Here is a 57671-nt window from a genome sequence, read left to right on the forward strand (position 1 = left end):
AGGGGCCGGATGTGGGAGCAGGGGGTTTTTGCCTACTTTTTGACCCGGCAAAAAGTAGGACGCCGTAAGGGCGGAAAAGTGAGTGTGCGCCACTATCGTAAATGCATGCGCATGCGGCGTTAAAGCCACCACTCGAATCTCCTAACTTAAACTTAAACTTAAACTTAAACTTAAACTTCGGTTGAAACTTGGGTAGGGTGATTAGCGGCAGTGGCTGTTTTGGAGGTTTTATGCGCATTCAATAGTGGCGGCGACGCATAATCACCCTTTCGCCTTTACGGCGAGTCACTTTTTGTCAGACGCGACAAAAAGTAACCAAAAAACGCTGCGCTCCTACATACGGCCCCTGCGCTGCGCTCCGGGGTCCCCTCGCTTCGGCGTCTTGCGGGCCCTGCGCGGCCACAACTTGCTACGCAAGTCGTACAGCTCGCGTCCTCCGGCTACGCCGTCGGGGGTGCTGCGCACCCTGGGCCCTCCAGACACCTACGCTCGGCCTCCTGAAGTCGCAACTTGTGTTGCCTGGACTATTGCGCGCTTAGAAGCCAAAGCAACAGCAACAGCAACAGCAACAGCAATGGCAAAGATAGGGCTTATGAAGATTTATCCCTGTCTATTGGAAGCCAACCACTTCTCGCCGAACTTGCTTCAATGTCTCGGCAATCAAAAACGCCAACTCAAGCGATTGATCGGCGTTCATCCGCGGATCGCAGTGAGTATGGTACCGGTCCGACAACCCATCTTCAGTAATCGGCCGCGCCCCGCCAATACATTCCGTCACATTCTGCCCGGTCATCTCGATATGAATCCCCCCCGCATGGCTGCCCTCAGCCTGATGCACTTGGAAGAACTGCTTCACCTCATCGAGAATCTGCGCAAAGTCCCGCGTCTTGTACCCGCTGCTGGCCTTGATCGTATTGCCGTGCATCGGATCGGAACTCCACAGCACCTTGCGCCCCTCGCGCTCGACCGTGCGGATCAACCCCGGCAGATGCGCGCCAACCTTACCCGCACCCATCCGCACGATCAGATTCAGCCGCCCCGGATCGTTCGCTGGATTGAGCGTGTCGATCAGCCGGATCAACTCCTCCGGATTCATGCTCGGCCCCACTTTAACACCGATCGGATTGTGCACCCCGCGCAGAAACTCCACATGCGCGCCATCGAGCTGGCGCGTGCGGTCGCCAATCCACAGCATGTGCGCTGAACAGTCGTAGTAATCGCCAGTCAGGCTGTCCTGACGCACGAACGCCTCTTCGTAATTCAGCAACAGTGCCTCATGGGCGGTGAAGAAACTGGTTTCGCGCAATTGCGGCGCACTGTCCAGGCCACAGGCGCGCATGAATGCCAGGGTTTCGTCGATGCGATTGGCCAACTGGTGGTACTTGTCGGCCAGCGCCGAGTTGGCGATGAAGTCCAGGTTCCATTTGTGCACCTGATGCAGGTCGGCGAAACCACCCTGGGCGAAGGCACGCAGTAGGTTCAGACTGGCCGTGGCCTGGTGGTAAGCCTGCAACAGACGCTCAGGGTCCGGCACCCGGCTCTTTTCATCGAAACCGATGCCATTGACGATGTCGCCGCGGTAGGCCGGCAACGTGACATTACCCAGGGTCTCGTCACCGGATGAGCGCGGCTTGGCGAATTGCCCCGCCATGCGCCCCACCTTCACCACCGGACAGCCAGCGGCGAAGGTCATGACAATCGCCATCTGCAACAGCACCTTGAAGGTGTCGCGGATTTTCGCTGCCGAAAATTCGGCAAAGCTCTCGGCACAGTCGCCGCCCTGCAGCAGAAATGCCCGGCCCTCGGTGACCTCGGCGAATTGTCGGCGCAGCTCGCGCGCCTCGCCCGCGAACACCAGCGGCGGATAGCTCGCCAAGGTCTGCTCGACCTTGTGCAGGTGCGCAGCGTCAGGGTAGGTCGGTTGCTGCTGGATCGGCAGGGCACGCCAGCTGTCAGGGCTCCACGGTCGGTTCATCACAGGCTCGGTAATGTAGGTTTAGGCTGATGGTCATGGTATCAGCTGCCGCCGCGCTTGTTGCATCCGAGGTGTTGGCGGACAATGCGCGTTTTGCCCAAGTGGATGCAGGTCGATGACGACGCAGCGGGAAGAGAAGCTGTTGGCCCGGGTCGAGGACGCCTTTGGCGTCATCAGCGTGTACGAGGTCGAGGATTACCGCTTCCTTGAATTCGGCGATGCCATCGAGCAAAGCTGCGTGTTCACCGCCGACCCCAGTTGGCTGGAATATGACTACACCCGCGCCATGCTGGTCGGTGCCCTGTGCCATGCGCAACCAGAGAGCGCGCTGTTTCTAGGATTGGGCGCGGGCACGCTGACCCAGGCGTGCATGAAATTCCTGCAACTCGAAGACATTGAAGCCATTGAATTGCGCGCCGATGTGCCGCGCCTGGCCATGGACTATATGGGCCTGGACGACGATCCGCGCCTGTACGTGCGCATCGGTGATGCCCTCGAGTTGCTGCCGACGGCCGAGCCCGCCGACCTGCTGTTCGTCGACCTGTACACCGACCATGGTCCGGGGGTAGGGCACCTGGCGTGGAATTTCCTGCAGGGCTGCCAGCGCCAGCTCAACCCCGGTGGCTGGCTGGTGATCAACCAGTGGGCGAACGATGACGGCAAGCCGCTCGGGGCGGCGCTGTTGCGTGGGCTGTATCACCGCCATTACTGGGAGTTACCAGTGAAGGAGGGCAATGTGATCCTGCTCGTACCTGCGGACCTCGAGCAGCAGCTCGACCTCGAGGGCCTGCGCGCGCGGGCCCAGGCGCTGGCGCCGCGTCTGGGCTATAGCCTGGAAGGGCTGATCCGCGAGATACGTCCCGCCACCTGAAAGCCTGAGCGCGGAGGGTCGCGTCATGGTGGGCGGGTAAACCGATTCAGCTACAAGCGCGAGATGGCTTGATGCTGGCCGCCTGGACAGAAAAATTTCCTCACGCCCCTGCATTAATTCGGGTATAGTACGCGCCGGTCTTTTAGCGGACCTCAAAAATCAGGTGGTGCAAATCCCCCGAGTCCAGCTTCGGCTGCACGTCCGCTAGGCGGACCTTTCCCACGTTTTCTTTTTCAATCGTTTTCGCAAATCCCCGCCGCCAAAGCTGCCTGGGTGACCGTTCCGGTCTTTCAAGGCATGTGCAGCTTTGGAGCATGGGTCTTTGCGGATGCACATAGAGGCAGACCCATGACCCAGGAAACCGGCGGCTTCGCCGCTCTCGATCTTAATCCGAACATTGTTGCTGCCGTTCTGGCGACCGGCTACGAAGAGCCGTCTGCCATTCAGCAACAATCGATCCCGATCATCCTCGCCGGTCACGACATGATCGGCCAGGCGCAGACTGGCACCGGCAAGACCGCTGCCTTCGCCCTGCCGATCCTCAACAAGATCGATGTGAGCAAGCGCGAACCGCAAGCCCTGATCCTGGCGCCAACCCGTGAGTTGGCGCTGCAAGTCGCTACCGCTTTCGAAACTTACGCCAAGCAGATGCCGGGCGTTAATGTCGTGGCCGTCTACGGTGGTGCCCCGATGGGCCCACAGCTGCGTGCCATTCGCAACGGCGCGCAAATCGTCGTCGCCACACCTGGCCGTCTGTGCGACCACCTGCGTCGTGACGAGAAAGTCCTGTCGACCGTGCAGTACCTGGTGCTGGACGAAGCCGACGAAATGCTCAAGCTGGGCTTCATGGACGACCTCGAAGTCATCTTCGATGCCATCCCGGCCAGCCGTCAGACCGTGCTGTTCTCCGCCACCCTGCCGTCGTCGATCCGTTCGATCGCCGAGCGTCACCTGCGCGAACCCAAGCACGTCAAGATCCAGAGCAAGACCCAGACCGTCACCGCAATCGACCAGGCACACCTGATGGTCCACGCCGACCAGAAGATCCCAGCTGTGCTGCGTCTGCTGGAAGTCGAGGAATTCGACGCCCTGATCGCCTTCGTGCGCACCAAGCAAGCCACGCTGGACCTGGCCGCCGCACTGGAAGCCAAGGGCTACAAGGCGGCCGCGCTGAACGGCGACATCGCCCAGAACCAGCGTGAGCGCGTCATCGACTCGCTCAAGGACGGTCGCCTGGACATCGTCGTCGCCACCGACGTCGCTGCCCGTGGTCTGGACGTGCCGCGCATCACCCACGTGTTCAACGTCGACATGCCGTACGACCCAGAGTCCTACGTGCACCGTATCGGCCGTACTGGCCGTGCCGGCCGCGATGGCCGCGCGCTGCTGCTGGTCACTCCGCGTGAGCGTCGCATGCTGCAAGTCATCGAGCGCGTCACTGGGCAGAAGGTTGCCGAAGCCCGTCTGCCGAACGCCCAAGCGGTGCTGGACGCGCGCATCAAGAAGCTGACCAACAGCCTCGCGCCATTGGTCGCCGAAGCCGAAGCCACCCACGGTGAACTGTTCGATCGCCTGACTGCGGACTTGGGTTGCAGCGCACGCGCACTGGCCTCGGCCCTGCTGCGCAAGGCTACCAACGGCCAAGCGCTGGACCTGGCTGCGGTAGAGCGTGAGCAGCCGTTGGTGCCTAGCTTCGCCCCGCGTGGCGAGCGTACCGAGCGTGGTGAGCGCAGCGACCGTGGTGACCGTGGCGACCGCGAGCGCCGCGCGCCGCTGCCACTGGCTGAAGGCCGTGTGCGTTGCCGTACCGCCCTGGGCGCCCGTGATGGCATCGCCGCCAAGAACCTGCTGGGCGCGATCCTCAACGAAGGTGGCCTGGCCCGTGATGCCATCGGTCGCATCCAGGTGCGTGACAGCTTCAGCCTGATCGAGCTGCCTGAAGATGGCCTCGAGAAGCTGCTGTCCAAGCTCAAGGATACTCGCGTTGCCGGCAAGCAGCTGAAGCTGCGCCGTTATCGCGAAGATTGATCCCTACGCGATAAAAAAGTCCCCAGCCCAGGCTGGGGATTTTTTTTGCCTGTGCTCGCGAGGGGGCGCCAAGCGCCACCGGTAATGTTCAGTCGAACCGGTAGATGTCCATCCCCAGAGCCCCGAGGGTAAAGCCCTGGTGCACAATCCCGAACCTATCCCCAGCCCCGAGGGCAAAGAACAGCGGCAGCAGATGTTCATCGCTGGGATGATTGCGCGCTGCAAACGGCGCCTGCTTGCGGTAATCCAGCAGCGCCGCCTGGTCATTTGCCTGCAACCGCTCTACCACCCAGTCCCGGAACGTCAGCGCCCAGGGCTCGATTACCTCAGGCCCGGCCTGCCAGTCCAGCTCGCCCAAGTTGTGGGTGATGCTGCCAGAACCGATCAGCAGCACGCCTTGCGCTCGCAGCGCTGCCAATGTTTGCCCGACTTGCAACTGCATGGCTGGCCCCAGACGGCTGGGTAACGAGACCTGAACGACCGGAATATCTGCGTCGGGGTACATCAACGACAAGGGCACCCAGGTACCGTGGTCGAACGGGCGTTGCGCGTCCAGGCGAGCTTGCAGCAGGTCGGCGATCCGGCTGGCCAGGGCCGGGGCGCCCGGGGCGGGGTAATTGACCGCGTACAGCGCCGGTGGAAAGCCGCGGAAATCGTGCCAGGTTTGCGGTTGTGCGGCACTTGATACCTGCAGCTCATCGCTTTCCCAGTGAGCTGAAACCACCACGATTGCAGCGGGCCGCGGCAGGGTAGCGGCCAGGGTTTTCAAGGCAGGCCCGCTGGCGCCGGGTTGCAAGGCAAGCATGGGCGAGCCGTGGGAGATGAACAAACTAGGCAGCATGATGGGTTCCTGAAGGTTAAGATGCGTTCATCTTCGATCAAGCATCAATCGAAATCCAAACCAACTTTTGCCCTGAAATCATCGAATAACTGGGAGTGATCATGGAGCCAGCGTTCTGGCAGCAGCGATGGGCCAACCAGCAGATTGGTTTTCATCAAGCCGAGGTGAACCCGTACCTGAAGCGCTGTTGGCCGCAGCTGCAATTGCCGGCGGCAAGCCGAGTGCTGGTGCCATTGTGTGGCAAGAGTCTCGACCTGGCCTGGTTGGCCGGGCAGGGGCATAACGTGCTCGGCGTCGAGCTTTCCCGGCAGGCAGTAGCAGATTTCTTCACCGAACACGGCCTTGAGGCTGAGGTGCGCCAGCAAGGCGCCTTCGAGATCTGGCGCACTGCCGGGCTTGAGATCTGGTGTGGTGATTTCTTCGCCCTGCAGCCACAAGACACCAGCGATTGCGTGGGTTTATACGACCGTGCCGCCCTGATCGCCCTGCCGCCGCCGATGCGCAGTGCCTACCTGCGGCAGCTCTGCGCGGTGTTGCCGGAGCAGTGCCAGGGCATCGTGGTGACGTTGGAGTACCCGCAGTCACGCCTGCCAGGGCCGCCGTTCTCGGTCAATGAGCAAGAAGTTCGCCAAGGCTTTGCCGGCTGGCAGGTGGAGGCGTTGGACGCGGTCGAGCTGATCGAGCACAGCCCCAAGTTTGTCCAGGCCGGTGTGGCGAGCTTGCTCGAGCGGGTCTATCGGATAGGCCGCTAAGCAGGCACAAAAAAGGGCGACCGCAGTCGCCCTTGCCATAGCCAGCGGATCAACCGCGACGGCGCAGCGCTTCGATACGTTCTTCCAGTGGCGGGTGGCTCATCAGCAGGCCGGCCAGGCCTTGCTTGAGGCCACCGTTGATGCCGAAGGCCTTCATGGTATCCGGCATGTGCACCGGCAGGCCTTGTTCGACACGCAGGCGTTGCAGGGCGCCGATCATGGCCTGGGTGCCGGCCAATCGCGCACCGGCTTCGTCGGCGCGATACTCGCGGCGGCGCGAGAACCACATGACGATCATGCTGGCAAGGATACCCAGGATCAGCTCGGCGACGATGGTCGCCACGTAGTAGGCGATACCTTGGCCTTCTTCGTTCTTGAAGATCACCTTGTCGACGAAATTGCCGATGATGCGGGCGAAGAACATCACGAAGGTGTTGACCACGCCCTGCACCAGCGCCAGGGTGACCATGTCGCCGTTGGCCACATGGCCGATCTCGTGGGCCAATACTGCGCGCACCTCATCGGGCGAGAAGCGCTCCAGCAGGCCCTGGGACACGGCGACCAGGGCGTCGTTACGGTTCCAGCCGGTGGCGAAGGCGTTGGCCTCGTAGGCGGGGAAGATACCCACCTCGGGCATTTTGATGCCGGCTTCGCGGGACAGCTCTTCGACCGTCTGCAGCAGCCACTGCTCGTGGCGAGTGCGCGGCTGGGTGATGATCTGGGTGCCGGTGCTCATCTTCGCCATCCACTTGGAGATGAACAGCGAAACCAGAGAACCTGCGAAGCCGAACACCGCGCAGAAGACCAGCAGGCTGCTGAGGTTGAGGTCAACCCCATTGGCGGCCATGAACCCGTTGAAGCCGAACAGGCTCAGGGTAATGCTTGCAACCAGCACCACCGCGAGGTTGGTGGCTACAAACAACAGAATGCGCATCATGGTTGTTACGTTCTCCTGACGGATAAGTCGTTGCGTACTGCGGGGTATATAAGGTGCCGGCCGCGCCGATTCAATCGGGCGACTATTTCAAACTGTGTACGGCGCATTATGGCAGAGCATTCGACGCGGGCTGTGAGGTAGAGCGTTGCAGGATGTAAGAATCATCCGGTGCGAACGCAGGGGCCATTTTACAGCCCCGGCGTGCAGGTCGACCGGCGCCAGTGCGCCGATGCTTATTGCGAATAGGTGCGCAGGAAATTCCCGATCCGCCCGATCGCCGCCTCGAGATCATCCACACGTGGCAAGGTGACCACGCGGAAGTGGTCCGGCCATGGCCAGTTGAACGCTGTGCCCTGGACGATCAGCAGTTTCTCCGACAACAGCAAGTCGAGGGCGAATTTTTCGTCGTTGAGAATCGGGCAGACCTTTGGGTCGATCCGCGGGAAGGCGTACAAGGCGCCCATCGGCTTGACGCAGCTGACCCCTGGAATGTCGTTGAGCAATTCATAGGTGCGGTTGCGCTGTTCGAGCAGGCGCCCGGGTGGCAGCACCAGGTCATTGATGCTCTGGTAGCCGCCCAGCGCGGTCTGGATCGCGTGCTGGGCCGGCACGTTGGCGCACAGGCGCATGTTGGCCAGCATGTCGATGCCTTCGATGTAGCTCTGGGCATGGTGCTTGGGCCCGGAGATGATCAGCCAACCGGAGCGGAAACCTGCCACTCGGTAGGACTTGGACAGCCCATTGAAGGTCAGGCACAGCAGATCGGGCGCCAGCGAGGCGGTGCTGATGTGCACGGCTTCGTCATAGAGGATCTTGTCGTAGATCTCATCGGAGAACACCACCAGGTTGTGCTGACGCGCCAGCTCCAACATGCCCTGCAGCAGTTCCTTGGAATACACGGCGCCGGTAGGGTTGTTCGGATTGATGATCACCAGTGCCTTGGTATTGGGGGTGATCTTGGCCTTGATGTCGGCCAGGTCCGGGAACCAGTCGGCCTGCTCGTCGCACAGGTAATGCACCGGCTTGCCCCCGGCCAGGCTCACGGCGGCGGTCCACAGCGGGTAGTCAGGGGCTGGAATCAGCACTTCGTCGCCGTTGTTGAGCAGCGCCTGCATCGACATGACGATCAGCTCGGACACACCATTGCCGAGGTAGATGTCCTCGATGGTGACGCCTTCGATCTCTTTTTGCTGGCAATACTGCATGACCGCCTTGCGCGCGCTGAACAAACCCTTGGAGTCGCTGTAGCCTTGGGCAGTCGGCAAGTTGCGGATCACATCCTGGAGAATCTCGTCGGGCGCCTCGAAGCCAAACGGCGCCGGGTTGCCGATGTTCAGCTTGAGGATGCGATGGCCTTCCTCTTCCAGGCGTTTGGCGTGCTTGAGCACTGGGCCGCGAATGTCGTAGCAGACATTGGCGAGCTTGTTCGATTTGCTGAACTGCATGATGGGATCCCGATTGAGAATACGCGCCGCCCTTTGGTCGAAAGGTTTGAAAGGGCAGAAAGCGGGTGCCAGACTTGAGGCCTTGCACACCAAGCCAACTAATATACGTGCCACCCGCGCCAGGGAAAAGCCGGCGCGAGGTGAAATTCAGCCTGCCGAGGTTTACTCATGCAAAAGATCGACAAGACACTGGAACAATGGCGCGAGATGCTCGACCCCGAGCAGTACCAGGTGTGTCGGCTGAAGGGGACCGAGCGGCCCTTCAGCGGCAAGTACAACAGCGAACGGCGTGACGGCATCTATCACTGCATCTGCTGCGAACTGCCGCTGTTCGACGCCCGCACCAAATTCGACGCCGGCTGCGGCTGGCCTAGCTTCTACGCGCCGATCGAAGAGCGCGCGATGATCGAGATCCGCGACACCTCCCACGGCATGATCCGTACCGAGGTCACCTGCGCCCAGTGCGATGCGCACCTGGGCCATGTCTTTCCCGATGGCCCGCCGCCGACCGGCCTGCGCTACTGCATCAATTCGGTGTGCCTGGACTTCAAGCCCCGCGACGGAGCGCAATGATGGCTGAAACGATGCTGGACATCACCTGCATGACCCTCGGCGGCGAGCCGAAGAAACTCGGTGACTTCCCCGCCAAGGCACTGCTGGTGGTCAACACCGCCAGCCAATGCGGTTTCACCCCGCAGTACAAGGGTCTGGAGCAGCTATGGCAGCACTACCGCGAACGAGGCTTGGTAGTGCTCGGCTTTCCATGCAACCAGTTTGGCAAGCAGGAACCGGGCGATACGCGCGAGATCGCGCAATTCTGCGAGCGTAATTTCGGCGTGAGCTTTCCGCTGTTTCGCAAGGTCGAGGTCAACGGACCCGGCGCGCATCCCTTGTTCGCCGCGCTCAAGCAGCGCGCTCCTGGCCTGTTGGGTACCCAGCGAATCAAGTGGAATTTCACCAAGTTCCTGATTGACCCTGCCAGCGGCCAGGTCACGCGTTATGCGCCAACGACCAAACCGCAGGCCTTGGAGGCCGACATCGAGCGTCTGCTCAGCCGCTGAGCGGCACCCAGTGATCGATCAGCGCCAGCAGCTCTTCGCGGCGGAAAGGCTTGGCCAGGTAGTCGCTCATACCCGCGGCGCGGCAGCGCTCGCGCTCCTCGGGCATGGCGTTGGCAGTCAGGGCGACGATGGGCAGGTCCGACCAGCGCCCGCTCTGGCGAATGCGTCGGCTGGCCTCGTAGCCGTCCATGACCGGCATGTTGCAGTCCATCAGCACCAGGTCGAAGTCCTCGCGCTCTAGCCAGTCCAGCGCCTCTAGACCCTGGGTGGCCACCTGCACCTGGCAGCCGAGCTTGGCCAGCATGCCCTTGGCGACCAATTGGTTGACCGGGTTGTCTTCGACCAGAAGGATGCGCGCGCGCCCTGCGACGGAGCCTGGCAGAGGGGTCGCCAGTGGATGTTCCGGCGCATGGCCCTGAAGGGTGCGGCGCAGGGTTTGATAGAGCGCATTGCGTGCCAGCGGGCGGGCCAGTTGGTGCAGCGGGGCCAATTGCGCCGATTGCTCGCTGGTCAGGAAGTTGCCGTAGGCCGTCACAAGCAGGATCGGCGCCTCGAGGGCCGGGCGCAGTTGGAACAGATGCTCGAGATCGTCGGTGATCAACAAGTCGATGGCGGCAGGCAGCGCGGCGCTGCTGTCATGCCGCTGATAGTCCAGCCCCCAGGTCGGCAGCAGGGCCTGCAGCAGCTCGCTCAGGCCGCTGCCAGCGTCGCTGATGGCCACGACCTTGCCTTTGAGGGCTGGCGCTGCCAAGGCCTCGGTATGGGCAGTCAGCGGCAGCTCGGCGCTGAAGCGACTGCCAAAGCCCGTCTCCGACTCGATGTGCAGGCGTCCCTGCATGGCCTGGCACAGGTTGCGGGTGAGCGCCAGGCCCAAGCCCGTACCGCCGTATTGCCGGGAGATGCCGGCACCGGCCTGGGTGAAGGGTTGAAAGATGCGCGTCTGGGCGTCCACCGGGATACCGATGCCAGTGTCGCGCACCTCCAGGCGAACCCCGCCAACGATCTGGGTCAGGCGCACGTCAACGCGGCCGAAGCGGGTGAATTTCAGGGCGTTGGACAGCAGGTTGCTGATCACCTGGCGCACCCGCATGGGGTCACCTAGCACCGAGCTTGGAAAGCCATCTGCGATCAGGCAGGTGAGCTCGACACTTTGCGCGGCGTTTTGCGAAAGCAGATTGGCGGTGTCTTCGACCATCGCGCCGAGGTCGAAGGGGATGCGCTCGAGCTCCAGCTGCCCGGCATCGAACTTGGACAGGTCGAGGATATCGTTGAGCAATTCCACCAGCACTTTGCCCGAGTCATGGGCAATCGCCAGCTGCTGGCGCTGTTCGCCGGCCATGGGGCTGTCCAGCGCCAGGGCGATCATGCCCAGCATGCCGTTGAGCGGGGTGCGGATTTCGTGGCTCATGTTGGCCAGGAACGCAGCGCGCGCCTGGGCCATGTCGAGCGCGCGTTGGCGCGCCTCTTCCAGTTCCTGGTTGGACTGGCTCAGGCGGCTGTTGCTGGCCTTGAGCTGCTCGGTGCGCGCCGAGACGATGTCTTCGAGTTCGTTGAGGTATTGCGTCAGACGGTTCTCGGCATTACGCCGCTGCTGGATCTCGGTCGCCATGCTGACGAATTGCTGGTTGGCCACCTTGACCAGTACGCCGATCTCGTCCAGTTCGTGGCCTGGGGGGCAGTCGACACGGGTTTGCCCGGGCTGGCGCGGGTCGCGTCCGGTCAGGGCGCCGATCACCGTCACCAGCGGCTTGGTCAGCATGATGTAGAACAGCGCGAGCAGTATGCCGGTCAGCACCAGGCTGCGGGCGAAACCATTGAGCAGGGTGACGCCGGCACGGTTGAGAAAACGCCCGCCAAATGCGTAGGTGTCGACATCCAGGTACAAGGTGCCGAGGTATTCCTCGGGCATGTGGGTCAGGTACAGGCGTTCCTTGAACTGGCGCTCCTGGCCGAACAGAAAGTCGCTCAAGGGACGCAGGCGGTCCTGCAGGCGCGGACGCTCGACATCGGCGAGCACCGTGTCGTTGTTGTCGATCAGGCGCGCGTGGATGATCGCCGGCGATTCGAGCAAGCCTCGGGTCAGCTCCAGCGCCAGTTCCGAGTCGATGTTGTAGGCGATCCGCGATGCCGGGTTGTGGCTGATTTGCAGCAGTGCCTGCACTTCGCGGTTGATGGATGCGTCTTCACTGGCATAATCGATGCCGATCTGGATGAGACTGAGCAATGTTCCCAGGATGAAGCCTACCAGGACTGTCAACCGGGCTTGCTTGTAGGACAGGCGATTGGTGAACTTGATATCCATGAGTCCCGAGCCGGTTTCACATTCCTTGCGCTGCGCAAGCATAGCCGATCCACCCCGGCTACTGGTGGCCTTGTCACACATTCAGCCTATACCTGAATCCGTAGGAGTCGTCATGGACGCCCGTTTGAACACTTTCCTCGACCGCGCCGAATCGGTTTTGGCGCGCTTGGAGCCTCTGCTGCCTGCCGCACGCCCGGCAATCGACTGGGATACCAGCCTGGCTGCCCGCTGGCAGCGTGATGGCCGCAGTGGCTACCTGATGCCGCTGCAGGTGAGCCTGGATATCCGTTTGAGCGACCTGATCGGCGTCGATCAGCAGCGCGAGCAACTGGGCCGCAATACACACCAGTTCATCAACGGCATGCCGGCCAACCATGCGTTGCTCTGGGGCTCGCGTGGCACCGGCAAGTCTTCGCTGGTGCGTGCCCTGCTGGCCGAGCACGCCAGCACCGGGTTGCGCCTGATCGAAATCGAGCGCGATCACCTGGCCGATCTACCGCGCGTGGTCGAGCAGCTGCAAAAATTGCCGCAACGCTTCATCTTGTTCTGCGATGACCTTTCATTCGAAGCCGGGGAGGGCGACTACCGGGTGCTCAAGAGCGTGCTCGATGGCTCGCTGGAGCAGGCCCCGGACAACGTGCTGCTGTACGCCACGTCCAACCGCCGTCACCTGGTGCCGGAAAAGCAGAGCGACAACGAAAACTGGAAGAGGGTCGACGGCGAACTGCACCCGAATGAGGCGGTGGAGGACAAGATCGCGTTATCTGACCGATTTGGCTTGTGGCTGTCGTTCTATCCGTTCAGCCAGGAACACTTCCTCGACGTGGTCGAACACTGGATCGGTCAACTGGCGAGCGCCGCCGGTCTGTGCTGGCAGCGTGACGAAGCGTTGGACATTCTCGCCGTGCGCTGGGCAACCGGGCGCGGCAACCGTAATGGCCGTTGTGCCTATCAGTTCGCCCGCTATTGGGTCGGGCTGCAATTGCTGGAGCAAAAGTAAATGATCGACCTCAATGCCAGTGGCACTGGCCTCGACGGCTACGACCTGCTGGCGGCGCAAGTGCAGGCGCTGTTCAGCGACGAGCGCGATTTCATCGCCAATGCCGCGCAGTTTTCGGCGTTTCTCTACCACCAGGTCGAAGACCTCAACTGGGCGGGGTTCTACCTCAATCGCGATGAACAGCTGGTGCTCGGCCCGTTCCAAGGCCAGGTTGCCTGTGTACGGATCGCCTTCAGCCAAGGCGTGTGCGGGGCAGCTGCAGCTACCCGGCAAACCCAGCGGGTCGAGGATGTACATGCGTTTCCCGGGCATATTGCCTGCGACAGTGCGTCGAACAGCGAGCTGGTGATCCCGTTGGTGAAGGAGGGGCGCCTGATTGGCGTGCTGGACCTCGATAGCCCGAAGCTTGCGCGCTTCAGCGAGGCCGATCAAGCCGGGCTGGAGCGCCTGGCGGCGATTTTCCTTGAGCTGAGCGACTGCTGATCACTGTCGTCTTCAATGGCGCCTGTGCAAGCGCTCGGCAAGACCGCTTTGCACAGGGCCGGAACCGGCCTGGTATCAATCGTAGATAACGCGCTTTTTCCAGGTTTCGTCTTCGTCGGTCTTGAGCCCCTCGGTCAATTCGTTCTGTTCGTCCTGCGCCGGCTCCATTCGATCCATCACCTGGGCATTGGCCCGGTTCAGCAGTTTTTCCAGGTAGGTCAGCTGCTCTTCATAAAGCTTCGGCTCCGGCTGCTTGCGCAGGTATTGCACGCCGCGCTCGAAGGCCAGACGCGCCTGCCCCGGCTGCTCTTGCTGCAGGGCCTGCTGGCCCAGATTGTTGAAGAACTCGATGTGCAAGAGCACCAGGATGTGGCGGATCTCCTTGACCCATTGCTTGCCCTCGGCTGTCGGTATGACGTTTTCCTGAGTCGCCTTGACCACCAAGGTATGCAGCGCCTCGAGCAGAAAACGCACATCCTTGGCCTTGGCTTCGGTCTGGATCGGGCAGGGCGGATTGTTCAGCGCGATACCAGAGCCTTGGGCGACCAGTTCCACCAGTTCGGCGATACGGCCCTTGAGCTCGGCATTGTGCTTATCCAGTGCCAGGCGCCGCTGCTCGAGGTTGAGTTCCAGTCGTGCCAGCAGCAGTTTCAAGGCCGGGGTCATGAACTGGCCGGGGAAGGATTCGCTGATCTCCCCACACCGCCGCACCCGTTCGGCCAGCTCGATTTTCAAGCGCGCGCGTTCGAGCTTGCCGTTCTCGACCACGTTATTGAGGTAGCCGATCACGATCAGCAATGCGATCCCGGCCACGATGAGCAATGTGATCAGAAGTGGGGTCACCGTTAACGCCTCATGAAAGGGTTTACTTATTGAGTGTAGGAGCCAGCTTGCCAACATGAGGCCCGGTTGGGTGCATCTGTTTAGCTATCGGCAATCCGCATCGAGACATGATGCTGGCATATTGATAGTGAGCTTGCCCGAGGTGGCGCCAGAAAATCAACGCCATTCACTCGGCGCGTTTCATCTGTGGGCCCAATAAGGCGCGAAGTCATTGATTTAAATAAATTTCTACAAAAGGGTTGACGGCCCTTCCTGGCATACATAGAATGCGCGCCACTTGCAGCGTAAAGCACACAGCGAAACGCGGCAGGCAGTGAAAGCAGGCAGCGATGCCAGCAGTGTGTCCCCTTCGTCTAGTGGCCTAGGACACCGCCCTTTCACGGCGGTAACAGGGGTTCGAGTCCCCTAGGGGACGCCATTATGCGGGAATAGCTCAGTTGGTAGAGCACGACCTTGCCAAGGTCGGGGTCGCGAGTTCGAGTCTCGTTTCCCGCTCCAAATTCTCCGGCAACGCTTGACGGCGGGGCAGGAAATAGAAATCCAGTCTGAATCGTGAGGTTCAGGTCCTGGTGCACTGAAAAGTGTAGTGTGTCCCCTTCGTCTAGTGGCCTAGGACACCGCCCTTTCACGGCGGTAACAGGGGTTCGAGTCCCCTAGGGGACGCCAAACGCGGGAATAGCTCAGTTGGTAGAGCACGACCTTGCCAAGGTCGGGGTCGCGAGTTCGAGTCTCGTTTCCCGCTCCAGTTTAAATACTGTGGCGTTCGCACGGTGCAGTGGTGGTGAGGGTCGTAAAGGCGCTTCACGCCGATTAGCGGTAAAGCTTCACATTGCGGGAATAGCTCAGTTGGTAGAGCACGACCTTGCCAAGGTCGGGGTCGCGAGTTCGAGTCTCGTTTCCCGCTCCAAACAGTAGGCTGCCCCTTCAACCTGAAGGGCAGGCACACGAAAAAAGACGCTTAGGCGTCTTTTTTCGTTTCTGCAGTTCGTCCGCCGCGGTCTATCCAGGAATGTCTACCAGCGTTGCGGAGGTGTGTGGGAATGTCAGCCAGCTCTGTTTATCGTCAAAACTCACTCTGACCTTCACCTGGAATTGATACCCAGACTCAAGCTGCTGCAATTGCCCTTTGGTCAATGAACCCACGGGCATGGCGCTATTTTCGCCTGGCACCGGCGCTTCGCTAACCAGCGGCAGCGTCACCTTCTCCCTGGGTGCACCACGCTTGACCCCCTCGAGCCAAACCGTGACGAACTGTGATGTGGCCATGTGTTGCCAGGTTGGCAGGGAGAAGTTTGCTCGGTCACCCATGGTGCTCAGCACCAGGAGGTGATCGGTGATCTTGTCGCATTGCACCACGGGCAAGCCGGTCAGCCATTCAACCTGCAGGCGATGGATTTGCGAGTCGAACAGCTCATCGGCCCGGCTCTTGACCTGATACCTGACCTCTATCGCCTTGCCCATGTGCGGAGCGATGTTGGCCTTCGGCACCTGGAAGCGGCGCCCACCGGGTGTGATGGGAACGTCGCTGCTGTAGGCGCCAACCGTGCCCGGCTCGCCCCAGAACACCGTGATCAGGTCGTCGTCTTCCAGCACGGCATCACTGGGTATCTCCAGCGTGGCGCCGTTTAGCGCGTCGCGCGGCTTGAGCGTGCTGAAAAACGCCGTACCGATAGCTTGCACGACTTTGATCGGAGGCAGGTTGCGGGGAGCGGGTAGCACCGCCGCACCGATGCCAACGGCCAATGAACGCTGAATCGCAGTACCGGCACGGTCCTGCACTTCGTAGCGGGCGAAGCGCGGTCCGTCCTTGGATTGGCGGATGAAATCGCCAGGGATCGCCAGCGTCAGCGGCGTATCGAGGTCTGCCTTGGTCAGCTCGCGAATGCCGACCAGTTCTTTGCCCACTGGGCTGGCGCTCCAGTACCAGCGCACCTTGTCGCCCACCGCCGCGCCGGTGTATTTGGGTACTTGGCCGAGTAACTGGTCGCCGTTGGCTTCCAGATAGCGCTCGGTCACCCCGTTGCGTATCACTTCCGGAGGGTAGACAAGATCATCGTTTTCACCCAGATAGGGTGGGGTTTTATCGATGATGATCCGCAGTTTTTCTGAAGGCACCGTCTCGCCGTAGTGCACCGTTACCTGGTAATGGATGTCGTGATGGCCTTCGATCAGAAAGCGCGCCTCGACATCGATGAACAATTCTACTTCCTTAACCGGCGCCGTCCATTGGCGTCTGGCGACGGGCCTCTCATTGATGAACAGTACGAGCGTCTCCGGCTCTTCTGGCGACGGGTCGGAATGGCGCCACATGGGGAACTCGACACGCAGAGGGGTGAAGGTTGCCTTGAAGGGCAGCAGATTGATTTCCCCGTCAGCAATGTCCGGCAACAGGGCAGGAATGCTGGGGGGTAGGTAAGTGGCGGCGAAATCCACTTTGCGAACGGTTCGCAGCTTCACAATGGACATTGTGCTCCTCCAATGAGAAGGGGCCGTGGCCGGCCCCCCTGTGTGTTTACCAGTTATAACGAACCCCGAGATTCACGCCCCAAGGCTGTTCGAGTTTTCGGCCATGGCTGTATTCAACTTCGGCGTGGCCCTGCCATTTGTCTGCCCAGCCGAGCGTTACCCCACCCCCAACTTCGCCGCGGGTACCGGACAAGTCATTGTTGAAGCGGTTGTCATTGACCTTGACCAGGTTGTTGTCGGCAAATTCGTGGACCACCGCGGCCCGCAGGTAGGGTTGCACCGTGCGTCCATTGCTCGCTTTGAAGGTGCGGCCGAGCGTAGAACCCAGCTTGGCTTGCAGTGAGCGGGTGGTGCCGCCTTGCGCCTGCATGCCGTTGTCCAGCTGGTAGTCTTTGCCTTCGATCACCAGCGCCGACAGTTGGGCGAAGGGTTCGAGGAAGTAATCGTCTTCGAACCGCAGGTGACGGCCTGCCTCGACGGCAACGCCGACCCCATGGTTTTCATAGTTGCCTTTGGTCTTGCTGCCGTCGCTCAAGCGCACGTCAGCGCTGTTCTGATAGCGGTTGACACGGGCGATAGCGTCGAAGTAGTAGCCGCTGCGCGGATCCGTCCAGGTCGTATAGGCGCCGACGTGGTAGCTGTCGATATCTGCCGAAGCACCCTGTTTGAGATCAACGTCCGAATGGCTGTAGCCCGCCATCACACCCGCCAGCCAGCCACTGTCAGCGACAGGCCAGTCGATGCCCACGGATACTCCTTGCTGGACTTGCTGGTAAGTCACGTCGCCCGCCGCCGATACATTGTATTTATTGCCGAAGGTCCGTACCCAGGCGCCGGAACTGGCACTGTCACGGCGTACCTCGCCCATGCGGCTGCGCAGGATGCCGAGCTCTCCGTACCACACGGTGGGCGCGCTGTTGAACAGCGCCAGCACCGTGCCTGCGCCTGGGCTGACCACGCGCTTGGTCAGGTCCAGATACCAATCATTGGCATCCTCGCGCACCAGGTCGTAGGAATAGGCGCCCAGGTCAACCGGGCCGCCCGCCAGGCTGAAACTGGCATCGCCGCTGGCGGCGTGCACCATGTGCAACCTGCTGTCGCCCTTGGGGTCGGTACCCGTGGCCGTGATGCTGAGCGTGTGCTCGCCGGTGGCCTGCCCGGTGATTTCCAGGAAGTCAGCCTGGTCATCGTCGAAGTTGGCCTGCATGAGGAAGTTGCCGTTGCCGGAAAGATTGGCCATCGACAGCGTGTAGAAGCTGCCCGCTTCGCCTAATCGAATGTTTCCGCCGTTCAGGCTCACATTGCTGGCCTGGGTATCGCCGATCAGGTTCCACTGAGCATCGCTATTGATCGCGACCTGCTCGACGTTGCGCAATTCCCCGGTAAAGGTTGCTGCCTGTTCCAGCGTAACTGCAGCACTGCCATTACCGTTGACAACGACATCGCCGTCCAGCCGGGTGGTGCTGCCGCTGACCAGCAGCCGAGCATCGGCCCCGTCGGCAACCTCCAGCAATACTCCGTTGCTGCCCCGGAGCACGGCGCCGTTCTGCACCTGGATGTCCGCCGAAGCCAGCCGACCATTACCGCGGCCGACAACGATCGCTGCGCCGTCGCGGCCTTCGACCAGGCTATCGTCCAGCACCAGGCGGGACGCACCAGGCGTTGCGAGGTCGGAGACGCGAATGCCGCTGGTGCCGCCGCTGATCACGCTTTTGTCAGTCGCGATCAGGGTGCCGTTCAACAATTCCGCGCCGCGGCTGCCACTGTCGGTCCCGGTCAGCGTCGTGCGCTGCAGTTCCACCACACTGCTGTTGATTTGCGCGCCGATAGTTCCGCCCTCGATCAGGCTGTCACTCATCGTGGCCTGGCTGCCACCCGCGGCGATGAAAGCGCGGCCACTGGTGCTTACCGTGGTGTTGCGCACAGTGACGGCAGCCTGTTGCAGCCCGATGCCCACCGCGCTGCTGGTGCCTGGCAGTATCTGTACATTGTCGAGCGTCGCGGAAGAGCCCCTGTCGACATCCAAGTACAACAACTTGACATTGCTCGCCGTCAAGTTCGCGCCATTCAAGACTCGGTAATTATCAACGGGGCTGCCTGCGCCAATAACGGTATCTTTGGTCACATTGGTCTGGGCGAGTGCTGATGTGGCCAGCAGCAAACTGGCTGGAACCAAGGCGTACAGGGATAACGCAGCTTTCAATTCTGCTGGGTAGAAAATAGTCACGACCGTCTCCTCGGTGAAGTAATACCTCGAATCGATCTCCATTCAATGGCGATCCTTCGCACACGGTAGTCTGGAAAATTCTCTACTTATGTAGGAAACGCCCTACAAATAATGGTAAAAATTCAACATCTGATCAGTGACATCGAGGCCCGATCGATGCCACTGATCTCCTACCTGGTTGCGCTCAGCTCACAACGCAGCTGTCGTTGCCTTCACCAAGGCTGATTCTTTGCACCGCCCATTCTGAGCTGGGCCCGCCGACTATTTCATAACGCACCCGTGCACGTGCACGGGTACTGTTGGGCCAATCATAGATGGGCAGCAGGCGCTCATCGTAGGGCTCGATCCTGTGAGTAAAGCCTTTGATAGTGTTGGCGTCGATATCAATAGTCCACTCGGCCTTGGCGCCCGGCACGGGGTCTGAACCATTGGAGTCTGAGCTACCGATATAGGGGTCCCAATACACTCTCAATTGGCTGCCCGGATGGGTCTCGTCGGTAAGATCGGGAATAGTCACACGCAACGCAAGCGCTTTACCGGCCTCTCGCAGTGACGCGCACACTAACCAGTTACTGCTGTTGATACCCTCATAGGCAGGGAGTGGCAGTATTTTGGTAACGGCATCTGCATCGACAAACTGCACCACTGATTGTTGAACGTTAGTGGCATCTATTGAAGCACGGATGGTGTAATAAAACGGCAGCTGAGGGTGGTTACCCGCTGCTTCAATATACTTCCATGGAAGCGTAACAGTAATGGGGTCGGGGTCCGAAAGATTCACTGTATAGCGGACGTCCTCGGCCAATTCACCATTCCAGTAAAAATCCACGACCTGGCCGTCTGCGGCGTTCGCATAACGTGGGAAGGTGAAAGTGGCGTCAAGGTTTCCATCATCGCGTCTCAATATGTTGATTGGGTTATTGCCACTCCCGCCCGTGACATCCGGGGCCAGCAACTCGGCATTGATAGGGTCAGGCCAATCCGGGTCCGGGTCCGGGCGGACTGGGCCGATGACACTGAAGTCTACATCCACGTTGATTGACTTGGGGCCAAAGGGGACATCGCCACGCAACACCTGATAGCTGACAGGGGTGTCCTTGAGCCCGGTGAAGTTACCGTATTCCAACCGCAATACGCTTTTGGGCACGATGATGGAAATGGGAAATTGCTTACCGCCAACAGGTTCGCTAATCAATGTCGTTCCACCCCACGTCACCTGTAGGTGGTCGGTAGCGCGGGCGTTATCGTAATAAGGGATTTCAACGGTAATCCCCTGGATTGCATCTTGCAAGTCGAGCAGATTGTCCCCGCGTGCGAGCGGTACTTCGGGGTCTTGCAAGTTCTCTGGCAGCGCGCCGAGGGTCACATGGATGGTAGAGGCCAATGACAGTCGGCTTTTATTCCCAGCCTTGTCGAACAGGTAATAAACGACGTAGTACTGCCCATCCGAATGCGTTTCGATCAGGGCTTTAGGCAGTAATATATCGCGGTTCGCATTGAGTGGGCCTTCATGGGCGGGGGTGGTGTAGTCGTCGTGCTCATCTGGCCAATGGTTGAAGTAATAAATCTTGTAAAGATCTTTGTCGGGTTCCTGATCGTTAAAGGCTGGCAATGTGCCGAGCAGGTCGCCATGCGTGGCGAGGTAGGCATCATCTATCGGAGTCGCGGGCAACAGCGGAGCAGCGGGTTGGATATCAAGTCCCCACGGTGGTGTGCTGTCACATATCAAGGGAACAGATACAGACTCTTCGGGCTGGCCAACGGCATTGCGCATGCGATAACGCAGCCAAACTTTGCCATTGGCAGGTAGCTTCTTATTATCAGCCGTAATTTGTAAGGGAAAGTCGCCGCTTTCCATCGGGCCCGCGAATGTCATGCCGGCACTGATGTCATGATATTTGTCTTCAATGTCACCCTCGCTGGAAAGTTGCACCCATATGTCCACGTAATCTCCCTCTTCTGGGAGGTGGCGAAATACTGGAATATCGACCTGTAGCGGTTCATGCAGCGTATCGCGCAGCAATGTGCCATCTACCGGGTCGGCAATACCGAGCACTTCGGGTTTGTCCAGCAGGTTTTCCGCGGCATCTGGCAATACCTGCATATGCGGTTTGCGAGCCCGGCGTTGGGCCAGGTTGGCGGCTTGGGCTTCGTTTTTTGGGGGGCGCAAGGCTTTCATGGGTGACGATCCCTATAGTTACGCACGGAGGTTGGTAGTTGGTGTACTGGGCTTATTGATTGAAACTCTAGGTAGCTTGAATTTTTTGACGTAGCTCAAACCGCTCAGGGCCGGGCCTTGAGGTGGTTCCGGTAAGTGATATCCTGCACGTGAGGCAAAATGTGCGGCAAATTGCTTATGCTGTTCAGACGGCAGCGTAATATTGACGCGAGGAAACGTCTTTTTATATATACCTACCGTTGCCCCGAAGTTACGGCCCGTGGGTTTTGCGTTCTTTCCAGCAAATGTGCGACCAAACCTCAATCCCCCACCGATAAGCCCGACAGCCGTGGCAGCAATCCCGAGGTACATGGCAAGTTGACCCGCCGTCTCATTTTGCGGATTCACCGTATTGACGATCTGGGATACTGTCGACGCGACGGTGAGTGACAGTGCAATGGTCGCCGCCACTGCCTCGCCAACCACCGCAGCGGCAGCGGTGGCAGTTACGGTACCCGCTGCAGCGCCGGCCACTGCACCCGCAACCCCGGCAATGGCTGCGCCAGCGAACACCCCGGCAACGATCACACCCAACACCGCCAGGCCCACGAACACCCAACCCATGACCTTGCTGCCGGATCCGCCTCCTCCGCCGGGGGAAATCTCGTTGTCGTAGCGGCTGCTCTGGCGTCCGCTCCAGCCAATGGCGGCTTCACCCGTCGGGTCGCGGAAACTGATGGGGTTACCGCGGACGTAGCTGTAGTAGTTCAGCCCGGCTTCACCAAAGGGGCTCTGGTGGTGGGTGTCCGGGCTGAGGAAACGCATCAGCGCGGGGTCATAGGCGCGGTATCCGTTGCCCAGCAGATACCAGCCCGTGGCTGGGTCAAGGGCTTCGCCGTTGTAACCCAGGCCACTGCCTGGGGGGTTGTCGCTCGCGTGGGCGCCGTAGGCGGTGTACACCACGTCGCGGCGGGTGCTGCCCAGGCTTTCGGCGACGATGCTGTGGCTGGCGGTGGTCTGCAGCAGCACCGGCACACTGCCGTCGTCGCGCTGCTGACTGAGCGGCTGCTCATCCTTGTAGCAGTAATGCTGGTACACGCCACCGTGCACCGCCAGGCTCAGGCGGTCGCCTTCGAAGTACAGGTTGGCGCGTTCACCGGCGGCGTCTTCGCGAGCTTGCAGGTGGCCATGGCCATCGTAGCGGTACTGATGCTGCGCCACGCCCAGCAGGCGGCTCTGGCTGTCGTAGCGCAGCGTGCGGCCCTGTGCGTCGCGGGTTAAGTTACCGTTGGCGTCATACGTGAATTGTGGGTTGCCGGTCGATCGCGCAGGGGTGTATTTGATGCTGCGCAATTGGCAGGGATCATCATAGGCATACTGGTATTGGGCACGCTCTGTTCTGGATCCATCGGCGAACTGGGTGACCGTGATGCTGATGTTGTCGTAGGCATCGAACGAAAAAGTCTGCTGCTTGAGCGTGCGCCCCAGCTCATCGCGGGGCAGCTGGCTGCCCGTGCACTTGTATTCGGTGAGGCGGTTGTTGGTGTCGTACTTGAAGGTTTCCTTGAGCAAGGTGGTGCTGCCTTGGCGCAGTTCACGCCACTCCAACAAGTCTTCGGTGAGCCATTGCAGTGTCAGCGTTCGCTCGGCCTGGCCAGCCTGGCGCCAAGTGCGTGTGATCTCGCGGTCTTGATCGTCGTAACCGATTTCCGTTTCAAGGCTGTTTCCCTGGCCGTCGCGTGTGGCGGTCAGATAATGCCGGCCAAGCCGGTCATACACGAACCCGGCCGACAGTTGGCCTTGAGTCGTGGAGGCCTGACGGCCAAAGTCGTCGTATTCCACGACCGTGGACCCGCCTTTGTCGTCGAGCGTGCCAAGCAGGCGATCGTGCACCGAACTCTGGTAGGTGCGGCTGTGGCTGTTGCGTCCGGTAGCGTCGTCCCAGTGTTGGGCGACCAATTGGTTGGCCGGGTTGTAATCGTAGCCTCGACCGCTCCCGCTGGTATTGGCACCGGTGATTCGGGCACTGACTTTGTTGAAGGCGAAGTTGGCTTCGCTGTCCTCGGCCAGACTGTGCTTGGGTTCGGTGGTCAGCGCAAAGTCATAGTCATAGGCAATGGTCTTGCCAGCAGCGGTGATGCGCCGCCGCGGTTGCGATTCGCCGTCCTGGTATTCGAAGTGCTCGACCCGCGGCCCGCTACTGGCAATGATCAGGCGATCGAGGCCGTCGTAGTAACGGCTGCCCAACTGATGGCTGGCCAGCGAGGTGTTGCCTGGCGTAACGAAAACCAGGGTAGGCAGTTCGGCATCGGTGTGCGCTGCATAGTCGCGTTGCACGCGCGTCTTGTCAGGCAGCGTAGTGCTCAGCATTCTGCCGAAACAGTCGTACGTGAACTCGGTTCGCAGGTTGCGTTCGTCCGTTTCGCGCAACGCTCTGCCGAGCCCATCGTAGGCATAGGCGCGGCTGGCCAGGCGCACGCCATTGGCATCCAGACGGTGCACCTGATCTGGTTTTTCGAACGGGTTGAGCCAGGTTTGCGTGGCACCGCTGATGAGCTTGGCGCTGCCTTTGCCGACTTCACTCCACTCATTGAGCACCGGGCCTGTGCGGTGCTCGCTGTTGCCCAGCGGGTCGGTCTGGCTGTAGTGCCTTACACCGTCCGGGCCAATGATGCATTGCTGTTGGCCCCATTCGTCGTACTCCAGGGTCTGGGTCACCGCCAGCGTGCCGCGCTGGCCCATCCAGTCCACGTCGGTCTGTTGCTGTTGCTGGCCGAGCGCATTGAATTGCACGGCGCTGATCCGCTCCATGCGCTGCGGGTCCTGCGTGTGAATGTGGTCGCGCCGTTCTTCGACCACCCTGGCCAGGCCGTCGAGTACCGTCAGCGTCTTCACGCCGCGCGCGCTGATGACGGTCTGGCTGGCGGGCTTGGCTTGCTCGTCGTCGTTCTTGGGCGTGTAGAAGGCGTACTGGTAAGCCCTGGACGCTTCGAATTCCGTGCCGGGTGCAACGGTGGAGCGGATGACCCGCGCCAAGGCGTCGTACTCAGTGCGGGTGTACACCCCATGCTCATCGGTCTGGCTGACGACCTGGCCATTGAGCATCGATTGTTCAGCCACGGTGCTGCGCTCGCTGCCATCGTAGCCAATCACTACCTGACGGGTCTGCAGCACTTCCCGGTCGATGCCGCTGCCTGAAACCTTTGCGTGGTAATACTCCGTGGCGGTTTCCAGCCCGTTGAGGGTCTGCACCTGCAAGTAGCGGCGGCCATGCAGGAAGGCGTCGGTTTTCGAGTTGATGTGATTGATAAGGGTGTAACGTACGGTCTTCTCTTCATTGCCCTTTTCGATCAAGGCCTCGCTGCGTAGTACGTGCCAAGGCTGGTGCTTCCAGTCCTGGTCCGGGTCGTTCTGGTCATGGCTGGAGTCGTCCAGGCGCGGCAGGGTGGTGTAGCGATAGCGCTCGATGAGCGTAGGTGCTGCAGCCAGAATCACACCGTCGGCCGGCGCCGGCGTGGTGGTTTTCTGTTTCAGGTGACGGCTGAAGCCTTCTGGATCGGCAGGGCAGCCGTCTTCACCCGCAGGGTCATACCACTCGCTGGTTTCCACAACCTGGTTGGGCGTTTGTCGCGTGCGTACATTGCCGTCGCCATAGTAGCTGTTGACGCTTTCTTCGCTGCGCGGCGGGCGCAGGCCATCACGCTGTCTCCAGCGGCGAAGCACGCGAATGGGTTGCTGGCAGGCATTGACCTGCTTGGCGAACGGCCCGTCGGTGATCGGGTAGGTGGTGATCTCCTCAAGTACGGCATTACCTTGGCTGGTGACCTGCTCCGTCAGCAAGTGGAAGCGGTTGAAGGTGCGAGCGACCGAGCGCACGGGCTGGTTGTCGACGTACTGGGTTTCTTCGCTGCCGTACTTGTAGTCGCCTTCAATTTTGTAGAGGTTGTCCAGGCCCGATTCATCCCAGCTGATCCCACTTCCTGCGCCCAGGAAGTTGTTTGACTGGCCGGCGAGTTCGTAGCCGTAGCGGGTGTCGAGCATCGGCTGCCCTTCACCGGGTTCGAGGGTATGGCGGGTGACTCGCGGTAGCGGCCGGCGACCGCTGCCAGCGGGGAACTGATGGCCGCTGTCAAGGTAATAGAGCGTTTCCCATGCGCCGGCAGGCGAACGCACGCCGCTGATGCACTGCAGCCCCAGCACCGACTGATAGCGCATCTGCCATTGCCCAGGATGTTCACCCGGGAGGGTAATTCGAGTTACCAGGCGGTTTTCCAAACCCAGTTGATAGCGTGCCAGGGGTTCACCGTCCTCGCCGGTGAAAGGGCGTACCAACAAGTCGATGGTGCTGTCGCCTATCCGCTGCACTTGCAGCAACAGCGTGCCCAGCCCATCGGTCACTGTGTCCAGCAGCCATTGGTCAGTACCGAATGCTGTGTAGTCGAGCAGCAGCTTTTGGCCCTGTGGGGAGTAGATCTCTGTCGGCAGCGCTACCTTGCCCTTGAGCTTGAGAATTTCTACCAGGCCTGAGCGGTGCATGACGCGAAGGCCCGTCAGGGTATGCAGGTTTTTCCCGCCCATGGGGTAAACATTGAAACTGGCCAATTTTTGTTCGGGCACCGCCAGGCGGCCGCTGGGGTGGTTGGAATCCTCAAGTTTGAAAGATTCGCCGGAGTGCAGGCTTAACACCTGGTTATCGCCGGTATATTGGGAAAGGTTGAGATTCCAGCCGCTGCCGTAACCCGAATCCCCCACGTTCAAAGGGTTGAAGTTCAGCTGCAGCTTGAAGTCTGGACTTTGCAGGTCGTTACCCAGTAAATCTGGCAAAGCGATGTGCAACGTATATTGCCCGGTTCGCGGGTCAACGCCATGTTCAAGAAAACTTAGAAAGCTGGTGGCGTTGGAATGCAGGGAATGTTGGATAGACACGAAGTTCACCCCTTTCAAAGGCTTCAAAGTAGTACCGTCACCCCGCGTGGATGCTGTTTCAGTACTGTAATTCGCGTAACGATCAAGCGCAGGTTATCGAGGTGGATTGCTGCAGTCACCTAGCATTTCTGTCAGTTACACCAATGCGCAGTACTCGCTATAACTTCTCCATCCCGTCCCTCGCTGTAGGTTTGGAGGATCAGCAAAATGGCGATGGAAGTACCTTTCATACCGCTCCTGGACTTGGCCACGGAGTCTGTCGAAGTCGATAGCGTGGGGCCTCAAGGGCTGGAGACTTATCTGCCTATCCCAGGCTTCAGCCCAGGTGACTTCGCTCACATTAATTGGCGCAGCCGTATGGCCAGCGGAGCACCTCTGGATATCGTTGACCGCGTAAGAATTTTTGAGACGGACGATGAAGGGCGCGCCCTTTACGTTATCTCTCAGGCCGATATGCAGGCACTCGACGGTGGCGATGTGTTCTTCTCCTACCATGTCGACACGGCCGACGGGTCAGCGGGTGAAGAGTCGCTGCGCCTGCATTTCCATGTCAGCCGGCCGATGGGCGGCGCGTTGCCACTGGGCGTCGCACAAGTCATGGAGTGCCATGATCGGATCATCGATATAGAAGACGTCGAAGGCGCCGGCGCATTGGTGGTCACGCCCCCTTACCAGTCCATGGCCTTGGGGGATGTGCTGGAGTTGAGTTGGACGGGCTATTTTGACGATGACTTTAGTCTTGGCCCAGTCACCCAGGAAATCACCCTCGTGGACGAGGCCCAGCTTGGCAGGCCGCTGCAGTGGACGTTGGACTACTCGAATATCGCCCTGTACGTGGATGGCTATGCAGATCTCGAGTACAGCATTACCTATGCCAACGGCGAGATCACCGCGTCTCCCCGCCAGCGTTTTCATATCAAGCAAGGCGAACCGTCCGGCCTGCCTCGCCTGGCCTCGCCCCGCATTCCTGGAGAAACCAGTCATGCGGTGAACCCTGTTGCCTACCCCAACGGTATCGAGATCGAAATTCCTGCCTACGCAGGCCTGCGTACCGGTGATCAGGTTGTGCTCTACATCACCGGTTCAACACCGGTGGTGCATGCCCTGCGCACAGACTTGAGCACGGTAGACAGCGGCTACATGGCGCTGTTGGATACTCAGTGGATCACCAACAAGGCCAACATTGGCAAACGCTTCGACCTGAGTTACCAGTTCAGCCACGCCGGCGCCGCCATGCACTCGATGCCGCTGTCGGTGACGCTGCGCAGCCCGCTCAGCCTGCCATGGCCGACCATCAAGGACGCCGTGCCCGAAGGCGGAGACGAGGACAATCAGGCGACTGTCCAACCGTCTCAGCTCACAGGTGGCGCTCAGGTTCGCATACCCGATACCGCAGAGCTTGGCGGCGGCAAGGTCAAGGTGCACTGGGAAGGCCATCCCGGTTCTGGAAACGTGGTCGTGGACGAACCGATGGCAGGCCAGGAACGGGTGTTCCTGGTACCCCGCGAGGCTGTGCCGGCGAACATAGGTAAACGGCTCGATGTGCGCTATAGCGTCACCCTGGGAGGTGAGCAGCCCGAGTTTTCAGAAGCCTTCGACCTGAAGATCGCTGATTACGCCGCGAATCGCTTCAGCCCCATCCAGGGAACGCAAGTCAGCGACAATAAGTTGTCGCTCAGATTACTGAATTATAACAATGCGCACTTCACCCTGTCGCAATGGCCGTTCATGGCGCAGGGGGATTGGCTGGAGATCAAAGTCGTCGGTTTGGGCAATAAAGTTGAGTTTATGCGCGAGGCCAAGGCAGGCAGTGCAATCACCGAGCAAGAGTTTCGCAACGGTAAAGTGGACGCTTATTTAAGCTATCCGTTCGTCTCGCAATTACCGCTTTATCAAACCTTCAGTGTGCAAGTGCGCATCAGCTTCGATCAAGGCGTTTCATTTAAAGTCTATAAACCTGTGGAAATTACCTTAGTTAATTGAGCCCTGTGCTCTCGGCGAGGTTGGTCATGTCTGAACTCACTCAGGAAAATTTACTGAACTGGTTGCGTAGTCGAAGCCGTCTATTGGGATGGGACGGTATTGTGGCGATGGACCGCGGTAAGATCAACGGCGTCCTGTCACAGGAATATATCGAACGATTCAATACCCAGGCGTATCTGGAGCCGGTAAGTGGTGATATTAATCTCGGCCCCTCTGCCAAGGTTTTCATTCATGACTTCACGCTCGATCGGCCGAGGCTCTCGTTCGAAAATGCCGATTTGAACGACTCCAAGGCGCGCTTGCGCATGGCGGTGATCGGCGGCAATCAAGTGAACTTGCGCAAGGATGTCGACCACTGGTATCCGCAACGGCTAGACCGAATCGGCCCGCTGACCGGCCCGCAATTATTGCTGAACCTGCGCTTGCCGGATGTGCCCGGTAGCGTTTCAGGCAGTGGGGCGATCCTGCTTGACTTGAGCAGGAGTGATGACTTCAGCCTGACCTTCTCCGACCAGCAGGACGAACGTGAGCTGGGCGGTAATTTTTTCAAGGAACTGTTCAATCGATTACCGCCAGAGCAGCGAGTATGGTCGCTGGGGCAAGTCGAGGCGAGCAGCAACGATCACATCCAGGCTGAAGCCTTCAGGCTGAGAACCCAAGCCAAGCCTTGGCCCAAGAATGTGCCGGCACCCCTGATCGGTAGCGACGTCGAGGGCGATGGGGCGCTGCTGGTGTTCATCCGTATGCGCGGTGGGCGTGACGGCAGTTTGCCGGACGCCAACTCGGATTTTCGCTACCTGATCGTGGATGACCGCAGCGAGGGATCTTCTGCGACTGCCTTGTACGACAGCGGTCGCCTGCTGATGGTGCAACTGATCGGCAGGTTGTCGAAGGTTTTCATCGACCTGGGTTTCCGTTTGAACGCCAACAGCAACGGTAACTACATCAGCGCGACCGCCCAGCACGGCCATTACTATTCGCCACCCCAACGATTCAGCCTCGAAAAGCCCCTGTGGTGGGTGACGTGGGAGGAGCCTCACCCGAATCCAGAAGTCGAGCCTTTCTTTACCTACTATGTCGACCTGTTGGCGGAGACCGAGGGCAACGGCATGGTGCCAATCGCCTCAGGGTTCGGCATCAATATCCGCAACCGGAAGACTGTGGAAATTCGCCTGGCCTTCATGGTCACCCAATTGGTCGAGATGATCGACTACTGGGACGATAAGGGTTTGTTCAGCAAATCCGATTTCAAAGACTGGAATGTCAATGAGGTCGCGTCGCCAATCGCCGTAGAAATCGACTACAGAATCGTCGATAGGGCGGGTGGTGTGCTCGAGCTCGAGCGGTTCACCGTCAATGGTATCGACGCCAGTGTGGACTTCAGCGCTTCTTCATTCGAACAGGCCAGCGAAACCCTGCGCCAGTACGGTAGCGGTTTGCAAAACGAAATGGAGGACCAGAAAAAATTCTGGTATGCGCTGGTGGTCGCCGGCCTCGCTCAAACGGTCTTGAACACCATCAGCACCATGCAGTACGAATCGTTTGCCGGTCCGCTACGCGAGGCCTTGGCCAAAGACTTGCCAGTTTCCGATGTGGTCGAGCCCTTGGTCAAAGAAACCATTCGCCTCGCCTTCGGCCAGTCCATCCACAGCGATGAGGTACGCATCCCCAACGATATCGTGGCGTTCGGCCAGGTCAAGCCCGATAGCGGTCGTTTTCTGGTCACCCCCCTGGAGCCTGTGATCAGTGCGGGCGGTACCCAGCGATTTGCCGTCGAGCCAGCCGATGCCGAAGTGACGTGGAGTGTCGAGCCCCTGCAGGGCTTTGCCAGTTCGGTCGAGCGCATCGATGACGATGGTCTTTATCACGCCCCTGGTGCTGAAGAGTTTCAAGGCAGCTTCCTGCGTAGACGGGTGATCGCGACCCACAAGTACTCGGGCGAGCGCAGCATGGCGCTGGTCACCATCATGCAAAACAGCATCGACCTCAGCCCACTGGTGGAAATCTGCGCGCCCAATGCCGAAGTCACGCTCAAAGGTGGAAGCCCGGGTGTGGGTGAACTGCAATGGTCGTTCATCACCACCAAGCCGGGTGGCCGCTTGCTCACGACCACTGGGGCCCAGGTCACCTACAAGGCGAGCCCTGAGCAAACCGGCAAGGCCTACAGCATCGATGAAGTGCAGGTGCGCAATGGCAGCAGTGGCGAATCACGCAGTGTTTGCCTGATCACCCGCATGGCGAAAAAGAAGCCGATGCCTATCACGCTGGAAGAATACGGCACCGAGGCGGGCAAGGACTGGGTGCGCCTGGCGCTGAGGGTCAATGGCCAGATTCAGGAAAACGTGCAATGGAAAGTGCTGAACGGCCCGGGTGACTTCATCGGTGGCGTGTACCAGGCCAACCCCGACAGTGACGCGCGCTTCGCCGTGGTCGAGGGTCGGGTCGAGCAAAAGCCCTGGGGCTGGATGGAAGGTTTCATCATCTTGCCATTGCCGCTGGAAAGCGCCACGTCGACGTACCAGGTGCTTGCCAGCGACGCCAGCCGCGCCAACGCGAGGTCCGCACGCAGCGCCACGGCCTGGCCAGTGCAGATCACCCAGCTTGCCAGCGAATCTTGAGGAGCGAACACCATGGCGGATAACTCACTTGGATCATTGCTCGATGCAATGAAAGTCAACGAACGCTTACACCAACTTGACCTGGTGGTCGCCGTGCCTCCCGAGCGTGTCGATGCACTGATCGCGCAGGCTCACGTCGCCCAGCTTGGCCAGGGCGGAGGTATCTCGGTCGATGGCGAGATCAAGATCCGCAATACCACGCTGACCCATACGCTGCGTGGCTACTATCTTGGCGCGCCAACCGTTGACCTGGGCGAGGCGTACTACGATACGCCGCAGGTTCGGCAGCAACAGAGTGTGGAGGGCGGTACGCAGGTCATCAGTGACGATTATGATGGTGTGCTCGGCCTGTATGCCCACGATGCACTCAACAGCTTGCAGCTACGTCAGCGGACGCGTTTCGACAGCGATGCGTTGCGCGTAAGCCTGGATATCAAAGAGGGCGAGAGCGACAGCATGGAGCTCGACCTGGGCACTGACATGCAATTGCGTCTGGCCGGTGGCGCATTCATGAAGAACGTGCTGAAGGGGCTGGACAAGGAGCAGGGCAAGTACGCGCTTTTGGGGTTTGCCGAGCAGGCGACTCGCAACCCCTATCTCAAGGTTGACACGCTGGGCGTGCGAACCCACCGCAGCGCCGACGACCAGCAAGGCGCACTGATGATCTTCGCGGGTTTGGAAAAGGGCACGCCTGTGGTGTACCCCCCAAAAGGCGCAATTCCGTTCCTGTTGCCCGATGAAATGGCCGAGCAGGCGCCGGTTTCCATGACGCTTTCCAGCCAGCTGCTGCACCGGGCGGCGTTTGCCCACGGCCTTGAGGGCATGCTGCAAGGCGGTGGTTTTACGTACCAAAATAATGCCGTTGGCGGTCTGCGCCAAGTCACCGCGACCAAGGGCGCCTTGGCGTCACCGGCCATCGAGTACAACGGCGTGAAGTATGCCTTCAAGGCCGATGCCTTCAACCTTGAGGCCTCGCACGGGACGGTGCCGCTGCGTGCCGAGTTCGATGCCGACCAGGCACATTTGCGCTGGCAGGCGCAATGCAAAGTGCCGTTCTATTACAGGCCACTCACCGGTGGCGGTTGGCAACTGCTCAATGGTGATTTCGCTTTCCAGCTGTCGCACCGCTTCAACCTGTTCAAGCCCTTCGCTGAAGAAGCTGAGGACAGCCTGCTCATGGGCCAGGTGTTCTGGCCCTGGGCTGACGAGCCTGAGGTAAGCACGGTAGGCGGGGTCGCCAGTCAGTTGCCGGATGAACTTCAGCAGGAGCTGGAAACATTCGTTGCGCTGCTGCTCAAGCGCTCGCTGCTGGAGGGCTTGTCGCACAACTTGAGTGCGTTGATCCCTGAACAGGTGCTGGCCGGTTTCAGTCCCGCCAAGGGTAGCGTGCCGGCGATGCGCCATAGCGAAATGCCGCACGGTATGGTCTTGTTCGGCGATCTGGGCTGCGGCGCGGACATGCGCATCACCGACCAAGGTCTGCGCCTGGCGGCCAACGGCAAACATACCTTTGAGGTTCAGCCCGCGACGGCAGGGGTAACCTGGAGCTTGGCATCCGTGGCTGGCAACCCTGGCGCGATCGGGTCGATCGACCCGCGCAGCGGTGAATACCTTGCACCGCCGGCACATGCCCTGGAAGGCCGCCAGGCCCGCGTGCTGGTGATCGCCAGCAAAGGCACCCAGCGCAGCATGGTGCAGCTCACCGTATTGCCGCAGAGCCTGACGGTCAACCCGTTGATCTACGTCTGCGCGCCGGGCGACGAGCTGACCTTCGCAGCCGGCAGCCTGGGCGCAGCGCCAGTCTGGAGCATCCTCGACCAGCCCGCCAGCGGGCATTTGCAACCAAGCGCAGAGGGTACCCGCTGCCTGTACCGGGCGAGGGAGGCGGAGGTCGAAGGGACGTACGTGCTCGATCAGATTGAGGTACGTGAACCCCACAGCGGTTGCACGCGTACCGTGCATGTACTGGTCAAGCATGTGGTACCTGCGCTGCTGATCGAAGCCACCCCAGGCGCTGGCGGTTTACAGATGACGGCCTACTTCAACGGCGAGCCCCTGGGGGAGGAGTTTGGCCTGCAATGGGCACTGCCCTTAGGAGGGCCGGGCACGCTGGATGAGAGTGGTTGGTATCAGCCTGTCGAAAACCCAGAGCAGCATTACGTGTTAGTCACGGCCTCGATCGAATCACCCTGGGGCATGCTCGAAGGGCACCTGATACAGCCGCTCGCAGGGCTGTAGGCCACATTTTCCAGCGATACCTATTTTTCATCGCGAGGATGAATCAATGTCTAATTCATTGGAACAAGTCCTGTCCGTCATGAAGCAGGGCAGGGCCACCCTTGGCTGGAGTGCAGTGGCGATCTATAGCCGCGAACGCCTGAACCGTCTGCTGCAACAACAGTATAACGAGCGTTTGCACGAGCTACGTTACCTGCCGCCGTTCACCACTGAACTTGCCACGGCCAGTGAAATGCTTGCAGCGCGCATGGCGCGACAGCAGCCTCAGGTGATCAACGCGGTGCAGGCGCAGCAAGTTGAGCAAAGCAAGTTGCGATTGACCGTGGATATCGACACCGTCGGTGCACAGCCCACTGCTCGGGCCAGTCAGGCTGGGGCCAGTGTGAAACTGCAGGCCATCGAGTTCGGCACCCCGGTACTGTCGTTCAGCAATGCGTCTGTGAGTAACTCCAGGGCTCGTCTGAGCATGAATATCGTCGGCGGTTCCTGCACCGCAGGTTCTCGCGCCGACAGCCGCATGTTCTCGGTATTTACCTTGAACGAGGCCATGGGCTACTCACTGGAGATGGATATTGACCTGGCGCTGGTACGCGGCTCGGTCGACCACACGGGGCGGGTGACGCTCGATCTATCCAGGGGCAGCAAGTTCAGCTGCAGCCTGTTCGCTGAGGATGCACAACTCAATGTTGCGCTGCTCAAGGCTTTGCAGGCGTGGTTCAGTCAGATGCCCAGCAGCCGTAGCCGATTCGAACTCGGTGTACTGGACCTCGACGGCCATAGCCCGCTGAAGCCTCAGGAATTCATCATTCGTACCCAGGCTGCACCGGGTGCGGGCCTGCGCAATGCGCAGAACTACGGTGACGGTGCCGTGCTGGTGTTCATCCGGGTGCAAGCTGACGCCGCTAATGGTGGGTCACCCTCACCCAATTACCCTTACCTGTTGCCCGATGGGAATTACTCCGCCACTGTCGTGCTGGCCAAGCGTCATCTCGATTATGCAACCGAGGAGCGCCTGGTACTGCTCAACAGCCTGCTGTTTCCTGCCGACTATGAGTTCATCGAGCGGTCGCGCTACACCCCTCACGACTTGGCGATTTTCGGCAACATCAACCCGCAGCGTACGCGCTTTACCGTAGAGCCGAACGGGCAGGTGATCGGTGCCGATGAAAAACTGCAGTTCAAGCTGCTCGATGGAGAGGGTAGAGAGGTCTCGGCCCATCGCTGGCGAGCGGTTGGACTCAAGAGCCACACGGCGGCCAGCCAAGGCGTGATCAGCCCTAATGGCCTGTATAGAGCAGCAAGCCACGAAAACCTTGGGCATGAAGTTCTGCCCGTGGTGGTTACCGCCGAATATGACGAAGCCGGCGAGACCTACCGGGCTTCGGCGCGGCTGCTGGTTTCGTTCGAGCGCCTGCAGATGATGCCGCGCGTGATCAGCCTGCCGCCAGAGCGCGAGCAGGTGCCTCTGTCGGCATGGGGGGCTGGGAATAAGGTGCAGTGGCAGCTCGATGGCGTGGTGGCAGGCGCACTGACCGTGATCGATGACCAGTCAGCCGCTTTCCAGCCAGATGCCGAACGGCGTAAACGCACCTTGTTGGCCCAGCATGTGGTTGCCAAGGACGGTGACGAGGGGGCGGCCGCATTGCTCATGGTCAACGCCCAGCAGTTGCTGGGGGTAGAGCCCAATTTCGTGCCCCGCCTGAAAAGCACCACCAGCTATCAACTTGGCCTGAGCGGCACGATGTTGCCGAACATGCGCCGGCGCTGGCGAGTGCTGTCAGGCCCGGGCGAGGTCGATCAGCACGGGCGCTTCACCGCTTCAGCTGAACGCACCACGCGGACCAGCGCGGTGGTCTGTGAAGCGGTGCATAACGGGGTCATCTTTGCCACGGATTACAGCCTTGTGGAGCAATCGGAGCTTGTGCCTGAAAAGACCTGGCAGTCGCTCGCCAAGCATGGCATCACCGTTCCCGGAGGCGCTGATATGGGGAGCAAGGGCTCGCTGTATGGCAATGGCTTCCAGCAGATGCCGGTAAAAATCACTGTGCAGACGTCTCGAGTCGATGGCGAGTACTTTCCGCTGAGTGTCAACGAGCTGGCCAGTATCGTCATCGCCGACAGGGTGAATAAGCAAAACGTCGAAATGATGCCGGAAACCAGCGAAGGGCTGGAGGATGGAGTGGTGGGCGGGGTGGCATGGGCACTGCGCGCTACAGCCAACAAATTTCAATCGAGTGTTGGCGCTCTGGCTGAGGCAGCGCAGGAAGACATCCTGGCAGATGAGCAATTTCAGGCGTTTTATCTGCATGGCCGCTCCCGCTCGAGCCAAGTACGCGAATTTGTGACATCGCTGCAAAAGGACAGCGGCGAGTGGTTTTCCAGTGATGAGAAAACTGGACTCGATAGCAAGATTGAAGTCATTACGCGAGAAGTTCCGTCATTCAGCGACAGCGATTATCGCTTCATTGGCTATCGGGTGGATGGCGGCGGCCAGGGCGAGGAAGTGCCGGCGAGGCCGGACGATGACGAATTCTACTTGCATCCCAAAACAGTGGATTATTGGAAGCTGCAATACCCTGGCTCACCCTTCATGTCGTGCGAGGTGGTTTCGGATTCTGTCGACGACCCGACGCCAGCGCTGAGTACGCTGGCCTGGGAGAGCGAGCACGACTATGAAGAATATTGCAGTTATACCGGTTTTATTTTCGAAGCACCGGGCGCTGCACGTCAGCAGAACATTGCATTCCACGGGCAATTAAGTAAAGCCCTGGGTGTGCAATCGTCACTGCTGGCGGGTATTCGCGTTAACCGCAATGTTTATTCCCCCGGTTCATTGGTCATAAGCAATCACCGTACTGACAATATTTCTTTCGCTAAAAGCGATCCGAAGACCCGTGAAAAGTTGAAGGACGGCATTCAATTGGCGCTTCGCGACAAGTTAGGAAATCCACACTACCTGCGCGTCTCCTACTTGTCCGAAAGCACCGTAGGCCACCGCAACCATTTGCGCCATGTGGCGACTCCAGCGGCGTACCTGCGCGCCTGGGCAGAGCCCGAGCGTTCCGATCAAGACCAAGAGCAACTTGGAGGTACCGATCATGAAACGAATCAATAAGCGTGTTTGGATGTGCACAGCGATGTTGGCGGTGGCGCTGTTACAGGGGGGCACGCGGTCGCTGGCAGCGTCGACCACTGAGGAAAATGTCGCGACCATCAAATTCGCTAATAAAGGCTCGAACGACGCGCCCGGCAAAACCTGTACGAAAAATGTGTCATGGAACCACACGGGCAGCTACAACCTGGCTGACATGGACTGCAAGAATGACGAAGCGTATTTTTACATGTTTGAAAACGTGCCCTCTGCGATGAAGATCATGTTGAGCTCAGAAAAGGACTGCAACAAGAACAAGGATAACTGGGAATTTGAAATGATCAGCTTCAAACACCCCCTGACGATGGATAACTGGAAACGCATTTCTGATCTCAAAGGGATGGTGGCCGGCCAGATTATCGTCCCGGGGTTGAAACTCACGCGAGAGGATTACGACCACGGCAACATCGACGGAAAACTGTCCTGTTTCACGATCGACCGGCCTTGATGTCGGGCAGCCCTCTATGAGTGTTCAAGTCCAGGAGTGTGTGTGATGACTCAAGCCACGTCAGTTCATTCCAATGCGTTCAATTTCATGAGTTTCATTCAGGGCGGCGTCGACCCCAGAACCGGGCAATACACGGTCGCCATCGACTTGCCGGAACTCAAGGCCAACGACCTGCAAGGGCCGGGTTTTGCCCTTCGCCTGGCATTCAACCCATTGAACCTGGTCGATTCGGGTTTCGGTAGGGGTTGGGACCTCAAGCTCTCGCAGTACACACCGCACAATCAGGTGTTGGCGTTGAGTACTGGCGAGGCCTTCCGGGTCAACGATACCGACCGTGAGGACCGACGCCTGTTCATGCCAGAGCAGAAGCTGGCGAGCTTCCATGTCTACAAAGTGGGAGAGCAACCACTGGGTGGCATTACCCAGCTACGAGTGGTGCACCGTTCGGGACTGGTGGAAATACTCGAGCGCATGCAGGTCGGCAACACATGGATTGCCCTGCCGGTGGAAATTCGCTCAGCGCTTGGGCATCACGTGAAGTTGCGCTACAGCGACTTCAACCAGGCTTACAAGTTGCTCGAGTGGGTAGACGATGCCCAGGGCAACCCGCTGCTAAGGCTTGTGCGCACTAGCACCCAGGTAGCCATTCAAGAGTACCCGTATGAGGGGGATGGTGGGGAGCCACTGGCGAAGTTCGTGATGCATCTGGGCAGCGACAACCGGGTCGATACACTGGCCTTGCCCACCAGCAACCAGGCCAGCTGGCGGTACGAGTATGGGTTCGAGGACTACATGTACATCACCCGGGTCAAGACCCCCACCGGTGCCCAGGAAGACCTCTACTACGAGGACGAAGGTCACCGCTTCCCCAGCAGTGCCAGGCGCGCCAACTTGCCGCGGGTGACACGCCATGTCACCAGACCTCGCTTCGACCAGCCGGAAATGGAGGTCAGTTATTCCTACCAGTCCGATGCACCGGGTGGGTGGGGCAAGCGCAACTTCCTAGGCGATGATAGCGTCGCCTGGCATGAGGATGACGGCCAGGACAACCTGTATCGCTACAACGGCCGCTACTACTACGGCTCCATCCAGCAGCATTGGGTAGATGGTAAGGTAGTGCGAACCATTGAACGCCAGTTCAACCGCTTTCACTTGTTGGTCTCCGAGGTCACCCGCCAGGGCGACGCCGTGTCGGAAACCCTGCAGGATTACGGTGGGGACGAGGAGCAGCCGTTCGAAAACCAACCTCCCAACTTCCAGCTGGTAACCAAAGAGCGGCGCCGCTGGCGCGACGCCGGGGGTGAACGTACCCCACGTGTAGAGGAGGTGAACAGCATTTATGACAACGATGGCAACCTTACCGAGCGTACGTTGGCAACCGGTGTTCGGGAAGTCAGCCTTTGGTACCCGCCTGAAGGTGAGGGCGAGGACTGCCCTCCAGATCCCTTTGGCTTCAAGCGACACCTGAAGCGCAAGACTGTGGAACCGGCCAAGGCAGATGGCTCGGCCCCGGTTCTGTACCAACATTACACCTATGCACTTTGCCCAAGCCTGGACGATCCTCTGTACGACCCGACTGATCCCGATCATGCCTGGAGGGGCGCTGGGGTACACGTGGTCGAGGACGAAGAACTGTACGAAGGCCAGGATACCCTGCTCGAAGCAAACCATTTCGAGTACTACCAGACGCCTGCCGACCCGTTTCTTCATGGCCGTATGCAGAGCCAGGAATTGGCCCATGGGAATGAGCAGACACCGCCAACTACCACGACCACCTTTACCTATGGCAAAGACCATGACAGCCGCGCCGGTGAAGCCGTCCTCAAGACCGTGCAAACCCTTACCGGCTTCGATGGCGAGAGCAAAGTCATCACCTTGCACCATTCGATCCTGCTCGACCAGCCACTGCTCAACCGCGATGACAACGACGTCGAGATCCGCTACGAGTACGACGCCCTGCGCCGTGTGACCCGCGAGACGGTAGCGCCGGGCAAGGACTCGGAAGCGTCGCGCAGGTACCAGTACTTCCTCTGTGGCAACGATTACGAGCAGGCCCATCAATGGGCGTTCGATGTGAAGCAAGTGAAGACGGCAACGCATTTCGACGGCCTGAACCGGGCCATTTATGAAGAGCGTGACGATGTCGACAGCAAGGTGTTCGCCGGTGCGCCACGGCCGATCTATCGCGCGGCCTACGATGGCTTGGGCCAGTTGGTGGAAGAAACGGAAGTCGATTGGCTGGGCGAGCGCCTTCTCGAGCTCAAGAGCACGTACCAGTACGACGACTGGGGCGAACAGTGCTGTGTGATCGGCCCGGATGGCGTGCAGACCCATGAGCAGAAGGACCCGATCGGTACCCGAGAATCGGCTGGGCCGATCCAGTTCAACTGGCGGGTAGGGGATGATGGAACGAGCAGCGGGGTCACTGAAACCTGGTTCAACCTGTTCGAAAAACCGACGCGTGTCGAACGCTACGTGGAGAATGAAGACCTCGTTCGCAAACAGGAAAGCCTCAAAGTGCTCGCCTATGATGGCCTGGGCCGGTTGCTGAAGGAAACCGACGGTGTGGGAGCAAAACCGCGAATCAACAGTTATGTATACGATGCCTTCGAGCGTCTGGTCGAGCATACCCTGCCAGGTAACGCCAGAGTGGTACGAGTGTTCGCCAGTCATAGCCGTGAGGACTTGCCGGTAAGTATCAGCGTCAACAAGGTCCTATTGGGCGAGCAGACATTCGACGGCCTTGACCGACGCACCAGTGCCACCACAGGTGGACGCAAACAGAGGTTCCACTACCATCCGGGGCAGAATCAGCCTTATGAAATGATCGTCCCGAGCGGCGAGGTGGTCACTTACGAATACGACCTGAGCGTGGGAGAAGAGCCTACCCTGCGCAAGGTGGCAGGCGAGCCTGCCAATTTCGAATTCGACAAGCACAATGCACGCCTGCTGGATTGCGAGGTACCTGGGCAGGCCACCGCCCGCACTTATTTCAGTAATGGCGATACCCGGACCGAGACACGTACCGTGGATGGGCAGGCCTACGCGATGCTTTACGACCACAGTTATCGCAGCCGTTTGCGCAGCTATACCGATGTGACGGGGCAGGTGCAGCAATACGACTACAACGCCTTCGGGCAGCTGGAAGAAACCCGCCTGCATCCCGTAGCGCCATGGAAAGGGTCGAGGGCCAGGGTGCGACGAATGGCCGAAGACGATGAGGTACTTATCCGCTCCAGCTTTGTCTACGACAGTCTCGGCCGTAGTGAGTCCATCACCACCTGCGATGAGCAAACCGGTAATACGTTGAAAACCAGCCTGGAATACGATGCGTATGAGCGCGAAGTATTGCGCACATTCGATTTTGGCAACGTGGTTCAGACCTTGGAGCAGTGTTACGACGAATACGACTGTCTGAAATGGCGCACGCTCAAGGAAGATGGCCGTGAATTGCGTCACGAGACCTATGGGTACGACCTACGCGGACGGTTGGTGAATTACACCTGCAGAGCAGCAGAAAGTGCTGACCCAGATCAGCCCGATGCGCACTATTGGCCGGTTGATCCCTATGGCAAGAAAATCAAGGGGCAAATCTTCAGCTTCGATGACCTGGACAACATCAAGATTGTCGTCACAACGTTCGAGGGGGGAAGCAATCGGGCCGTCTATACCTGTGGCGACCCTGCCAAAGGTGAGGATCCGGCGCAACTGAAATCCTTTACCAACACCCACAAGGACTACCTGCCCAAGGTGGTGAACCTGGATTACGACGCCAATGGCAACATGGTGCTGGACGAGGCGCAGCGCATGTTGAAGTACGATGCCTTGAACCGGCTGGTCTCGGTAACGCTGCCAGCGCGCAGTGCCAACGAACCCGGAGAACAGGTGAGCTACCACTACGATGCTCAGGATGTGCTTAGCGGTACCTCAGGCGACTAGCTCGACAGGCTACTGGGAGATGCGTGCATCTCCCAGTGGTCAGCTCAGCGATAGCGTACGGTGAAGTTCAGTGCGCCATTCGCCTTGCCTGCTTTGACGCGGTTCTCGGTTTGAATGTAGTGGGCCTTGAGCTTCATCACGGTGGTGCCATTGCTCAAGGCGATCATCGATTGCTCCTTGTCGAGTGGCATCGGGGTTCCGTCTTCCTTCAGTAGCTGAATGCCGACCCCTTGGGCATCGGAATCGGTGGTCAAGCCAAGTATGCCTTGATCCCCTGCACCGATGGGCGTCGAGCCGTTCTTGCCGGTGAGCTCCAGCGTGGCGACGGCGTTCTGGTCCGGGTCGGTCTGGCAGGCCGACAAGGTGATCTGGAAGGCAGCCGGTGTGGTCGTGAAACCTGGGCCGGTAAACGCCGATTGCTCCCACTCACCCAGGTCGACAGGATTAGGCATGACCGCATCGTGGCCAATGCTGCACTGAGACTGGATAACGGTCCCGCGCAGGCGGTACCTCAAGGCCAACCCTATGTTGTTGAAGTCCAGATGACCCGTGAACATCTCGGCATCCACATGATGGATGCCAGGGGGCAGCTCGCCAGTTTTCACCAGCGTCACGTAATGGTACATGCCGTACAGTTCGAAATGGCTAAAGTTATGCCGCTCCTTTCGCTGTGCCACGAACGGTACATAGGTCGAGCCAGCCACCGGCAAGAAGTCTGAAGTACCATCTCCACTGAAGGGGGACTCGAGCCGCAGGACTGCACCGATACCGGGTACGTTGGTGGGGATGATCGGGTTGCTGGTTGCGCTGTGCCCCAGCACGATGGGTGGACGGCTGGCGTTCAGCGTGAAGGTCATCACCACATCGCCTTCGTTACGGCACTGAAGCTTGTATCGCTCGTTGTTGACGATGGGCACTCCCTTGTCTGGCGGGCCGATGAAGTCCCCCACCCTGGCGTTCAGTGGAACGTAGCGGGTACCGAGGTTGTATTCCATGGTCATCGGCGAAGAACCTGGTAGCCACCGGCAGTAGCTTTGTGGGTCCGCATCGGCCAGGGCCTGGCTCATCGGTCCGGCAAGGCACAGCAAAACGGCCAGGACGCTGCGTGGAAATAGGGTCATGTCGCTTCCTCGAAAGCTGGCTGGCTGCAGGTCAAGTCCTGCAAGTAGTAGCCTTGGTTGAGCTGCAGGGCCGCAGGATCCAGTTCAACCTGGCATTGTTGGTCGCCGCGCTTGCCCCATCTCAAGGTCAAGGTCTGGGCACGCAAGGTGGTTTCCATGGCCGCTTGCCCCGCCTGGCCGATCAAACCAAGTTGTTCACCCTTGGTATCGAGTACCAAGGCACCAAAAGGTAGCGGGCTGCCGTCGGCATGACGCAGGGTAAGGACCAGGCGGGTAATGGTGCGGGCGTCGAATGTGCTTTTGACGATCGCCCCACGGCGCGGTATGACCCGAGCGGTACCGTTGTCGATTTGCACGTCTGGACCGAGGGTGTCGGTTTGCAACAACAACGTGTTGTAACGATAAGGTTGCAGGGACGGCACGATGGTATAGCCCCGCGCATTGGTCGTGGCGCTTGCGCTATTCTGCACCCCCACACCTGCAACGCCGGGTACTTCGACAAGTCCGGCGGTGTCGCCAATCCATGTGCCGAATTCGACGCCTTGCGCATGCCACAGCATCGCGCCGCTGGCATTGAGCGAGACGCTGCGATAGTCGGTACCTTGACTGATGCCGGTGCCGACACTGCCCCACCCCCCTTGGTAACCGAGCGCGAGCGCGCCGCTGCGCTGGTGGCGTTCATTCTGGCTCAGGCTCGCGTTGTAGCTCAGTTGGCCATTATCGGCGGTGCCACTCAGGCCAGCCCGCTGGCTATAGCCCTGGCGCTGTTTCTGCCAATCCAATGTGGCATTTGCGGAGCGCCCGAAGTCCAGGGGCATGGACACGCTCAAGCCGAACTGACGATCGCTGCCATAGTTGTCGGTCAGCGATTGAGAGGCGAACAGGTTGTAGGTGAGTCCGGCGTGGTAGGTGCTGAAACTCAGTTGGTACTGACGCTGGGTGCTATTGCGTTGCCAGTAGTCCTGCTGTGAAAAGCTCAGGTTCAGGCTGTGCCGCTGGCCCAGGCGCTGATACACCGATGCCTCGAGGCGGCTGCGGCGGCTGCCCTGGAAATTGCCAGGTTGGCTGCGCTGGCGCACGGCCTCGCTGAAGTCTCGGTAGCCTTGCGTGGAGTAACGGTAGCCGGCAAAACGCAGGTTGGTACCGAAGTCGAACGATTTGCCATATTTGAAGGCATAGCTCTGGCCCTGGGCCTCGGTCTGGTCGGCCGCATCGATCTGGCTGTCGGCGTGGGTCATATCCAGCGCAACCGCTCCCAGGTTGCCCAGGTTCTTGCCGATACCAAGGTTCGCTGCCCGGTAGTGATCGCTGAGCATCAAGCCGCCGTATAGCGTCAGGTCCCACTCCATGCCTGTGCTGAACGTGGCCTGTGCCAGCATCGGCTTGTCGTGACGCGCCGCCGGGTTGTAGCGGCCGATGGTCGCGTTGTAGCGCCATACGCCGGGGCGTAGCAGGTTGCCCAGCGAGGCGTAGGGTTGTACGAATCGGCGTACCTGGCCATCGGCTTCGGTCACCACCACTTCGAGCTCACCATTGCCGGCGACATTGAGGTCATCGATGGCGTACGGGCCAGGACTTACGTAGGTGGAGTAGATCGGATAGCCGTTTTGCCACACCTCGAGCTTGGCACGTGTTTGCGCCACGCCGCGGATGACCGGTGCATAGCCCTGCTGGGTATCCGTCAGCATGCCCATGTCCGAGGCCACCTGTAGACCGGTGATGGGAACGCCGCTGAAGATATCGCTGTCGGTGAAGCTTTCGCCAATTGTGAGGTTGGCACGCGTGCCGGGCAGGTCGCGCTGGGCGTAGGTGCGGGTGCGCGTCCAGCTACGGTTGCCGTCGCTGTCCTGCCTCCAGGATTGGCTGGTGCGCAGGCGCCAGTCCCCGAGATTGATCCCACTGTCCAGATAAAGGTCGTCGTTGCTGTGATGGCCCTGCTGGCGATGGTGCATCCGCAATGTCGAAACGGTGTAATTGATGAAGGCAGCATTGATACCGCTGTCCCAGCGGGACGGGTCGCTGCTACCGTCAGCGGCGCGGCGCATGGCAATCTGCGGGATCGAGATAGCCAGGCGCAGGCGCTCCGGCTTGAAGTCAAGCTGAGCGCCGGGCACGGCTCGCGGCAGTTGCAGGCAGGTTTTTTGCACGGCTTCGCCGTCCTGCAGCGCCTCGAGACGTAATCCCCACTCAGCCAGCAGGGTTGGCGCCAGGCAAGGCTGGAGCTTGCCGTCACTGTCCGCATGAAAATCCAGGGTATGCCGGCCGACAGGTTCCAGGTTGACCAGCACGGTTACGTCATAACGGCCAGGTGGCAAGGCCGATTGTTGCAACAGCTTCAAGGCCTGTTCACCGGCACCGGTGGCTCGGCCAGGCATGGTGCGCAGAAAGCCTGCATCGAATGCCACTTCTTGAGCGGCTGTGTGCAGGGAGATGGCCATCAACCCGGCCACAGCATAAGCCAGACGCCATGAAGCGGTGTGCTTGCTGCAGATCAAGAGCAAGCGCTTTGAATAGAAAGGCATGTGTCGACTCCTTGCTTTGCGACGATGCCGGGCATCAGTGAGTCGTGGCGATGGGCTGGGTGAGGGGTTCGGTATGGCCGCCGAAGTCATTGATCACGGAAAAACGCACTGTCGAATCGGCGCTCAGAGGCGTTCCCGCCAGCGCATGATCGTGCTCGGAAAGTGGTGCCACCATGGGGGGAGCGTCGAGCTTGTACGTCTGCCCCTGCGTGGAGGCTGCCAGGCCAATGAAGGTGATGTAGAACGGCGAAGGGTTATGAATGCGTAGCCACTTTTCGCCTTGCTTTTGCACCACCGAGAACCTCAGGGCTTGCAACTGCTCACTCGGCGTGCCCTTTAACTGAGCTGGCCGATAGAACAACTTGATTCGCGTGCGCAGGGCGATATTGAGCTGGTTGCCAGGCTGCTCGCTGACGTTGGGTATCTCCTGCATGTTGAAAAAGAACAGCGATTCGCGGTCTTGCGGCAACGTATTGGGCAGGCTGTTTATCTGCACAAGCTGCTCGCTGGTGGGTACGATGCTGAACAAGGGCGGGGTGATGATGAAGGGAACCGGGGTGGTCTCATCATCGGCCTCGGTATTGATCCAGGTCTGCACGGCGTAATGACTGGTCGAAGGGTTTTTTACAACGGCCGAAGTGCTGCGTTTGTCGCTGTCAAATACAATGCGCGTATTATTGAGTGTCAGTGCGCAGTGGCCTGTAAGGGGGGCAGTCGATAGGATTACTGCCAGGCAAGCGCGTACAACAGCGCGCGCTGGCGCTATCGCGCAACGTGAATTATTCATGTAGAAAGTCCATGGAGTCCGGGCGTAATGCATACGCCCGGATGTACCGGCAAATCGCTAAGGCAGGAGTGCTACCGGTATTTAAAGATAATTAACGGTGTAACGTACGTGGGCCGAAGCGGGGCCCGCAGTCACGGTGGCGGCAGTAGAGATATAGGCGGCGCGGAACTTGAGGTCGGTTGCGCCAGTGCTGTTCAGGTCGTAGTCAGTCGATTTGCCACCTGGTGCAATGGAGGCGTTGGTGATATCCCGGATCACGATCGACACGCCCTTCGCGGCGCCCACTACCGGCGCGACTGCAAAGTAATTACCGGAACCATCGGGATCACCCTCGAAGGTGACATTGGCTTGGTCTTCAGTAATGTTGCAGCTGGCCTTGTCTGGAATGCGCACGGCAAACGTCGGTCCGTTGACTTCCTTACCGGCAGCGGTGAAATGGCCCTGTGGAACTTCACCCATAGCCAGGCGATTATCGACGCTGCCGTCTTCTGGATTGACAATTTCGATGGGGCACGTTTCCGGAGTAATGCGGCCCTCGAAAAACACCGAGCTTGCAAATGCCGAACTTCCAATCAGACCGGACAGCAGGCCGATTGTCACTGCGATTACAGACTTTTTCATGGCTGAACCTGATGAGTTGATAAGTATCATTGCGAGTCAGATAGACGCGGTTTTCACGTTATATGAAGACACGTTTATTGTTCTCGGCGCTCATTCTAGGTAGGGGTGCAATGCGGAGCTGTAGGAATAAGTTACACAGTGAACGGGATAAGCATTTTACATTTTGTTGAGTGGCGGGGTGTAGGCGCAAGTCACAAGCGCCCCTCTGCTGCGGGGCGCTTGCTCGGTGTCAGTGCTGCTGCTGGGTCGCCAGGCTGAGCTGTTGCTTGGCTTGCTGCCAATCGAACGCTTCGCCAGCCTGCTCGGCCTCATGACGCAGTTCTTCCAGGCGCTGGTACAGGTCCAGTTCGTCGTCTGGCATGAAGTGCAGGCAATCGCCAGCGAAGAACCAGAGCAGGTCACGTGGCACCAAATGGGCGATTTGCGGATAACGCTGGATTACCTGGCAAATCAGATCCTGGCCCAGGTATTGGCTTTCCAGCGGCGCCTGCGGCAACAGCGTCAACAGTTCGTCGAAGCGTTCGAGGAACAGGGCGTGGCTTTCTTCCGGCACTTGCTCCGCCTCGCCCAGCGCCACGAGGATGGTGCGCAGGTGCTGAAGCAGTAGCAGGTGATATTCCAGGTTGGGGTTGGCCATGGAATGGGTCCTCGGTATGACTTAAACGGGGTGCGGAGTATACGCCGCACCCCGTTGCTAGCGAAGGGTCAGCGTACTTTGCCAGGCTCGCCGAGCAACTGTGCTTTATCGAAGGCATCGACATCGATCACCTTCCTTCGCGCTTGCTCGGCCGCATGCAGCCGCTGGGCATCGCCGGGTTGCAGCACACCTGCCTCGACTGCGGCGTCGATGCTGGGCTGGCCGGGTGCTGGCTGGACTTTGCCTTCCTTGATGGCCTGGTGCAGGGCCTTGCTCAGCGTAGCGGTGTCGGCGAGCAGGTCGCTGGCCCGCTGCAGCGCTGCGACAGGGTCGCTTTCTGAAGCAGGGCGGTAGCAACCGCTTAGCAATTCCTCCAGCGCAGGATCCCCCTTGCAGCGGCCAATCAGTGCCGCGACTTCGGCATCCAGTTCATCGCTCGGCCCGGTATGGCGGCGGCCGAAGGGGAACACCAACACGCGCAACGCGCAACCGACGAAGCGGTTGGGGAAGTTGTCCAGCAGCCGGTCCAGGGCTTTCTCCGCCTGGCCCAGGCTTTCTTCCATGGCCCAGCGTAGCAACGGTTGCATGTGCTCGGGCGAGCCGAGGTCGTGGTAACGCTTGAGCGCGGCGCTGGACAGGTACAGATAGCTCAGTACGTCACCCAGCCGGGCACTCAAGCGCTCGCGGCGTTTGAGGGCACCGCCCAGGAGCATCATCGACAGGTCCGCCAGCAAGGCAAAGGCTGCCGCCTGGCGGTTGAGCGCGCGGAAATAGCCTTGGCTCAGGGCGTCGCCCGGTACGTGTTCCAAGCGCCCCAGTCCCAGGTTCAACACCAGCGTGCTCGCCGCGTTGCCAGCAGCGAACTTGATGTGCTTCATCAGCAGGTCGTCGAATTCGCGCAGCGCCTGGTCATGGTCTTCTCGACCGGCCAGGGCCATTTCCTTGAGCACGAACGGGTGGCAGCGGATAGCGCCCTGGCCGAAGATCATCAGGTTGCGCGAAAGGATATTCGCCCCCTCGACCGTGATGAAGATCGGCGCCCCTTGCCAGTTGCGCCCCAGGTAGTTGTTCGGGCCCATGATGATGGCCTTGCCACCGTGCACGTCCATGGCGTGCTGGATGCATTCGCGACCACGCTCGGTCAGGTGATATTTGAGGATCGCCGAGAGCACCGATGGCTTCTCGCCCAGGTCCACCGCCTTGGCGGTCAGCAGGCGTGCGCTGTCCATCAGCCAGGCGTTGCCGCCAATGCGCGCCAGCGATTCCTGGATACCTTCGAAGGCGGCCAGCGGAACATTGAATTGCTCGCGGATGCTGGCGTACTGACCGGTGACTAGGCTGGTGTATTTGGCAGCACCCGTGCCCACGGCCGGCAAGGAGATCGAGCGGCCTACCGACAGGCAATTCATCAACATCATCCAACCCTTGCCGAGCATGGCCTGGCCGCCGATCAGGAAGTCCAGCGGTATGAACACATCCTTGCCACTGTTGGGGCCGTTCATGAACGCAGCGCCCAGCGGCAGGTGGCGTTTACCAATGTCGACACCGGGGGTATCGGTGGGGATCAGCGCCAGGCTGATGCCCAGCTCTTCCTCCTCGCCCAGCAGATGTTCCGGGTCGTAGGCTTTGAACGCCAGGCCCAGCAGGGTGGCGACCGGGCCGAGGGTGATGTAGCGCTTTTCCCAATTCAGGCGCAGGCCAAGCACTTCTTCGCCCTGCCATTGGCCCTTGCAGACCACCCCGGTGTCGGGCATGGCGCCGGCATCGGAGCCGGCCAGCGGGCCGGTGAGGGCGAAACAGGGGATGTCCTCGCCGCGCGCCAGGCGTGGTAGGTAGTGGTTGCGTTGTTCATCGGTACCATAATGCAACAGCAACTCGGCAGGGCCCAGGGAGTTGGGCACCATGACAGTGGAGGCCAGGTCACCGCTGCGGGTGGCCAGCTTCATCGCCACCTGGGAGTGGGCGTAGGCAGAGAAGCCCTTGCCGCCGTATTCTTTTGGGATGATCAGGGCGAAGAAGCCGTTTTCCTTGATATGCGCCCAGGCTTCCGGCGGCAGGTCGAGATCCTGGCCGATCTGCCAGTCGCTGACCATGGCGCACAGTGCTTCGGTCGGGCCGTCGATGAACGCCTGTTCTTCCTGGGTGAGCGTAGGCGCTGGGTAGCTGAGCAAAGTGCGCCAGTCGGGACGGCCACTGAACAGCTCGCCATCCCACCAGACGGTGCCGGCGTCGATCGCTTCGCGTTCTGTCTGCGACATTGGCGGAAGGGTGCGCTGGAACCACTTGAAGATAGGCGCCGTGAACACCTTGCGGCGCCATTGCGGCAGCGCGACGAGCGCAAGGTTGACTGCCAGCACCGCCCAGATCAGCGCCAGCAACCAGCCGGGGACGCTGCTGAAGATACCCATCAACAGCACGTAAGCGGCGACGATGCCCAGTATCTGCAGGGACGGCAGGCGCCGGTGCATCAGGTACGCCGTGCCGATCACCAGCACTACCAACCACAACAGCAACATAATCGGTCCTCCTTGGAACCAGGGGCTTGAGCCGTCCAGGACAGCTTAGTCGCAACACTGAGAACGGCAGGGTCAGAACAGTGACAGGGTGTGGCAGCAGGAGTTTCAGCTCGGCAGGGGACGTATCGGCCTGTTCGTGGGTCAGTACAGACAAGCAGGCGCTGGAGTAGACTGAGCCACCTGTTGACTGAAAAGGACGTTGTCATGCTGAAGATCTGGGGCCGCAAGAATTCGAGCAACGTGCGCAAGGCGTTGTGGATTGCCCACGAACTGGGCCTGGATTTCCAGTCCATCGATGCCGGTGGCGCCTTTGGTGTGGTCGACGAGCCGCAGTACCGAGCCCTCAACCCCAACGGCCTGGTGCCAATGCTGCAAGAGGGTGACCTTACGCTGTGGGAGTCCAATGCCATCGTGCGCTACCTGTGCGCCCAATACGGCGCGGAGCAGGGCTGGTACCTGGAAGACCCACGCCAGCGAGCCCTGGCCGACAAGTGGATGGACTGGACCACATCGGCTTTCGCCGCGCCGTTTCGCCCGTTGTTCTGGGGGGTGTTGCGCACCCCGGAGGATCAACGTGACTGGGTCGCCATTAATGCTGCCCACAAGCAGTGCGCGCAACTGCTGGCCATCGCCGATCAGACGCTTGCCACGCAGCCTTACCTTTCCGGCGAACGCATCGGCATGGGGGACATACCGCTGGGCAGTTTCGTCTACGCCTGGTTCGAAATGCCGATCGAGCGCCCGCCGTTGTACCACCTCGAAGCCTGGTACCAGCGCCTCAAAGCGCGTCCCGCCTACCAACGCGCGGTGATGACGGCGCTAACCTGATCGAACACCACAGCGCTTCGATAGTCACTATCAACATCCTTGACTGTACTTGTGCGGCCTGCGCTTGCAACATGGCCGCACCTCATGCGCCAGTGCTGCACCTGGCGTGTCCCGCACCTTATTTTTCGGTAAGTGACCTGCTATGAGTTCTGCCCTGTCCATTCGACAGTTGACCAAGACCTACGGCAACGGCTTTCAAGCCCTCAAGGGCATCGACCTCGACGTTGCCGAAGGCGATTTCTTTGCATTGCTTGGCCCCAATGGTGCCGGCAAGTCCACCACCATCGGCATCCTCTCGACCCTGGTCAACAAGACCAGCGGCACGGTCAACGTGTTCGGCCACGACCTGGACCGTCAGCCGGCGGCGCTCAAGCGTTGCCTGGGCGTGGTGCCGCAGGAATTCAACTTCAATCAGTTCGAGAAGTGCTTCGACATCGTCGTCACCCAGGCCGGCTACTACGGCATCCCGGCGAGGATCGCCAAGGAGCGCGCCGAGCAGTATCTGACCCAGCTAGGTCTGTGGGACAAGCGTGATGTGCCTTCGCGCTCGCTGTCGGGGGGCATGAAGCGACGTTTGATGATCGCCCGGGCGTTGATCCACGAACCGCGCCTGTTGATTCTCGACGAGCCCACTGCCGGCGTGGACATCGAATTGCGCCGCTCGATGTGGAGCTTTCTGACCGAGCTGAACCAGAAGGGCATCACCATCATCCTCACCACCCATTACCTGGAAGAGGCTGAGCAGCTGTGCCGCAACATCGGCATCATCGACCATGGCACCATCGTCGAGAACACCAGCATGCGCCAGCTGCTGGGCAAGCTGCATGTCGAAACGTTCGTGCTCGACCTCAACCAGGACTTGGCCGCAGCGCCTGTGTTGCAGGGCTACCCGTGCCGACTGCTGACGCCGCACACCCTTGAGGTGCAGGTGGACAAGGACATCGGCATTACCGCGCTGTTCGGTCAGCTGGCCCTGCAGAACATCGAGGTGCAAAGCCTGCGCAACAAGACCAACCGTCTCGAGGAGTTGTTCGTGTCCCTGGTAGAAAAAAACCTGTCGAAGGTGGCGGTATGAGTGTGGAACTGCGCACCAACTGGGTCGCCCTGAACACCATCGTCTACCGTGAAGTGCGCCGTTTTTTGCGCATCTGGCCGCAAACCTTGCTACCCCCGGCCATTACCATGGTCTTGTATTTCGTCATTTTCGGGAACCTGATCGGCCGGCAGATCGGTGACATGGGCGGCTTCACCTACATGCAGTACATTGTGCCGGGGCTGATCATGATGTCGGTGATCACCAACTCGTATGGCAACGTGGTGTCGAGCTTCTTTGGCAGCAAGTTCCAGCGCTCGATCGAAGAACTGATGGTCTCACCGGTCTCGCCGCACACCATTTTGATCGGCTATGCGTTGGGTGGCGTACTGCGTGGGCTGGCAGTCGGGGTGATCGTGACCATCCTGTCGATGTTCTTCACCGATTTGCAAGTGCATCACCTGGGCGTGACCGTGATCGTGGTGTTGCTGACGGCGACCATTTTCTCGTTGCTGGGCTTCGTCAATGCGGTGTTCGCGCGCAACTTCGACGATATCTCGATCATTCCGACCTTCGTGCTGACGCCGCTGACCTACCTGGGCGGAGTGTTCTACTCGATCAACTTGCTACCGCCTTTCTGGCAGACGGTGTCCCTGGCCAACCCGGTGCTGCACATGGTCAATTCGTTCCGCTACGGCATTCTAGGGGTGTCGGACATCAGTATCGGGACGGCGATCACCTTCATGCTGGTGGCTACCGCCGTGCTTTATCTGCTGTGCGTTCGCCTGCTGGTCAGTGGCCGCGGCATGCGCGCCTGATAGCCGTTGCTTGCGCCGGCGCCATTGCCGGCCAATCCACCAGCGCCAGTACAGCAGGGTGGTGAAGTAGGCGGCGACGCCCAACACCACCGCGCACACGATCGAGCCCAGCAGGAACGGCTGCCACATCGTGCCAAGCTGGTCGGTGATCCACTCGAACGTGAGCGCTTCGGGCAGGCTGCGCGGCGGTATCTGCATCAGCCAGGCGCCGGTCATGTAGGTCACGAAAAACACCGGCGGCATGGTCAGCGGGTTGGTCAGCCAGACCAGGCTGACCGCGATCGGCAGGTTGCCCCTTACCGGAATCGCCAATGCAGCGGCCAGCAGCATCTGCATGGGGATCGGAATCAGCGCTGCGAACAAGCCCACGCCCATGGCCCTGGCCACTGAATGGCGATTGAGATGCCACAGGTTGGGGTCGTGCAGCAACGTGCCGAAAAAGCGTAAGGACTTGTGTTCCCGAATGCTGGTCGGATCCGGCATGAAGCGTTTGAAGAGTCGGCGCGGCATGTGGGCTCCCGGGGCGTTGATCGGGGAAGTATGCCCCGATTCCCGGACTCGCTCGTTTAGAGTTTGTGACAATTGTTGAGCAGGCCCATGCGGCTTTTCAGCTATGCCTGAGTCAGCGATGACGCAGTGGAGCTCTAATGCATGCGCACAGGGATGTTCGCCCTCGCACTCGGGTTGGTTGCCCCGGTGTTTCTACCCGTCTTGCCGTCGGTCGGATGGCTGCTGGCGCTGCTCGTGGCCGGCAGTCTGTGCTTGCCTAGCCGTTACTGGCCGATGGGCATGCTGTTGCTGGGGTTTTGCTGGGCCTGCTGGTCAGCCCAGCGGGCGCTGGATGATCGGCTACCTGCCACGCTGGACGGGCGAACCCTGTGGCTCGAGGGTCAGGTGGTGGGGCTGCCGACGCGTACCGCGCAAGGTGTGAGGTTCGAGCTGGCCCAACCCCATTCACGCCGCGCCGAGCTGCCGCAGCGCCTGCAATTGAGCTGGTTCGATGGCCCAACCCTGCACGCGGGCGAACGCTGGCGCCTGGCGGTCACGCTGCAGCGCCCGGCCGGCTTGCTGAATCCCCATGCTGCCGACCGAGAGGCCCAGTTGCTGGCCAGGCGAATTGGTGCCACCGGCACGGTGAAAGCGGGTCGGGTGCTGGCGGCGCTGCAGCCAGGTTGGCGCGGTGCACTGCGCGAACGCCTGCTTGCGGTGGACGCCTTCGGCCAGCAAGCGGCCTTGGTGGCGCTGATACTGGGTGACGGGGCAGGCCTGGGGCGTGAGCAATGGCAGGCGCTGCAGGCGACCGGCACGGTACACTTGCTGGTGATCTCCGGGCAGCACATCGGCTTGGTGGCAGGCCTGCTCTACGCCCTGATCGCAGGGCTGGCCCGCTGGGGGCTGTGGCCTGGCCGCTGGCCTTGGCTGCCGTTTGCCTGCGTTATCGCGCTTGGCGCGGCACTGGGCTACGGCTGGCTGGCGGGGTGGGGGGTTCCGGTGCAGCGTGCGTGTCTGATGCTGGCGGTGGTACTGCTCTGGCGCCTGCGTTTTCGCCAGCTCGGCGCAGGGTTCGCGCTGCTGCTGGCGTTCGATCTGGTGCTGCTGGCCGAGCCCCTGGCTGCGCTGCTACCAGGCTTCTGGCTGTCATTCTCGGCGGTGGCGGTGCTGATCTATTGTTTCGCTGCACGGCTGGGCGCCTGGCGGCCCTGGCAAGCCTGGACGCATGCGCAGTGGGTGATTGCCGTGGGGTTGTTGCCGGTGTTGCTGGCCACCGGTTTGCCGGTGAGCGTGAGCGCGCCGCTGGCCAACCTGTTGGCGGTGCCGTGGGTGAGCGTGGCCGTACTGCCGCTGGCCCTGCTCGGCACCCTGTTATTGCCCCTGGGCGGCGTTGGCGAAGCGTTGCTGTGGATCGCCGGTGGTCTGCTCGAGATCTTGTTTCGCCTGCTGACGTGGATCGCGCACTGGCGCCCGGCCTGGCAACCGCCGGCATTGCCGCTGTGGAGCTGGATCCTGGTAAGCCTGGGCACACTGTTGCTGCTAATGCCTCGCGGGGTGCCACTGCGGGCACCGGGCGGCGCGCTATTGCTGGCTTTGTGGGTGCCACGCGACATGCCACAGTTCGGTGAAGCGCAGGTCTGGCACCTGGATGTTGGGCAAGGACTGGCGGTGCTTTTGCGCACGCAGAATCACAGTCTGTTGTACGACGCAGGACCCGTTAGAGGCGAAAACGACCTCGGTGAGCGGGTCGTTCTGCCCACCTTGCGCAAGCTTGGCATCGACCAGCTCGACCTGCTGCTGGTCAGCCATGCCCACGCCGACCATGCCGGCGGCGCCCGGGCCATTGCCAGCGGTTTGCCGGTGCAGCAGGTGCTCGGTGGCGAAGTGCTCGACGATCTGCCGATGCAGCCGTGCCGCAGCGGTCAGCGTTGGACCTGGGACGGGGTGCACTTTTCGTTATGGCGCTGGGCCGATGCCCGCAGCAGTAACGACGGCTCCTGTGTGCTGCTGGTGGAGGCGCAGGGCGAGCGCCTGTTGTTGGCCGGCGATATGGAAGCCGCGGCGGAGCGGGCCTGGCTCGGTGCCCACGAGGCGCAGCGCATCGACTGGCTGCAGGCGCCGCACCATGGCAGCCGCAGCTCTTCGACCGAAGCCTTCATCGCTGCCACGGCACCACGTGGCGTGCTCATATCGCGCGGGCGCAACAACAGCTTCGGTCATCCGCATGCGCAGGTGCTGGAGCGGTACCGACAGCATGGGCTGGCCGTACACGATACGGCCAGGGAAGGGGCGTTGCGTCTGTTGTTGGGTGCCCGCCAGAATGTCGAGAGCGTACGCCAGCAGCGGCGCTTCTGGCGTACGCCGTGACGCTGTGGTCGCCCGCCAGTTGCCCCGGCGCAGTCACATTTCCCTGATCTCTGGCAGATGAGCGGGTGGCGCGCCTATGGTAGAGTGGCGGCCTTTTTGCGAGGGGGCGTTTACTGTGTGGGAATTGGTCAAGTCCGGCGGTTGGATGATGCTGCCGATCATTCTGAGCTCCATCGTCGCCCTGGCGATCGTCGTCGAACGCCTGTGGACCCTGCGTGCCAGTCGCGTCACCCCGCCGCACTTGCTGGGCCAGGTGTGGATGTGGATCAAGGACAAGCAACTCACCAGCGATAAACTCAAGTCACTGCGCGCCGATTCGCCGCTGGGCGAAATCCTGGCGGCGGGCCTTGCCAATTCCCGCCATGGTCGCGAGATCATGAAAGAGTGCATCGAAGAGGCTGCCTCGCGCGTCATCCACGAACTCGAGCGCTATATCAGCACCCTGGGCACCATCGCCGCCATGGCGCCGCTGCTCGGCCTGCTCGGCACGGTGCTGGGCATGATCGACATTTTCAGTGCGTTCATGGGCTCGCAGATGACCGCCAATGCCGCTGTGCTCGCCGGCGGTATATCCAAGGCACTGGTGACCACCGCCGCTGGCCTGATGGTCGGTATCCCCGCCGTGTTCTTTCACCGCTTCCTGCTGCGCCGCATCGACGAACTGGTGGTCGGCATGGAGCAGGAGGCGATCAAGCTGGTCGAAGTGATCCAGGGCGACCGTGAAGTGGAAGTCGCCGGAGGCAAGGTGTGAAGTTTCGGCGCAACCGCCAGCGCGAGAACGTCGACATCAACCTCGCCTCGCTGATCGACGTGGTGTTCGTTCTGCTGCTGTTCTTCGTGGTTACCACCACCTTCACGCGCGAAACCCAACTGCGGGTCGAACTGCCCGAAGCGACCAGCGCCGAGCAGCCGCCGGCCGACCAGGCCAAGCTGGTGGAAGTGACCATCAGCGCCGATGGCGTGTATTCGGTGAACAACCACCTGCTGCCCAAGAGTGACTTGGCGACCCTCAGTGAGGCAATCGAGCGCGAGTCCGGCGGCGACAACACCTTGCCGCTGGCCATCAGCGCCGACGGCAAGACCCCGCATCAGGCCGTGATCACCGCAATGGATGCCGCCGGCAAGCTCGGTTTCAGCCACTTGCGCATGACCACCGTCGAGGCCGCCCAGGGGAATCCGTGATGGCCTTGGCCGATCGCCTGCTTGCCGCCTGGTACGCCGGGCATCCCGCCCTGATGCTGCTGCGCCCGCTCGAAGCCGTGTACCGGCGTGTGGTCATGCGCAAGCGTGCGCGGTTTCTCAACGGCGAAAGCAGCAGTTACCGTGCGCCGGTGCCGGTGATCGTGGTAGGCAACATTACGGTTGGCGGCACTGGCAAGACGCCGATGATTCTCTGGCTGATCGAGCACTGCCGCCGACGAGGGCTGAAGGTGGGCGTGGTCAGCCGCGGCTACGGGGCCAAGCCGCCTCGCTACCCCTGGCGCGTCACGGCGCAGCAGCCAGCCGAGCAGGCCGGCGATGAACCGTTGCTGATCGTGCAGCGCACCGGCGTGCCGCTGATGATCGACCCTGACCGGGCAGCTGCGGTACGGGCACTGCTGGCCAGCGAGCCGCTGGACCTGATCCTGTGTGACGATGGCATGCAGCATTATCGCCTGGCGCGGGATCTCGAACTGGTGCTGATCGACGCCGCACGTGGGCTCGGCAATGGCCGTTGCCTCCCAGCCGGGCCGCTACGCGAACCGCGCGAGCGCTTGGCCGAAGCGGATGCTGTGTTGTTCAACGGCGCCGACGGCGACTGTCCCGAGGGTTTCGGCCTGCGCCTGCAGCCCTCTGCCCTGGTCAATCTGCGCAGCGGCGAACGCCGCGACCTCGACTTCTTTCCGGCAGGCCAGCGCATGCACGCGGTCGCCGGGATCGGTAATCCACAGCGTTTCTTCAACACCCTGCAGGCGCTAGACTGGCAGCCGCTGGAACATCCGTTTGCCGACCATGCGCAATTCAACGCCCAGAGCCTGGCATTCAGCCCGGCATTGCCGCTGGTGATGACCGAAAAAGACGCGGTCAAATGCCGAGCCTTCGCGGCCGACGATTGGTGGTATCTGGCGGTCGAAGCTCAACCTACGCCTGCCTTTGGCGCCTGGTTCGATGGGCAGCTGCGACGCTTGCTGCGCACGGCCTGAGCGGCTTTGCGCGTTTTCATCATTTGCGGCCATTTGGCCTATAGGAAGTTCTCATGGACACCAAATTGCTCGATATCCTCGCTTGCCCGATCACCAAAGGCCCGCTCAAGCTCAGCGCCGACAAGACCGAGCTGATCAGCAAGGGTGCAGGCCTGGCCTACCCGATCCGTGACGGCATCCCGGTGATGCTGGAAAGCGAAGCACGGACCTTGACCGATGACGAGCGTCTGGACAAATGAGCGTCGATTTCACTGTGGTGATTCCGGCCCGACTGCGCTCCACGCGTCTGCCGGGCAAGCCGCTATTGGCCATCGCTGGCAAGCCCATGATCCAACATGTGTGGGAGCAGGCCCGCAAGAGCGGTGCCAGCCGTGTGGTCATCGCCACCGATGACGCCAGCATCGTCGAGGCCTGCCAAGCATTTGGGGCCGAGGTGCTGATGACCCGTGCAGATCACGAGTCAGGCACCGACCGCCTGGCTGAAGTCGCGGCGCACCTGGGCCTGCCGGTCGAGGCCATCATCGTCAACGTGCAAGGTGACGAGCCGTTGATCCCGCCGGTGATCATCGATCAGGTAGCGGCCAACCTTGCCGCCCACCCGCAGGCCAGCATCGCTACCCTCGCCGAGCCGATCGAGCAACCGCAGACCGTGTTCAACCCCAACGCGGTGAAGGTAGTCAGTGACAAGAATGGCCTGGCCTTGAGCTTCAGTCGCGCGCCCTTGCCTTGGGCGCGCGATGCCTTCGCCACTAATCGCGACGTGCTGCCGCAAGGCGTACCGTACCGTCGTCACATCGGCATGTATGCCTACCGTGTCGGCTTCCTCCAGGACTTCGTCAGCTGGGGCCCATGCTGGCTCGAGCAAGCCGAGGCGCTGGAGCAGCTGCGGGCCTTGTGGCATGGCGTGCGGATCCATGTCGAGGACGCGATCGAGGCGCCGGCAGTCGGTGTCGACACCCCTGAAGACCTGGAGCGCGTTCGGCGCTTGCTGGAGGCCTGATGCGCATTCTGTTCGTCTGCCTGGGTAATATCTGCCGCTCGCCGACCGCCGAAG

The 57671-nt window shown here is 60.5% G+C and carries 39 protein-coding genes, 5 tRNA genes and 1 pseudogene (1 of these 45 running past the window's edge); 28 read left to right on the top strand and 17 right to left on the bottom strand.

The window, feature by feature from the left end:
• Positions 1–610 precede the first annotated feature (610 nt).
• Complete coding sequence (locus FS665_RS21285; protein ID WP_145193039.1) at positions 611–1975, bottom strand: class II 3-deoxy-7-phosphoheptulonate synthase; 1365 nt, start codon at positions 1973–1975, stop codon at positions 611–613.
• A 115-nt stretch (positions 1976–2090) separates the two neighbouring features.
• On the opposite strand from FS665_RS21285, the gene FS665_RS21290 reads away from it, so the two are divergent.
• The gene (locus FS665_RS21290; protein ID WP_145193041.1) at positions 2091–2846 is read left to right on the top strand and encodes a spermidine synthase; all 756 of its coding nucleotides are present in this window, start codon (positions 2091–2093) and stop codon (positions 2844–2846) included.
• Between the two features lie 314 nt (positions 2847–3160).
• Positions 3161–4874, top strand: a pseudogene (locus tag FS665_RS21295) (DEAD/DEAH box helicase).
• 88 nt (positions 4875–4962) lie between these two features.
• Here FS665_RS21295 and FS665_RS21300 read toward each other — a convergent pair.
• Positions 4963–5715: a class III extradiol ring-cleavage dioxygenase gene (locus FS665_RS21300; RefSeq protein WP_145193045.1), complete on the bottom strand. Its 753-nt coding sequence runs from the start codon at positions 5713–5715 to the stop codon at positions 4963–4965.
• 101 nt (positions 5716–5816) lie between these two features.
• Here FS665_RS21300 and FS665_RS21305 point away from each other — a divergent pair, with 101 nt between their 5' ends.
• The gene (locus FS665_RS21305) at positions 5817–6467 is read left to right on the top strand and encodes a thiopurine S-methyltransferase (protein WP_145193047.1); all 651 of its coding nucleotides are present in this window, start codon (positions 5817–5819) and stop codon (positions 6465–6467) included.
• Between the two features lie 49 nt (positions 6468–6516).
• On the opposite strand, the gene htpX is transcribed toward FS665_RS21305, so the two are convergent.
• Complete coding sequence (htpX, locus tag FS665_RS21310) at positions 6517–7404, bottom strand: protease HtpX (RefSeq protein ID WP_145193049.1); 888 nt, start codon at positions 7402–7404, stop codon at positions 6517–6519.
• Positions 7405–7637: 233 nt separating this feature from the next.
• A complete protein-coding gene (locus FS665_RS21315) occupies positions 7638–8849 on the bottom strand; it encodes a pyridoxal phosphate-dependent aminotransferase (protein ID WP_145193050.1) in 1212 nt (403 codons plus the stop codon).
• A gap of 168 nt (positions 8850–9017) precedes the next feature.
• Between FS665_RS21315 and msrB the strand changes: the two genes are divergently transcribed.
• Complete coding sequence (gene msrB / locus FS665_RS21320) at positions 9018–9422, top strand: peptide-methionine (R)-S-oxide reductase MsrB (RefSeq protein ID WP_145193052.1); 405 nt, start codon at positions 9018–9020, stop codon at positions 9420–9422.
• Positions 9422–9910 carry a glutathione peroxidase gene (locus FS665_RS21325; RefSeq protein ID WP_145193054.1) on the top strand — a complete coding sequence of 163 codons (489 nt, stop codon included), beginning with the start codon at positions 9422–9424 and terminating at the stop codon, positions 9908–9910. Before msrB ends, FS665_RS21325 begins: the two co-directional genes overlap by 1 nt.
• On the opposite strand, the gene FS665_RS21330 is transcribed toward FS665_RS21325, so the two are convergent.
• A complete protein-coding gene (locus tag FS665_RS21330; RefSeq protein WP_145193056.1) occupies positions 9900–12254 on the bottom strand; it encodes a response regulator in 2355 nt (784 codons plus the stop codon). The two genes, FS665_RS21325 and FS665_RS21330, sit on opposite strands and share 11 nt — an antisense overlap.
• A gap of 70 nt (positions 12255–12324) precedes the next feature.
• Here FS665_RS21330 and FS665_RS21335 point away from each other — a divergent pair, with 70 nt between their 5' ends.
• Both FS665_RS21335 and FS665_RS21340 read left to right on the top strand, forming a co-directional pair.
• Complete coding sequence (locus FS665_RS21335) at positions 12325–13212, top strand: ATP-binding protein (protein ID WP_145193058.1); 888 nt, start codon at positions 12325–12327, stop codon at positions 13210–13212.
• Positions 13213–13695, top strand: coding sequence for a GAF domain-containing protein (locus FS665_RS21340; RefSeq protein ID WP_145193060.1), 483 nt, complete (start codon positions 13213–13215; stop codon positions 13693–13695). It abuts the gene before it with no gap.
• Between the two features lie 75 nt (positions 13696–13770).
• On the opposite strand, the gene FS665_RS21345 is transcribed toward FS665_RS21340, so the two are convergent.
• Entirely contained in the window at positions 13771–14538 is a 768-nt protein-coding gene (locus FS665_RS21345) for a hypothetical protein (protein ID WP_145193062.1), read from the bottom strand.
• A gap of 342 nt (positions 14539–14880) precedes the next feature.
• Between FS665_RS21345 and FS665_RS21350 the strand changes: the two genes are divergently transcribed.
• The 5 genes from FS665_RS21350 to FS665_RS21370 all read left to right on the top strand — a co-directional run bounded on the left by FS665_RS21350 (position 14881) and on the right by FS665_RS21370 (position 15445).
• Positions 14881–14956 (top strand) — tRNA-Glu (locus FS665_RS21350).
• A 4-nt stretch (positions 14957–14960) separates the two neighbouring features.
• Positions 14961–15036: transfer RNA gene (locus FS665_RS21355), tRNA-Gly, on the top strand.
• A gap of 92 nt (positions 15037–15128) precedes the next feature.
• Positions 15129–15204: transfer RNA gene (locus FS665_RS21360), tRNA-Glu, on the top strand.
• A 3-nt stretch (positions 15205–15207) separates the two neighbouring features.
• Positions 15208–15283: transfer RNA gene (locus FS665_RS21365), tRNA-Gly, on the top strand.
• A gap of 86 nt (positions 15284–15369) precedes the next feature.
• A tRNA-Gly gene (locus tag FS665_RS21370) sits at positions 15370–15445 on the top strand.
• Positions 15446–15537: 92 nt separating this feature from the next.
• On the opposite strand, the gene FS665_RS21375 is transcribed toward FS665_RS21370, so the two are convergent.
• The 4 genes from FS665_RS21375 to FS665_RS21390 form a co-directional block, all read right to left on the bottom strand.
• A complete protein-coding gene (locus FS665_RS21375; protein WP_145193063.1) occupies positions 15538–17004 on the bottom strand; it encodes a hypothetical protein in 1467 nt (488 codons plus the stop codon).
• A 46-nt stretch (positions 17005–17050) separates the two neighbouring features.
• A complete protein-coding gene (locus FS665_RS21380; RefSeq protein ID WP_256675123.1) occupies positions 17051–19060 on the bottom strand; it encodes an autotransporter outer membrane beta-barrel domain-containing protein in 2010 nt (669 codons plus the stop codon).
• A 355-nt stretch (positions 19061–19415) separates the two neighbouring features.
• Positions 19416–21410 (bottom strand): hypothetical protein, encoded by a 1995-nt coding sequence (locus FS665_RS21385; protein WP_145193067.1) that lies wholly within the window; start codon positions 21408–21410, stop codon positions 19416–19418.
• A gap of 18 nt (positions 21411–21428) precedes the next feature.
• Positions 21429–26315: an RHS repeat-associated core domain-containing protein gene (locus tag FS665_RS21390; protein ID WP_145193069.1), complete on the bottom strand. Its 4887-nt coding sequence runs from the start codon at positions 26313–26315 to the stop codon at positions 21429–21431.
• Positions 26316–26522: 207 nt separating this feature from the next.
• On the opposite strand from FS665_RS21390, the gene FS665_RS21395 reads away from it, so the two are divergent.
• The 6 genes from FS665_RS21395 (at position 26523) to FS665_RS21420 (ending at position 40692) form a co-directional block, all read left to right on the top strand.
• On the top strand, positions 26523–28298 hold the full coding sequence (locus FS665_RS21395; protein WP_145193071.1) for a hypothetical protein: 1776 nt from the start codon (positions 26523–26525) through the stop codon (positions 28296–28298).
• Positions 28299–28405: 107 nt separating this feature from the next.
• Positions 28406–30916 (top strand): hypothetical protein, encoded by a 2511-nt coding sequence (locus FS665_RS21400; RefSeq protein WP_145193073.1) that lies wholly within the window; start codon positions 28406–28408, stop codon positions 30914–30916.
• A 12-nt stretch (positions 30917–30928) separates the two neighbouring features.
• Positions 30929–33154 (top strand): hypothetical protein, encoded by a 2226-nt coding sequence (locus FS665_RS21405; protein WP_145193075.1) that lies wholly within the window; start codon positions 30929–30931, stop codon positions 33152–33154.
• A 46-nt stretch (positions 33155–33200) separates the two neighbouring features.
• Positions 33201–36269, top strand: coding sequence for a hypothetical protein (locus tag FS665_RS21410; RefSeq protein WP_145193077.1), 3069 nt, complete (start codon positions 33201–33203; stop codon positions 36267–36269).
• Positions 36253–36753, top strand: a complete 501-nt coding sequence (locus FS665_RS21415) for a hypothetical protein (protein ID WP_145193079.1) — start codon at positions 36253–36255, stop codon at positions 36751–36753. The genes FS665_RS21410 and FS665_RS21415 overlap by 17 nt, the downstream gene beginning before the upstream one ends.
• Before the next feature lie 45 nt (positions 36754–36798).
• Positions 36799–40692 carry an RHS repeat domain-containing protein gene (locus FS665_RS21420; protein ID WP_145193081.1) on the top strand — a complete coding sequence of 1298 codons (3894 nt, stop codon included), beginning with the start codon at positions 36799–36801 and terminating at the stop codon, positions 40690–40692.
• Between the two features lie 44 nt (positions 40693–40736).
• On the opposite strand, the gene FS665_RS21425 is transcribed toward FS665_RS21420, so the two are convergent.
• The 6 genes from FS665_RS21425 to FS665_RS21450 all read right to left on the bottom strand — a co-directional run bounded on the left by FS665_RS21425 (position 40737) and on the right by FS665_RS21450 (position 48896).
• A complete protein-coding gene (locus FS665_RS21425) occupies positions 40737–41813 on the bottom strand; it encodes a fimbrial protein (protein ID WP_145193083.1) in 1077 nt (358 codons plus the stop codon).
• Positions 41810–44335, bottom strand: a complete 2526-nt coding sequence (locus FS665_RS21430) for a fimbria/pilus outer membrane usher protein (protein ID WP_256675124.1) — start codon at positions 44333–44335, stop codon at positions 41810–41812. Before FS665_RS21430 ends, FS665_RS21425 begins: the two co-directional genes overlap by 4 nt.
• A 34-nt stretch (positions 44336–44369) precedes the next feature.
• A complete protein-coding gene (locus FS665_RS21435) occupies positions 44370–45122 on the bottom strand; it encodes a molecular chaperone (RefSeq protein WP_145193085.1) in 753 nt (250 codons plus the stop codon).
• Between the two features lie 81 nt (positions 45123–45203).
• The gene (locus tag FS665_RS21440) at positions 45204–45743 is read right to left on the bottom strand and encodes a fimbrial protein (protein WP_145193087.1); all 540 of its coding nucleotides are present in this window, start codon (positions 45741–45743) and stop codon (positions 45204–45206) included.
• A 229-nt stretch (positions 45744–45972) separates the two neighbouring features.
• On the bottom strand, positions 45973–46380 hold the full coding sequence (locus FS665_RS21445; RefSeq protein ID WP_145193089.1) for a PA2817 family protein: 408 nt from the start codon (positions 46378–46380) through the stop codon (positions 45973–45975).
• A 68-nt stretch (positions 46381–46448) separates the two neighbouring features.
• Positions 46449–48896 (bottom strand): acyl-CoA dehydrogenase, encoded by a 2448-nt coding sequence (locus tag FS665_RS21450; protein ID WP_145193092.1) that lies wholly within the window; start codon positions 48894–48896, stop codon positions 46449–46451.
• Between the two features lie 204 nt (positions 48897–49100).
• Here FS665_RS21450 and FS665_RS21455 point away from each other — a divergent pair, with 204 nt between their 5' ends.
• The 3 genes from FS665_RS21455 (at position 49101) to FS665_RS21465 (ending at position 51575) form a co-directional block, all read left to right on the top strand.
• Positions 49101–49724 (top strand): glutathione S-transferase, encoded by a 624-nt coding sequence (locus FS665_RS21455; RefSeq protein ID WP_145193094.1) that lies wholly within the window; start codon positions 49101–49103, stop codon positions 49722–49724.
• Positions 49725–49866: 142 nt separating this feature from the next.
• Complete coding sequence (locus FS665_RS21460; RefSeq protein WP_145193095.1) at positions 49867–50799, top strand: ABC transporter ATP-binding protein; 933 nt, start codon at positions 49867–49869, stop codon at positions 50797–50799.
• Positions 50796–51575 (top strand): ABC transporter permease, encoded by a 780-nt coding sequence (locus FS665_RS21465; protein WP_145193097.1) that lies wholly within the window; start codon positions 50796–50798, stop codon positions 51573–51575. Before FS665_RS21460 ends, FS665_RS21465 begins: the two co-directional genes overlap by 4 nt.
• On the opposite strand, the gene FS665_RS21470 is transcribed toward FS665_RS21465, so the two are convergent.
• Complete coding sequence (locus FS665_RS21470; protein WP_145193099.1) at positions 51459–52085, bottom strand: DUF2062 domain-containing protein; 627 nt, start codon at positions 52083–52085, stop codon at positions 51459–51461. The genes FS665_RS21465 and FS665_RS21470 overlap by 117 nt on opposite strands.
• A gap of 141 nt (positions 52086–52226) precedes the next feature.
• Here FS665_RS21470 and FS665_RS21475 point away from each other — a divergent pair, with 141 nt between their 5' ends.
• From FS665_RS21475 to FS665_RS21505, 7 genes are all read left to right on the top strand, one after another.
• Entirely contained in the window at positions 52227–54434 is a 2208-nt protein-coding gene (locus FS665_RS21475) for a DNA internalization-related competence protein ComEC/Rec2 (protein WP_145193101.1), read from the top strand.
• A 115-nt stretch (positions 54435–54549) separates the two neighbouring features.
• Positions 54550–55185: a MotA/TolQ/ExbB proton channel family protein gene (locus FS665_RS21480; protein WP_145193104.1), complete on the top strand. Its 636-nt coding sequence runs from the start codon at positions 54550–54552 to the stop codon at positions 55183–55185.
• A complete protein-coding gene (locus tag FS665_RS21485; protein ID WP_145193106.1) occupies positions 55182–55616 on the top strand; it encodes a biopolymer transporter ExbD in 435 nt (144 codons plus the stop codon). Before FS665_RS21480 ends, FS665_RS21485 begins: the two co-directional genes overlap by 4 nt.
• Entirely contained in the window at positions 55616–56617 is a 1002-nt protein-coding gene (gene lpxK / locus FS665_RS21490) for a tetraacyldisaccharide 4'-kinase (protein WP_145193107.1), read from the top strand. Before FS665_RS21485 ends, lpxK begins: the two co-directional genes overlap by 1 nt.
• Before the next feature lie 53 nt (positions 56618–56670).
• Positions 56671–56856, top strand: a complete 186-nt coding sequence (locus FS665_RS21495) for a Trm112 family protein (RefSeq protein ID WP_003247142.1) — start codon at positions 56671–56673, stop codon at positions 56854–56856.
• A complete protein-coding gene (gene kdsB / locus FS665_RS21500) occupies positions 56853–57617 on the top strand; it encodes a 3-deoxy-manno-octulosonate cytidylyltransferase (protein ID WP_145193109.1) in 765 nt (254 codons plus the stop codon). The genes FS665_RS21495 and kdsB overlap by 4 nt, the downstream gene beginning before the upstream one ends.
• On the top strand, positions 57617–57671 hold the 5' end (the start) of the coding sequence (locus FS665_RS21505) for a low molecular weight protein-tyrosine-phosphatase (protein ID WP_145193111.1). Its footprint extends 410 nt past the window's final position; only the first 55 of its 465 coding nucleotides appear in the window; it begins with the start codon at positions 57617–57619; its stop codon lies off the right edge, out of view. The genes kdsB and FS665_RS21505 overlap by 1 nt, the downstream gene beginning before the upstream one ends.

The sequence above is a fragment of the Pseudomonas sp. URMO17WK12:I11 genome (genome assembly GCF_007677725.1).
Classification (GTDB): domain Bacteria; phylum Pseudomonadota; class Gammaproteobacteria; order Pseudomonadales; family Pseudomonadaceae; genus Aquipseudomonas.

Bases quoted from the DNA above. Each gene is read 5' to 3' on its own strand.
- FS665_RS21285 (WP_145193039.1), bottom strand. From the start codon at position 1,975: ATGAACCGACCGTGGAGCCCTGACAGCTGGCGTGCCCTGCCGATCCAG.
- FS665_RS21290 (WP_145193041.1), top strand. From the start codon at position 2,091: ATGACGACGCAGCGGGAAGAGAAGCTGTTGGCCCGGGTCGAGGACGCC.
- FS665_RS21300 (WP_145193045.1), bottom strand. From the start codon at position 5,715: ATGCTGCCTAGTTTGTTCATCTCCCACGGCTCGCCCATGCTTGCCTTG.
- FS665_RS21305 (WP_145193047.1), top strand. From the start codon at position 5,817: ATGGAGCCAGCGTTCTGGCAGCAGCGATGGGCCAACCAGCAGATTGGT.
- htpX (WP_145193049.1), bottom strand. From the start codon at position 7,404: ATGATGCGCATTCTGTTGTTTGTAGCCACCAACCTCGCGGTGGTGCTG.
- FS665_RS21315 (WP_145193050.1), bottom strand. From the start codon at position 8,849: ATGCAGTTCAGCAAATCGAACAAGCTCGCCAATGTCTGCTACGACATT.
- msrB (WP_145193052.1), top strand. From the start codon at position 9,018: ATGCAAAAGATCGACAAGACACTGGAACAATGGCGCGAGATGCTCGAC.
- FS665_RS21325 (WP_145193054.1), top strand. From the start codon at position 9,422: ATGGCTGAAACGATGCTGGACATCACCTGCATGACCCTCGGCGGCGAG.
- FS665_RS21330 (WP_145193056.1), bottom strand. From the start codon at position 12,254: ATGCTTGCGCAGCGCAAGGAATGTGAAACCGGCTCGGGACTCATGGAT.
- FS665_RS21335 (WP_145193058.1), top strand. From the start codon at position 12,325: ATGGACGCCCGTTTGAACACTTTCCTCGACCGCGCCGAATCGGTTTTG.
- FS665_RS21340 (WP_145193060.1), top strand. From the start codon at position 13,213: ATGATCGACCTCAATGCCAGTGGCACTGGCCTCGACGGCTACGACCTG.
- FS665_RS21375 (WP_145193063.1), bottom strand. From the start codon at position 17,004: ATGTCCATTGTGAAGCTGCGAACCGTTCGCAAAGTGGATTTCGCCGCC.
- FS665_RS21385 (WP_145193067.1), bottom strand. From the start codon at position 21,410: ATGAAAGCCTTGCGCCCCCCAAAAAACGAAGCCCAAGCCGCCAACCTG.
- FS665_RS21395 (WP_145193071.1), top strand. From the start codon at position 26,523: ATGGCGATGGAAGTACCTTTCATACCGCTCCTGGACTTGGCCACGGAG.
- FS665_RS21400 (WP_145193073.1), top strand. From the start codon at position 28,406: ATGGACCGCGGTAAGATCAACGGCGTCCTGTCACAGGAATATATCGAA.
- FS665_RS21405 (WP_145193075.1), top strand. From the start codon at position 30,929: ATGGCGGATAACTCACTTGGATCATTGCTCGATGCAATGAAAGTCAAC.
- FS665_RS21410 (WP_145193077.1), top strand. From the start codon at position 33,201: ATGTCTAATTCATTGGAACAAGTCCTGTCCGTCATGAAGCAGGGCAGG.
- FS665_RS21415 (WP_145193079.1), top strand. From the start codon at position 36,253: ATGAAACGAATCAATAAGCGTGTTTGGATGTGCACAGCGATGTTGGCG.
- FS665_RS21420 (WP_145193081.1), top strand. From the start codon at position 36,799: ATGACTCAAGCCACGTCAGTTCATTCCAATGCGTTCAATTTCATGAGT.
- FS665_RS21425 (WP_145193083.1), bottom strand. From the start codon at position 41,813: ATGACCCTATTTCCACGCAGCGTCCTGGCCGTTTTGCTGTGCCTTGCC.
- FS665_RS21430 (WP_256675124.1), bottom strand. From the start codon at position 44,335: ATGCCTTTCTATTCAAAGCGCTTGCTCTTGATCTGCAGCAAGCACACC.
- FS665_RS21435 (WP_145193085.1), bottom strand. From the start codon at position 45,122: ATGAATAATTCACGTTGCGCGATAGCGCCAGCGCGCGCTGTTGTACGC.
- FS665_RS21440 (WP_145193087.1), bottom strand. From the start codon at position 45,743: ATGAAAAAGTCTGTAATCGCAGTGACAATCGGCCTGCTGTCCGGTCTG.
- FS665_RS21445 (WP_145193089.1), bottom strand. From the start codon at position 46,380: ATGGCCAACCCCAACCTGGAATATCACCTGCTACTGCTTCAGCACCTG.
- FS665_RS21450 (WP_145193092.1), bottom strand. From the start codon at position 48,896: ATGTTGCTGTTGTGGTTGGTAGTGCTGGTGATCGGCACGGCGTACCTG.
- FS665_RS21455 (WP_145193094.1), top strand. From the start codon at position 49,101: ATGCTGAAGATCTGGGGCCGCAAGAATTCGAGCAACGTGCGCAAGGCG.
- FS665_RS21460 (WP_145193095.1), top strand. From the start codon at position 49,867: ATGAGTTCTGCCCTGTCCATTCGACAGTTGACCAAGACCTACGGCAAC.
- FS665_RS21465 (WP_145193097.1), top strand. From the start codon at position 50,796: ATGAGTGTGGAACTGCGCACCAACTGGGTCGCCCTGAACACCATCGTC.
- FS665_RS21470 (WP_145193099.1), bottom strand. From the start codon at position 52,085: ATGCCGCGCCGACTCTTCAAACGCTTCATGCCGGATCCGACCAGCATT.
- FS665_RS21475 (WP_145193101.1), top strand. From the start codon at position 52,227: ATGCGCACAGGGATGTTCGCCCTCGCACTCGGGTTGGTTGCCCCGGTG.
- lpxK (WP_145193107.1), top strand. From the start codon at position 55,616: ATGGCCTTGGCCGATCGCCTGCTTGCCGCCTGGTACGCCGGGCATCCC.
- FS665_RS21495 (WP_003247142.1), top strand. From the start codon at position 56,671: ATGGACACCAAATTGCTCGATATCCTCGCTTGCCCGATCACCAAAGGC.
- kdsB (WP_145193109.1), top strand. From the start codon at position 56,853: ATGAGCGTCGATTTCACTGTGGTGATTCCGGCCCGACTGCGCTCCACG.